Annotated in this window: 44 protein-coding genes; 30 read left to right on the forward strand and 14 right to left on the reverse strand. The window is 55.7% G+C overall.

Going from position 1 to position 48,855, the window contains the following annotated elements; genetic code table 11:
• The 4 genes from CUC53_RS12920 to ppa form a co-directional block, all read left to right on the forward strand.
• Positions 1-1,372: ATP-dependent helicase C-terminal domain-containing protein (locus CUC53_RS12920; RefSeq protein ID WP_272896764.1), on the forward strand; the 1,372-nt coding region annotated here is incomplete at its 5' end.
• A gap of 162 nt (positions 1,373-1,534) precedes the next feature.
• The gene (gene mrcB / locus CUC53_RS12925; RefSeq protein WP_100294537.1) at positions 1,535-3,850 is read left to right on the forward strand and encodes a penicillin-binding protein 1B; all 2,316 of its coding nucleotides are present in this window, start codon (positions 1,535-1,537) and stop codon (positions 3,848-3,850) included.
• Between the two features lie 45 nt (positions 3,851-3,895).
• Positions 3,896-4,327 (forward strand): SMU1112c/YaeR family gloxylase I-like metalloprotein, encoded by a 432-nt coding sequence (gene gloA2, locus CUC53_RS12930; protein ID WP_100294538.1) that lies wholly within the window; start codon positions 3,896-3,898, stop codon positions 4,325-4,327.
• Positions 4,328-4,413: 86 nt separating this feature from the next.
• Complete coding sequence (gene ppa / locus CUC53_RS12935) at positions 4,414-4,944, forward strand: inorganic diphosphatase (RefSeq protein WP_100294539.1); 531 nt, start codon at positions 4,414-4,416, stop codon at positions 4,942-4,944.
• Positions 4,945-4,995: 51 nt separating this feature from the next.
• Here the strand turns inward: ppa and CUC53_RS12940 are convergent, their stop codons facing one another.
• Positions 4,996-5,319, reverse strand: coding sequence for a hypothetical protein (locus CUC53_RS12940; RefSeq protein WP_100294540.1), 324 nt, complete (start codon positions 5,317-5,319; stop codon positions 4,996-4,998).
• 140 nt (positions 5,320-5,459) lie between these two features.
• Here CUC53_RS12940 and CUC53_RS12945 point away from each other — a divergent pair, with 140 nt between their 5' ends.
• The 12 genes from CUC53_RS12945 to CUC53_RS13000 all read left to right on the forward strand — a co-directional run bounded on the left by CUC53_RS12945 (position 5,460) and on the right by CUC53_RS13000 (position 16,873).
• Positions 5,460-6,338, forward strand: a complete 879-nt coding sequence (locus CUC53_RS12945) for a hypothetical protein (protein WP_100294541.1) — start codon at positions 5,460-5,462, stop codon at positions 6,336-6,338.
• Positions 6,339-6,556: 218 nt separating this feature from the next.
• Positions 6,557-7,099 (forward strand): YtfJ family protein, encoded by a 543-nt coding sequence (locus tag CUC53_RS12950; RefSeq protein WP_100294542.1) that lies wholly within the window; start codon positions 6,557-6,559, stop codon positions 7,097-7,099.
• A 43-nt stretch (positions 7,100-7,142) separates the two neighbouring features.
• Positions 7,143-7,439, forward strand: coding sequence for a hypothetical protein (locus tag CUC53_RS12955; RefSeq protein WP_100294543.1), 297 nt, complete (start codon positions 7,143-7,145; stop codon positions 7,437-7,439).
• Positions 7,440-7,465: 26 nt separating this feature from the next.
• Positions 7,466-8,056 (forward strand): DUF2796 domain-containing protein, encoded by a 591-nt coding sequence (locus CUC53_RS12960; RefSeq protein WP_100294544.1) that lies wholly within the window; start codon positions 7,466-7,468, stop codon positions 8,054-8,056.
• Positions 8,057-8,060: 4 nt separating this feature from the next.
• On the forward strand, positions 8,061-8,750 hold the full coding sequence (locus CUC53_RS12965) for an ABC transporter ATP-binding protein (protein ID WP_100294545.1): 690 nt from the start codon (positions 8,061-8,063) through the stop codon (positions 8,748-8,750).
• Entirely contained in the window at positions 8,744-9,991 is a 1,248-nt protein-coding gene (locus tag CUC53_RS12970) for an ABC transporter permease (protein ID WP_100294546.1), read from the forward strand. The genes CUC53_RS12965 and CUC53_RS12970 overlap by 7 nt, the downstream gene beginning before the upstream one ends.
• A 43-nt stretch (positions 9,992-10,034) precedes the next feature.
• Complete coding sequence (locus CUC53_RS12975; RefSeq protein WP_167386756.1) at positions 10,035-10,505, forward strand: DUF3299 domain-containing protein; 471 nt, start codon at positions 10,035-10,037, stop codon at positions 10,503-10,505.
• A 106-nt stretch (positions 10,506-10,611) separates the two neighbouring features.
• A complete protein-coding gene (locus CUC53_RS12980) occupies positions 10,612-11,472 on the forward strand; it encodes a TIGR03899 family protein (RefSeq protein ID WP_100294547.1) in 861 nt (286 codons plus the stop codon).
• A gap of 309 nt (positions 11,473-11,781) precedes the next feature.
• Positions 11,782-12,099 (forward strand): ArsR/SmtB family transcription factor, encoded by a 318-nt coding sequence (locus tag CUC53_RS12985; RefSeq protein WP_201796760.1) that lies wholly within the window; start codon positions 11,782-11,784, stop codon positions 12,097-12,099.
• A gap of 23 nt (positions 12,100-12,122) precedes the next feature.
• Complete coding sequence (gene aas / locus CUC53_RS12990; RefSeq protein WP_100294549.1) at positions 12,123-14,282, forward strand: bifunctional acyl-ACP--phospholipid O-acyltransferase/long-chain-fatty-acid--ACP ligase; 2,160 nt, start codon at positions 12,123-12,125, stop codon at positions 14,280-14,282.
• Positions 14,283-14,284: 2 nt separating this feature from the next.
• On the forward strand, positions 14,285-15,526 hold the full coding sequence (lplT, locus tag CUC53_RS12995) for a lysophospholipid transporter LplT (RefSeq protein ID WP_100294550.1): 1,242 nt from the start codon (positions 14,285-14,287) through the stop codon (positions 15,524-15,526).
• Between the two features lie 459 nt (positions 15,527-15,985).
• On the forward strand, positions 15,986-16,873 hold the full coding sequence (locus CUC53_RS13000; RefSeq protein ID WP_100294551.1) for a DMT family transporter: 888 nt from the start codon (positions 15,986-15,988) through the stop codon (positions 16,871-16,873).
• A gap of 52 nt (positions 16,874-16,925) precedes the next feature.
• On the opposite strand, the gene alr is transcribed toward CUC53_RS13000, so the two are convergent.
• Both alr and dnaB read right to left on the reverse strand, forming a co-directional pair.
• Positions 16,926-17,999: an alanine racemase gene (alr, locus tag CUC53_RS13005; RefSeq protein ID WP_100294552.1), complete on the reverse strand. Its 1,074-nt coding sequence runs from the start codon at positions 17,997-17,999 to the stop codon at positions 16,926-16,928.
• 61 nt (positions 18,000-18,060) lie between these two features.
• The gene (gene dnaB, locus CUC53_RS13010; protein ID WP_100294553.1) at positions 18,061-19,455 is read right to left on the reverse strand and encodes a replicative DNA helicase; all 1,395 of its coding nucleotides are present in this window, start codon (positions 19,453-19,455) and stop codon (positions 18,061-18,063) included.
• 511 nt (positions 19,456-19,966) lie between these two features.
• On the opposite strand from dnaB, the gene CUC53_RS13015 reads away from it, so the two are divergent.
• The 3 genes from CUC53_RS13015 to CUC53_RS13025 all read left to right on the forward strand — a co-directional run bounded on the left by CUC53_RS13015 (position 19,967) and on the right by CUC53_RS13025 (position 22,653).
• The gene (locus CUC53_RS13015; protein ID WP_100294554.1) at positions 19,967-20,824 is read left to right on the forward strand and encodes a Tim44 domain-containing protein; all 858 of its coding nucleotides are present in this window, start codon (positions 19,967-19,969) and stop codon (positions 20,822-20,824) included.
• A gap of 718 nt (positions 20,825-21,542) precedes the next feature.
• Positions 21,543-22,181, forward strand: coding sequence for a LysM-like peptidoglycan-binding domain-containing protein (locus CUC53_RS13020; RefSeq protein ID WP_100294555.1), 639 nt, complete (start codon positions 21,543-21,545; stop codon positions 22,179-22,181).
• A gap of 262 nt (positions 22,182-22,443) precedes the next feature.
• Entirely contained in the window at positions 22,444-22,653 is a 210-nt protein-coding gene (locus CUC53_RS13025; protein WP_100294556.1) for a cold-shock protein, read from the forward strand.
• A 435-nt stretch (positions 22,654-23,088) separates the two neighbouring features.
• Here CUC53_RS13025 and ompA read toward each other — a convergent pair whose 3' ends face one another.
• Entirely contained in the window at positions 23,089-24,126 is a 1,038-nt protein-coding gene (gene ompA, locus CUC53_RS13030) for a porin OmpA (RefSeq protein WP_100294557.1), read from the reverse strand.
• Positions 24,127-24,383: 257 nt separating this feature from the next.
• The gene (locus tag CUC53_RS13035) at positions 24,384-25,412 is read right to left on the reverse strand and encodes an SGNH/GDSL hydrolase family protein (RefSeq protein ID WP_100294558.1); all 1,029 of its coding nucleotides are present in this window, start codon (positions 25,410-25,412) and stop codon (positions 24,384-24,386) included.
• A 242-nt stretch (positions 25,413-25,654) separates the two neighbouring features.
• Between CUC53_RS13035 and CUC53_RS13040 the strand changes: the two genes are divergently transcribed.
• Entirely contained in the window at positions 25,655-26,041 is a 387-nt protein-coding gene (locus CUC53_RS13040) for a YgiW/YdeI family stress tolerance OB fold protein (RefSeq protein ID WP_100294559.1), read from the forward strand.
• Positions 26,042-26,141: 100 nt separating this feature from the next.
• Here the strand turns inward: CUC53_RS13040 and mltC are convergent, their stop codons facing one another.
• From mltC to mutY, 3 genes are read right to left on the reverse strand one after another with little or no spacing between them, the layout of a single operon-like run.
• Positions 26,142-27,242: a membrane-bound lytic murein transglycosylase MltC gene (gene mltC, locus CUC53_RS13045; RefSeq protein WP_100294560.1), complete on the reverse strand. Its 1,101-nt coding sequence runs from the start codon at positions 27,240-27,242 to the stop codon at positions 26,142-26,144.
• Positions 27,243-27,289: 47 nt separating this feature from the next.
• Positions 27,290-27,562, reverse strand: a complete 273-nt coding sequence (locus CUC53_RS13050; RefSeq protein WP_100294561.1) for an oxidative damage protection protein — start codon at positions 27,560-27,562, stop codon at positions 27,290-27,292.
• Between the two features lie 2 nt (positions 27,563-27,564).
• Positions 27,565-28,623: an A/G-specific adenine glycosylase gene (gene mutY, locus CUC53_RS13055; RefSeq protein WP_100294562.1), complete on the reverse strand. Its 1,059-nt coding sequence runs from the start codon at positions 28,621-28,623 to the stop codon at positions 27,565-27,567.
• Between the two features lie 248 nt (positions 28,624-28,871).
• Here mutY and CUC53_RS13060 point away from each other — a divergent pair, with 248 nt between their 5' ends.
• On the forward strand, positions 28,872-30,113 hold the full coding sequence (locus tag CUC53_RS13060) for a multifunctional CCA addition/repair protein (RefSeq protein WP_100294563.1): 1,242 nt from the start codon (positions 28,872-28,874) through the stop codon (positions 30,111-30,113).
• Positions 30,114-30,377: 264 nt separating this feature from the next.
• On the opposite strand, the gene CUC53_RS13065 is transcribed toward CUC53_RS13060, so the two are convergent.
• Together CUC53_RS13065 and CUC53_RS13070 are read right to left on the reverse strand one after the other, a co-directional pair.
• Positions 30,378-30,926 (reverse strand): NAD(P)H nitroreductase, encoded by a 549-nt coding sequence (locus tag CUC53_RS13065; RefSeq protein ID WP_100294564.1) that lies wholly within the window; start codon positions 30,924-30,926, stop codon positions 30,378-30,380.
• Positions 30,927-31,030: 104 nt separating this feature from the next.
• Positions 31,031-33,058 (reverse strand): NADPH-dependent 2,4-dienoyl-CoA reductase, encoded by a 2,028-nt coding sequence (locus CUC53_RS13070; protein ID WP_100294565.1) that lies wholly within the window; start codon positions 33,056-33,058, stop codon positions 31,031-31,033.
• Positions 33,059-33,267: 209 nt separating this feature from the next.
• On the opposite strand from CUC53_RS13070, the gene sppA reads away from it, so the two are divergent.
• Positions 33,268-35,112 carry a signal peptide peptidase SppA gene (gene sppA / locus CUC53_RS13075; RefSeq protein ID WP_100294566.1) on the forward strand — a complete coding sequence of 615 codons (1,845 nt, stop codon included), beginning with the start codon at positions 33,268-33,270 and terminating at the stop codon, positions 35,110-35,112.
• A gap of 92 nt (positions 35,113-35,204) precedes the next feature.
• Here the strand turns inward: sppA and CUC53_RS13080 are convergent, their stop codons facing one another.
• Both CUC53_RS13080 and CUC53_RS13085 read right to left on the reverse strand, forming a co-directional pair.
• Positions 35,205-36,125: a L,D-transpeptidase family protein gene (locus CUC53_RS13080; RefSeq protein ID WP_100294567.1), complete on the reverse strand. Its 921-nt coding sequence runs from the start codon at positions 36,123-36,125 to the stop codon at positions 35,205-35,207.
• Positions 36,126-36,424: 299 nt separating this feature from the next.
• Positions 36,425-36,625: a hypothetical protein gene (locus tag CUC53_RS13085; protein ID WP_157798272.1), complete on the reverse strand. Its 201-nt coding sequence runs from the start codon at positions 36,623-36,625 to the stop codon at positions 36,425-36,427.
• A gap of 296 nt (positions 36,626-36,921) precedes the next feature.
• Between CUC53_RS13085 and CUC53_RS13090 the strand changes: the two genes are divergently transcribed.
• From CUC53_RS13090 to CUC53_RS13110, 5 genes are all read left to right on the forward strand, one after another.
• Positions 36,922-37,947 carry an ABC transporter permease subunit gene (locus tag CUC53_RS13090; protein WP_100294569.1) on the forward strand — a complete coding sequence of 342 codons (1,026 nt, stop codon included), beginning with the start codon at positions 36,922-36,924 and terminating at the stop codon, positions 37,945-37,947.
• Between the two features lie 109 nt (positions 37,948-38,056).
• Positions 38,057-39,100, forward strand: a complete 1,044-nt coding sequence (locus tag CUC53_RS13095) for an ABC transporter permease (protein WP_100294570.1) — start codon at positions 38,057-38,059, stop codon at positions 39,098-39,100.
• Positions 39,101-39,179: 79 nt separating this feature from the next.
• Positions 39,180-40,997 carry an extracellular solute-binding protein gene (locus tag CUC53_RS13100; protein ID WP_100294571.1) on the forward strand — a complete coding sequence of 606 codons (1,818 nt, stop codon included), beginning with the start codon at positions 39,180-39,182 and terminating at the stop codon, positions 40,995-40,997.
• Positions 40,984-42,006: an ABC transporter ATP-binding protein gene (locus CUC53_RS13105; protein ID WP_100294572.1), complete on the forward strand. Its 1,023-nt coding sequence runs from the start codon at positions 40,984-40,986 to the stop codon at positions 42,004-42,006. Before CUC53_RS13100 ends, CUC53_RS13105 begins: the two co-directional genes overlap by 14 nt.
• Positions 42,003-43,004, forward strand: coding sequence for an ABC transporter ATP-binding protein (locus CUC53_RS13110; RefSeq protein WP_100294573.1), 1,002 nt, complete (start codon positions 42,003-42,005; stop codon positions 43,002-43,004). Before CUC53_RS13105 ends, CUC53_RS13110 begins: the two co-directional genes overlap by 4 nt.
• Before the next feature lie 166 nt (positions 43,005-43,170).
• Here CUC53_RS13110 and CUC53_RS13115 read toward each other — a convergent pair whose 3' ends face one another.
• Positions 43,171-44,022 carry an MBL fold metallo-hydrolase gene (locus tag CUC53_RS13115; RefSeq protein ID WP_100294578.1) on the reverse strand — a complete coding sequence of 284 codons (852 nt, stop codon included), beginning with the start codon at positions 44,020-44,022 and terminating at the stop codon, positions 43,171-43,173.
• A gap of 564 nt (positions 44,023-44,586) precedes the next feature.
• On the opposite strand from CUC53_RS13115, the gene CUC53_RS13120 reads away from it, so the two are divergent.
• The 3 genes from CUC53_RS13120 to CUC53_RS13130 all read left to right on the forward strand — a co-directional run bounded on the left by CUC53_RS13120 (position 44,587) and on the right by CUC53_RS13130 (position 48,178).
• Complete coding sequence (locus CUC53_RS13120; RefSeq protein ID WP_100294574.1) at positions 44,587-45,564, forward strand: cytochrome-c peroxidase; 978 nt, start codon at positions 44,587-44,589, stop codon at positions 45,562-45,564.
• A 197-nt stretch (positions 45,565-45,761) separates the two neighbouring features.
• Positions 45,762-47,168: a UDP-glucose dehydrogenase family protein gene (locus CUC53_RS13125; RefSeq protein ID WP_100294575.1), complete on the forward strand. Its 1,407-nt coding sequence runs from the start codon at positions 45,762-45,764 to the stop codon at positions 47,166-47,168.
• On the forward strand, positions 47,165-48,178 hold the full coding sequence (locus CUC53_RS13130) for an NAD-dependent epimerase (protein ID WP_100294576.1): 1,014 nt from the start codon (positions 47,165-47,167) through the stop codon (positions 48,176-48,178). The genes CUC53_RS13125 and CUC53_RS13130 overlap by 4 nt, the downstream gene beginning before the upstream one ends.
• Positions 48,179-48,184: 6 nt before the next feature.
• Here CUC53_RS13130 and CUC53_RS13135 read toward each other — a convergent pair.
• Positions 48,185-48,855: DMT family transporter (locus CUC53_RS13135; protein ID WP_100294579.1), on the reverse strand; the 671-nt coding region annotated here is incomplete at its 5' end.

A 48,855-nucleotide genomic window follows, 5' to 3' on the forward strand; every position in this document is an offset into this window, starting at 1 on the left:
GTTGCTGCTGGATGCCGCCCAGTGGGGCGCCAAGGTGGAAGATCTACCACTGCTGGACATGCCCCCCGCCGCCGCGGTGGCCAGCGCCCAGCGGCTGCTGGTGGCCCTTGGCGCCATGAAGCCGGAGGGTGAGCAACAACTTACTCCCGCTGGCCGTGCCATGGCCGCCTTCGGTACCCACCCTCGCCTCGCCCGCATGCTGCTGCGCGCCCGCGAGCTGGAGTCCGAAGGTCTGACAGGGATTATCGCCGATGCCGCATATCTGGTGGCGCTGCAGGAAGAGGATCTGCGAGGCTCGGAGCGGCTCTCGGTGCTATTTCATCGTCGGCAAAGTGCCCTGCGCCAGGGGGCTGCCCGCTGGTTCGAACGGCTTGGTGTGCACCCAGCCAATGGTCAAGGTCAGTGGCTGGGGCTGCTCTGCGCCCTCGCCTGGCCGGATCGCATCGGCAAGCTGCGCAGTGGCAGTCGCTATCAACTCAGTGGTGGGGTGAGCGGCGATCTGGTCGACGGTCACCCTTGTCAGGGACAGCCCGCACTGGTGGCCGTCGAGATGGGGCAGAACGAGCGTGGCAGCCGCATTTTTATCGCCGAACCGGTCGATCTGGACGAGCTAGTGCGCCAGCTGCCGGATCTGGTCAGCGAACGGCAGTGGTTTGACTGGGATGAACGGGAAGAGCGGGTGCGCGCCGAACGCCAGTGGGTGCTCGGCGAACTGGTGCTGAACCAGCGACCACTGAGCGAACTCTCTGACGAGCAAAAAGGACGCTGCCTGCTGCAAGGCATTCGTCGTAAGGGGCTGCATGTCTTGCCATGGGATGATGCCAGTGCAGGGTTGCTGGCCCGCCTGCGCTGTGCCAGTGATTGGCTGCCCGATGAGGGGTGGCCGGCCATGGATGACGATAGCCTGCTGGCCACGCTGGAGCAGTGGTTGCTACCCGCGCTGAGCGGCATGACCCGGCTAGAGCAGTTGAAAAAACTCACCCTGAGCGACATCCTGCGCCAGTCGCTGCCTTGGCCATTGCCTAAACGGCTGGACGAGGCGCTGCCGAGTCACTTTACTGCACCAACGGGCAGCCGAGTGGCCATCCGTTATCAGCCGGGGCAGGCGCCGGTGATCCCGGTGCGTATTCAGGAGATGTTTGGCCAAGGCGCCACCCCCTGCGTGGCCGATGGCCGGGTGCCGCTGGTGGTGGAGCTACTCTCCCCCGCCCAGCGGCCGCTGCAGATCACCGCCGATCTGGCCGCTTTCTGGGCAGGCTCTTACGAGCAGGTCAAAAAAGAGATGAAGGGGCGCTATCCGCGCCACTACTGGCCGGATAATCCGCTGGAGGCGATGCCGACCAGGGTCACCAAAAAGAAGATGGGAATGTAGCTTAGATGAACGCCATCTCACCGACCATTTGGTAGATAATCGGCTGCGATTGTGCGATGACACCGCTGCGTAGCTAACTGAATCTACCGCTCTGTCGGACTCGGTAATGCTCACACTGCTATCACAACCCAACCAATAATGACGAACAGGTAAAGAGGAACCATGGCAACCCAACGACGCAAGCGCGCCCCCAAGAAGGCGGCACCGAAGCGATCCATTAAACGCACGCTATTTTGGCTTGGTTTCAAGCTTTCCTTAGTGGTGGCGGCTTTCATGGTGGTGTTTGGTATCTATCTCGATACCAAGGTGCGCGAGCGGTTTGATGGTGAAAAATGGCAACTGCCGGTGATGGTTTACAGTCGTCCGCTAGAGCTCTATCCCAGTCAGCGCCTGTCGCGCGACCAGATGCTGCGCGAGCTTAACATGCTGAGCTACAAGCAGGTGCGCCAGCCTCACACTCCAGGGGAGTACAGCGTCAGTGGCCATCGTATCGAGCTGCTGCGGCGTCCATTTGAGTTTCACGAGGGCGCGGATGGTGCCCGTGGTTTGCGCCTGACCTTCAATGGGCCTCGCCTAGAAGGGATTCAATCTTTAGAGAATCAGCGCCAGCTTGGTTACGCCCAAATGGACCCAGTGTTGCTCGATCGTCTCAATACCGAAGCCCGTGAAGATCGCCTGCTGGTGCGCCTTGCTGAGGTGCCCGATAGCCTGTTAGTGACGCTGCTGACGACCGAAGACCGTGATTTCTATCAGCACGGCGGCATCTCGCCGGTGGCTATTTTACGAGCGGTATTTGCCAATTTACTGGCGGGTCGCACGGTGCAAGGGGGCAGCACCCTGACCCAGCAGCTGGCGAAGAACTTTTTCCTGACCCGTGAACGCAGTTTGTGGCGCAAGCTGCAAGAGGCCTACATGGCGGTGTTGATCGACTATCGCTATAGCAAAGATGAGATCCTCGAGTCCTACCTCAATGAGGTCTATTTGGGGCAGAACTTCTCGCAAGGGGTCTACGGTTTTGGCCTCGCCTCCTACTTCTATTTTGGGATCCCGGTTAACGAGCTCGATATTGAGCAAGTTGCCCTACTGGTGGGGCTGGTGAAAGGCCCCTCTTATTACGATCCGTGGCGCTTCCCTGAGCGAGCCAAAACGCGCCGCGATCTGGTGCTCAAGTTATTGATGGATCACGGCAGCTTGACCGAAGCCGAGTACACGCTGGCCAGCAAACAGCCCCTTGGCATCATCACGCGCGGTCAGATGAGTTATGGCCGTACACCGGCGTTTATGGGGCTGCTCAAGCGTGAGTTACAGAGTCGCTTTGGCCCTGATCTGCTGAAGCAGTCAGGCCTGAAAATCTTCACCAGCCTCGATCCTATCGCGCAACATGCGGCGGAGCGGGCAGTCGAGTCGGGTCTTGCCCAGATCGAAAAACTGCATGGGAAGAAACGATTAGAGGCGGCCATGGTGGTCTCCGACTGGCATAAGGGCGAGGTGGTTGCGCTGGTGGGCGGGCGTGATCCTCGCTACGCCGGCTTCAACCGAGCGCTGGATGCCCGTCGCCAGATTGGCTCGTTGGTGAAACCGGCGGTTTACCTCACCGGGTTAGCCAATGGCTTGACCTTGGCCACGCCGCTTAAGGATCGCCCGATCCGCATTCGCGGGCAGGATGGCCAGCTTTGGACCCCGCAGAACTACGACCGCAAATTCCGCGAAAGTGTGCCCTTGATGGATGCGCTGGCCAGCTCGCTGAACGTGCCGACCGTCAATCTGGGTCTGCAAATCGGACTGGAGAAAGTGGTCGACACCCTTCATCAGCTGGGGGTCAAACAGGAGATCCAACCCTATCCATCATTAGTGCTGGGGGCGGTAGCGCTCTCACCAATGGAGGTGAACCAGATGTTCCTGCCCATCGCCAATCAAGGGCTGACCCAGTCATTGTCGGCGATCCGCGCGGTGGTGAAAGGCGATGGCAGCCTGCTTTATCAACACGATGACAGTGCGAAACGCGTCACCGATAGCCAAGCGAGCTGGTTAACCCTGTTTGCCATGACACGGACGGTCAGCCAAGGCACTGCACGTTCCCTGACGGCTAAGTTCCCTGGCGCCACCATGGCGGGCAAGACGGGCACAACCAATGAGCTCAGAGACTCTTGGTTTGCTGGGCTTGATAACAATGAGCTGGTCAGTGTGTGGGTTGGTCGTGATGACAACACCCCGGCAGGGCTCACCGGCTCTAATGGTGCACTGCAGCTTTTTAGTGGCTATATGGGGCAACGCGGGGTTAACAGCTTGGCCCTTAAGATGCCGGAAGGGGTGAGCTGGGCCAATTTCTCGCGCAGCAGCGGCGTTCGCGTGACGAGCGATTGCCCCGGCAGTTTGCAGGTGCCCGCCAATCTGGCCACCCTTGGGGCGGCAACCGGATGCGGCGAGAGCGCCCCGCGCAGTGCGCTGGATGATTGGTTCGGCGGTTTTCTTAACTGATGCCATGGGCTGGGCTTGCTTAGCCCCCCTTGCCAAGGAGTTGTGATGCAACGACCACTGCTTGATGGCCTGCACCATGTGGCGATCATCGTCAGCGATTACCAACGCTCGCGCCATTTCTACCACGAGCTGCTGGGGCTACCTATCATCGCCGAAACCCTGCGCGAAGCGCGCCAGTCGTGGAAGCTGGATCTGGCCCTGTCCGATGGCAACCAGCTGGAGTTATTTAGCTTCCCCACCCCGCCTGCTCGCCCGTCCCATCCTGAGGCGTGCGGCTTGCGGCATCTGGCGTTTCGGGTCGGAGCGCTTGATGAGGTGATGGCTCATCTGCAGGCCCATCACATCACGGTGGAGCCGGTGCGGGTGGATGAGTTGACTGGGCGCCGCTTCACCTTCTTCGCAGACCCTGACGGTCTGCCACTGGAGCTGTACGAACAGGCTGCGTCTGGTGGCACTGCGGGGTATGAACTGGCTTAACCGATGCTGAAATATGGCGATTTGGCGCCACATCGCTATAATGTCGGCCTGCGAAATTTCACGCTAACCACCCTTAAGGAAACGTCATGAGCCTGAATTTGGTCCCGGCGGGTAAAAACCTGCCCGACGACATCTATGTCATCATCGAAATCCCGCAAAATGCTGACCCGATCAAGTACGAAGTGGACAAAGATAGCGGTGCAATTTTCGTCGATCGCTTCATGTCTACCCCGATGTTCTATCCATGCAACTACGGCTATGTGAACGCGACCCTGTCACTGGATGGTGACCCCGTTGACGTACTGGTGCCGACCCCTTACCCACTGCTGGCCGGTTCAGTGATCCGTTGCCGCCCTGTTGGCGTGCTGAAAATGACCGACGAATCTGGCGAAGATGCCAAAATCGTTGCGGTGCCGCACTCTAAGCTGACCAAGCAGTACGACCACATCCAAGATGTGAACGATCTGCCTGAGCTGCTCAAAGCCCAGATCCAGCACTTCTTCGAGCGCTACAAAGAGCTGGAAGCGGGTAAGTGGGTCAAGGTCGAAGGATGGGGCGACAAGGCCGCTGCCGAAGCGGAGATCACAACCTCTGCGGAGCGTTACGCTGCGAAATAAGCCGTAATCGGTATCCGCATAACGTGACAAAGGGCGCCTTACGGCGCCTTTTTATTGCGGTGATGTAGGGTGAGAGGGCGATGGGTTGCCTTGGATATAGATCTCTTTGCCTGCTTGGCGATACGGACGATAGTACTGACCACCGCAGCGATAGCTATGGTCCTGTTGGCTGGTCAATTCACAATTTACCGGTAACACCTCTAGCCATTTGAGCGCCTGCTGTAGACGTAACCACTCTTGCCACTCGTGTTCCCGCGCCAGCTGATCTCGCAAAGCAAAGGCATTGATGCTGCTGTCGCCTTTACTGATGATGACAGGACCTGCATGGGCTAAGGTAGCGAGCAGTAGCGCTATCAAGAGGGGGCTGCGCTTCATAATTACCTCCAGAATGACTTAATTTCACAATTAAATTAAAAGTCACATCAATCTGTTATCTCGATCACAAAACGAAACCATCCCAGACCGGTTCAGGCTCGCCTAGTTGTTAATCATGTCTGCCTATGGAGTGTCTTATCATGAAGTTGACACTGGGTCTGTGGTTGGGTTTCGTTATTTGTTCATCTGGTCAAGCTAGCGACATCAATTTGAGCTGGCAGCTGCACTCCCCAGATGGTCAGCTCAAACAGTTTTATCTGACGACCAACGATGATGCGATGGCGGCCAGCCGTCGTGAGGTGGCATTGCTGGAGGCCTCCCTCACGAACCCACTGGAGACGCTTTACGCTTATATTAGCCCGCGACTTTATAACAGCATCAATGTCATTAACCAGAACAGCCCAGAGACCGCGACTAAGTTCCGTAACTTAGAGCAAGCCTTCATGCTGCATGACCAGAGTGATGAATCTGGCTTATTCTGGCAAGCCTACCAACAGTATCAAGATGATGCTTTTTACCAGATGCGAATGGTGCCTTGCATTCATCCCTCCAACCGCAAGCTGCCTTGTGTCAGGCCCAACTATTCGCAGTTGTTTTATGACTTTAAAAGTGATTTAAAACCCTTGGCCCATCAATTTGCTGGCCGAGATTTACAGAGCACCATCAGTCTGCTGCAAGCGTGGCTTAACGCCATCCCGACCCCCCCAGAGCAGGCAGAACATTTCGCGCTGCCATTACAGGCGTTACAAGACAACAAAGCCGATAGCGATGAAAAAGTGTTGCTGATGGCGAGTTTGCTGGCGGAGTTAGCCCCTCAATACTCTCTTAGCATTATTTACCCTGACATCAGTATTGGGAGTGTCTCCCCAGCGTGGTTGGCCATTACGGCTGACAGCGGTGTCAGTGGTGATGTCGTGGTGATCAATGAACAGCGCCACGTGTTGCTCACCGGCTCCCCGTTGCTGGCACAGCAGATGGCGCTGGCGAAGATTCCACTCATCAGTGAGTCGCTGTACTGATTTTTGTAGCGCTAACCAGTATCCACCACATTGATTTTTATTAATGCCATGCCATTCTAAGCGCCCCCCTCATCTAGGTCGTGATTGATGAGGGGGTTTCTCTTACCTGTTATGCCTGACTTAGCACTTTTTAAACCGATCCGATCCGTTTAGGATGTGGGTCGCTCATTTCTGCAATCTACCGCTGGTCATCACATCACACATGGAGTGTCATCAATATGAAGCATATGGTACTTAGTTTGGCGCTGCTGCCGTGCTTGGCGTTGGCGCATAACCTCAAGGATGCGGCCCCTGTGCCTCCGGTTAATGTCAGCGAGCAAGGGGAATTGGTGTTAAATGGTGCTGACGTTGGCTATCAGCCTTGGCAAAGTCAGGCCCTCAAGGGCAAGGTTTTCTTGGTGCAACATATTGCTGGTCGCTCAAGTGCTAAAGCGCTGAATGCACCGATGATCGAGGCCATTAAGGCAGCTAAGTTACCTCAGGATAAGTATCAGACCGTGACGATCATCAATAGCAATGACGCTATTTGGGGAACGTCCAGCTTTGTCAAAAGCAGTGCCGAGGAGAGTAAAAAAGAGTTTCCTTGGTCCGTGATTGTGCTCGATGGGAAAGGGATGGCGCGCAATGCATGGGGTCTGACCGCAGAGAGCTCAGCCATCATCTTGTTAGATAAAAGCGGTAAGGTATTGTTTGTTAAAGATGGTCAGCTCGGTGCCAACGACATCACAACTGTGATGGGGCTTATCAAATCACAACTTTAAGTTGATCGAAGGGGCACTGATGGTGCCCTTTTTTTAGGTTTTTATGGGTCGTATCAAGTTCACAATCTGGATCGTGTTGTTGGGCTGGTTGTGGTTGCAACCGGCGTTAGCCCAGCATCCGCTGGAAGCGGGTGTAGCGGATCACGATCATCACTGTCTAATGTGTGCCCTTCATTTGGATGGCAACCAAGCATTGCCCCCGTCGGTTGCTCTGCCTTTCGTTCCGGCGGCCGTACATCAAGCGTGCCATGTCTGGCCTGCTGCGATTCCCAGTCAGCTGATCCGTACTTATCCGATACGGGCGCCCCCTACGCCTGCCTTCATGTTTCCCTCTATCTGATTTATTTATTTTTTTAAGGATTAAATATGAAAGCAGTGACTTTTTTGCTGGCAGCCGCCGCCTTTGGTGTACACGCAAATCATCCCGAGCATGAAAGCCATGGTGCCCATGAGCATGGTCATGGGCAGCTCAATCTGGTGCTAGATGGCGAGCAGTTATTAATTGAACTGCAGGCCCCAGCGGCGGATTTAGTGGGCTTTGAACATGAAGCCAAAAGTGCCGAAGAAAAAGCGAAATATGCTAAAGCGCTGGCACTGCTCAAGCAGCCGGATCAGTTGTTTCGCTTTAGCCCGGATGCGGGTTGCACCTTGACTCAGCAAGAGGTGAATGCGGCCCAAGCACATCATGAAGATGAGCATGATCACGGCCATGAACATGAACATGCAAAAGAGGCCAGTGGCCATGACGAGCACCACGATGATGAAGGCGAAGCCGGTCACGCGGATATGGGTGCTATGTATACCTTTACTTGCCGCACACCAGCAAAATTGAGTGGTCTGGAAGCGACCTTGTTTACGGTCTATCCCAGTTTAGAAAAGCTGAGTGTGCAAGGCATCTTGCCGACTGGCCAAACTGCTGCTGAGTTGACCCCTGCCGCTAACAAGCTGAGCTGGTGATCGTATGAGTAACGCCGTGGTTGAAATCCGCGATCTCGCTTTTGCTTGGCCGGGTCAGGATGCTGTACTCGACCTACCCACTTTGCGCATTGAGAGAGGAGAGCGAGTCTTTATCAAGGGGCCCTCGGGCTGCGGTAAATCAACCCTGTTAGGATTGCTGGCAGGGATCCAGACTGCCAACCACGGCACACTGGAGGTGCTGGGCCAACCATTGGCCCAGCTCTCAGGCCGTGGCCGAGATCACTTTCGGGCGGCTAATTTGGGTTATATCTTCCAGCAGTTTAATCTGCTGCCGTTTCTCTCGGTGCTTGATAACGTCACATCAGCGCTCACCTTCTCCCCCGCCAAACGCGCGCGTTTACGCCAGAGCCCAACCGAGGAAGCCCGCCGCTTGTTGGCTGAATTGCAATTGCCCAACGAGGCTTGGCAGCGGCCGGTTCATGCCCTGAGTATTGGCCAGCAGCAACGGGTCGCAGCAGCGCGGGCCTTGATCGGTTCTCCCCCCTTGGTGATTGCTGATGAACCAACCTCCGCGTTGGATACCGACAATCGAGCGGCGTTTATCAAGCTGCTGTTTGCAGAGTGTGAGAGGCAAGGTTCGACCTTGATCTTCGTCAGCCATGATCCTTATCTCGAACCGCTCTTTGCTCGGGTGGAAAACCTGCAACAACTCAACCGGAGGGCCACATGCTGAAGCTGGCTTTGCAAAGTGTGTGGGCTCGTCGGCTCACAGCGGGGCTGACGCTGCTGGCGGTGGCGATCAGTGTCACCTTATTGCTCGGGGTGGAGCGGGTACGCACTCAGGCCCGCGAGGGCTTTGCCAATACCGTATCGGGTACCGACCTGATTGTTGGGGCCCGTTCTGGTCAGGTCAATCTGCTACTCTACTCGGTTTTTCGAATCGGTAATCCGACCAACAATGTGGGTTGGCAGGCCTATCAAGCCATCAAACAACAACCGGGTATCGCGTGGACGATCCCGCTCTCTCTTGGTGATTCCCACAAGGGATTTCGGGTACTTGGGACCACGGGCGACTATTTTACCCACCTGAAATATGGCCAACAGCAGCCGTTGCAACTGCGGGAAGGCCGCCCCTTCCAGACGCCATTTGAAGCGGTGCTCGGCGCCCAAGTGGCCGAGAAACTGGGCTACCGGCTCGATCAGCCGATCGTGATTGCCCATGGGGCGGGTAACACCTCGTTCAGTGAACATGACAATTTGCCGTTCAAGGTGGTGGGGATTTTGGCCCCAACCGGTACTCCCATTGATCGGACGATTCATGTGCCGCTAGCGGGCATAGAGGCCATTCACCTAGGGTGGGACACCGGTCGTCATAGTAAAAACGTGACGGCAGAACAGGCATTGGCCGAAGATTTAACGCCGAAAAGCATTACCGCCTTTATGGTGGGATTGAATAATCGAATTCTGGCGTTTCAGCTGCAGCGCAGTGTGAACACATACCCTAACGAGCCGTTGATGGCGATCCTACCTGGTGCCGCCTTGCAAGAGTTGTGGAGCCTGATGAGCGTGGCAGAAACCGCGCTCGCAGTGATCGCTGGTTTTGTGGTGGTGGCAGGCCTGATCGGGATGCTGACTACCTTGCTGGCTGGGCTTAACGAACGGCGCCGCGAGTTGGCTATTTTGCGCTCCCTTGGCGCTGGCCCGGGCCATCTGTTCTGCTTATTGGCGTTAGAGGCGGTGGCGCTCACTAGCTTAGGGATTGCATTAGGGGTCGCACTCCTCTATCTGGGGCAGGGGATCGCCAGCCCTTGGCTGCTGAGTCGCTATGGCATTCAGTTGCAAATGGGGCTTCCCGGCAGTTACGAGTGGCAGTTGCTGGGGGTGGTCTGGTTAGCAGGATTGATCATTGGCCTCTTGCCTGCGGCGCGTGCCTACCGATATAGCTTAAGTGACGGTATGACGATTCGGGTTTAGTCGTCCCCCTAATTACCATAAAAAAATACGTAAAGGATTGATAATGAACTGGAAAATAGCTGCGCTGCTAGCCAGCTTGCTGGCGTTACCGACGATGGCAGCCGATTACAAGACCATCGACTGGGATCTGCTGATCCCTGAGGGGGAGAAACTACTGCCACCTTCCCTGCCCGATCATGAGAACCCGATGTCGGTGCCTCAGCCGGTAGGGGGGGTAAATAAAAAGTTGGATCAACAAGATATTCGCATTCCAGGTTTCGTGGTGCCGTTGGAAGGGAATGCCAAGATCATCACCGCCTTCTTGCTGGTGCCCTATTTCGGTGCCTGTATCCACGTGCCGCCACCGCCGACGAATCAGGTTATCTATGTCAGTTATCCGAAAGGGGCTCCCGTCGATGACCTGTGGGATGCGGTATGGGTCAAAGGGAAGATGCGAACCGCCAGCTCCAGCCATGATATGGCCAATGCGTCGTACTCATTAGAGGCGGTTGAGGTCAGTGTTTACCAAGAGTAATCAACGAATTGCAAAAAATGCGGTTTTCATCAAGGCCGCTTTGTTATCTTGGGTGCACGATTAACGTGATGTCCCATTTTGTGGATCTGTGCGAATGGAGTCAGCAATGGCCGAACTACCCCCTCCGAAAAAAGAGAGTGCGATCCTGAGTAGTCAGGAGCAGACTTTGCGGTTGGCGCGTAGTCGCGGTATTGATGGCATGCTCATTCGCAATACTGATAGCACCTTTGAACAACGGGCAACCCTGCGTCTGTTAACGGTCCAAGCGGCGCGCCAACGCAATTTGGAAACCATCATGGTAATGGCATCCCGCCATTGCCACGAGACGGCCGCTGGCGGGGAGATGGACAGCGACTGGTTGACCCGTTTCCTGCAGTTAGCAGAAGACATCAGCATGATCCCCATGCAGCAGCTATGGGGGCGGATATTTGCGTTGGAGGTGGCTACGCCGGGACGTTTTTCGATCCGCGCGCTTGCCACCCTCAAAGAGATGACTCAGCGCGATGCCCAGTTGTTTCAGCGTCTTTGCTCGCTCACCTGCCGTTATACCGGCAGTGACGAGCAACGGCTGCTGCTAGGGCTCCACAAAGGGGCTGGCCTACTGAGCCGCGCCAAGGCCACTCGGCTGGGACTTGGCAAATACCGATTGCCTTATAGCGGGATGTTGCAACTGTTCGATCTGGGGCTGCTGTATCGTGGGGAGCTAGAATCCGGTCCACTCCCTGCAGATGGGGTTGAACTTGAATTTGGCACCCAGCGTTGGCGGCTGCTGCGCAAGCAAGCTGGGGTTACCTTGCTCTACTACCGCCTGACCCCAGTAGCAAACGAACTGGCTCAACTGCTGAGCGATGCCCCGTTAGAGGAGTATCTGCAAGACTTAAAAGCCGTGTTAGCGCAGGGAGTACAAGTGCAACTTGAGATCAAACCCAAAGCGCCCCCACCTGAATCAGAGAGCAAGCAAAGCTGACGCTCTGTTCTGCCATCTCCGCTTTGTCGTGAACTAACCCCGTCAATGTAGCGCCGCTAACGCCCACCTAGGTAGCGCTATTGCCCCAGATCTCTTGCCCCGTCATGCCTTGATGCTGCCGACTTGCTCGGTGCAGCCACTCTGCTTTGCCATTTATTAATTTGTTGTTTATCAGAAACCTTATCAATAAGTTACGAGATGTGATAATGATCACATTTTACCGATATGGTCACAGCATGGCTCGATGAGCGCCTTTACAGAGGGCCGAAAAAACCTAACATGTCGAAATGTTTAATAATTTGGAAATGTATGCTTATGCACCATGACTACTCCCGCGCGATTCCGCAAACGTGGCAACAAATTGCGAAATTATTTAATGCGTTAGGTGATGAGCATCGGCAGCGGATCATGCTGACCTTCGAGCCTGGCGAGCGACTTACGGCGGGCCAGTTAGCACAGGTTTCAACCTTATCGCGGCCAACCGTTTCCCATCATCTTAAGATCTTGCGTGAGGCTGGGGTGCTTGAGCATGAGCGGCAGGGCAAAGAGATCTATTTCTGGGTAAACAAAGATTTCATTCAAGGTTCGTTACAACAGGTTATAACCTACCTGAAAAATGACATATAGTTGAATAATAAAGGAAAATATCAATGCGCAGATGGTTTATATGGGTATTAAGACAGCTATTTCGGCAACTATTTCGGGTAGAGTTACGGGGTGATTGGCACGTATTGCAACAGCCGAAAGTGTTAGTGGTAGCCAATCATGAATCCTTTATTGATGGCGTGTTGCTGGCGCTGTTTATGCCTGCTCGTCCGGTGTTTGTCGTCCATACCGGTATCGCCGAGCACTGGTTGTTTAAACGGTTGCTGGTGTTAGTGGACTATCTGGCGGTTGCGCCAACCAGCCCGATGGCGATTAAACAGGTAGTGCGGCTGGTGGAATCGGGTCGCCCTGTGGTGATCTTCCCAGAGGGGCGGATCACCGTGACCGGTTCATTAATGAAGATCTACAACGGTCCGGCCTTTGTCGCAGCCAAGACGGGGGCCACCTTATTGCCGGTCCACCTCGACGGCCCCGGCCGCACCGTGTTCAGTCGGCTGCAGGGGCATCCTCAGCGCAGCTGGTTCCCCAAAATGCGCATCACGGTGATGCCGGGTGAACGTATCGAGATGCCTACTGAGGCGACCAGCCAAGCGCGCCGTGAGCAGGCCGGTGAGACCCTGCGCCGGATCATGCAGAACATGCAGTTTGCCTCGCGCCCCCGTGGCACCCTCTATCAAGCGCTGGAAGGAGCCGCCCAGCGCTGTGGTCGGCGCTATCGGCTGTTAGAGGACATGCGTCAGGTCGAGCTCAGCTATGGCGACATATTGAAGATGACGCTGGCGCTGGGGCGGATCTGTAGCAAGATCACCGTGCCCAGCGAGCGATTTGGCGTACTGTTGCCCAATCTGGCTGCCACGGTGGGAGTGATGATCGGTGCGGGTGCATTTGGACGGGTCCCCGCCATGCTCAACTACACCGCAGGGCGTCAGGGGATCGAGTCAGCCTGCGCGGTGGCCGACATTAAGGTGATCCTCACCTCCCGCGCATTCATCGAGACGGCTCGTCTGGGCGAGGTGATCGCCGCACTCGACGGCCGCTTTCAGATCCACTATCTGGAAGATCTGCGCGCGCAACTGACCGGTAAAGATAAGCTGTGGCTGCTCAGTGCCCTGATGATGCCATCTTGGTTACGTCAGCGCGGCTGGTTGCCCGCCGCTAATCCTAATGCGCCAGCGGTAACGCTATTTACCTCCGGCTCGGAGGGGGTGCCCAAAGGGGTAGTGCTGACCCACCGCCAGCTATTGGCCAACTTAACGCAGGTGCAGGCGGTGATCGACTTTTCGGCGACCGACAAGTTTATGAATGCTTTGCCGGTGTTTCACGCATTTGGCCTGACGGCAGGCACCTTGCTGCCGTTGATCACCGGCACCAAATTGTTCCTCTACCCCTCGCCCTTGCACTACAAGGTGATCCCCGAAGTGGTGTACGACCGCAACTGCTCGGTGCTGTTCGGTACCAGCACCTTTTTGGGGCAATACGCCAAGCACGCCCATCCTTACGATTTTTTCCGCGTGCGCTACGTGGTCGCGGGCGCTGAAAAGCTGGCCAGCACGGTGCGCGATCTGTGGTTTGAGAAATTTGGGATCCGCATTCTCGAAGGGTATGGTGCCACGGAAACCGCACCGGTGCTGGCAGTCAATACCCCGATGGCCTATCGCTCTGGCAGTGTGGGGCAGTTCTTGCCTGGAATCGAATGGCAACTTGAATCAGTGCCAGGGATTGAACGCGGCGGCATCTTGCATGTACGTGGCCCGAACGTGATGGCAGGGTATTTGCGCATAACTGCACCCGGGGTGCTAGAGCCCACCGCCTCTGAGCTTGGCGCGGGTTGGTACAACACCGGCGACATTGTGGAAGTCGATCACGATGGCTTTGTCCATATTCAGGGGCGACTCAAGCGCTTTGCCAAAATCGCGGGTGAGATGGTCTCTCTTGAGGTGGTCGAGAAGCTAGCCGCACTTGCCTGCCCAGCCGGGCAACACGCCGCCAGCAGCCGCCCAGATGAGAGCAAAGGCGAGGCGCTGGTGCTGTTTAGCACGGTCAGCGTGACCGCCGAGCAGCTCAACCGCTGTGCCAAAGAGCAGGGCTTTCCAAGCCTCGCGGTGCCACGAGATCTGCGGGTGATGGCGGCTCTACCGCTACTGGGCACCGGCAAAACCGACTATTTGACCCTCAAAACGCTGGCTGCCACGAGCGGGGAATAACCATGACGCAACAACATCAACATGCAGAGGCAACGCCGCTGCTATCCCGTGGTTTGGTCGCGGTGTTGCTGGCCCAGTTTCTATCGGCCTTTGCCGATAACGCCATTTTGGTCGGGGCGCTCAAACTGGTGATGACGCTGACCGCCGAAAAAGGGATGGATGCGTTGTTACAGGGCAGTTTCGTGCTGCCCTATATCCTGCTAGCCCCCTTTGTGGGTCTGCTGGCCGACGCCTTACCCAAGGGGCGGGTCATGTGGCTAGCAAACAGCGTTAAGTTACTCTCCGGCTTGGCGATGCTGGCAGTAGCTTGGCTGGGCACCGCAGAGATGGTGAGCTGGGTGATCGTGGCCTATGTGCTGACTGGCATTGGCGCGGCGCTCTACTCCCCAGCCAAATATGGCATTTTGGTGCAGCTATGCCGCCCGGCGCATCTGGTCTCAGCCAATGGCTTAATCGAAGGCTCAACCATCGTCGCTATCTTGCTGGGCTTCGTGGTGGGCGGCTTGCTGGCCGATGTGTCGTTGCTCGGGCTGCTGGTGCTGGTCACCGTCTGCTATGCCTTGGCAGTTGGGCTGTCATTACTGATCCCGCGTTTGCCCGTGGTTCACCCGTTTGATGGTGCCTCGGTCATTACCATGGTGCGCGGGTTCGCCAGCGTGGTGCTGACCTTGTTCACCGATCGGCAAGCGCGGATCTCTTTGCTCGGCACCAGCCTGTTTTGGGGGGCTGGCTCCACGTTGCGCCTGGTGCTGTTTGCCTGGGTGCCGTTTGCCCTTGCGTTAACCAACACCAGTGCCGCCACCAATCTGGGGGGGATCGTCTCTGTCGGGATCATCATCGGCGCCGCACTGGCGGGCACCTTAGTGCGTCTAGAACAAGCACCACGGGCATTGTGGGCAGGGCTGTTGATTGGGTTACCGCTGCTATTTATGGGCTGGGTCAGCACCTTGTGGCAAGCCGCCGCCTTGCTGGTGGCGGTGGGTGTGGCGGCTGGTTTTTTCGTGGTGCCCCTCAATGCTCTATTACAAGCTCGTGGTCAGCAGAGCGTGGGGGCGGGCCGGGCCATTGCGGTACAAAACTTTTGCGAAAACCTGCTGATCGCGGCTTTCGTGGGCATTCACTATCTTGCCAGCCAGCTCCTTGACCCAGGGCAAGAGGTATTAGGGTTTGGTTTGTTAATGATCACCCTGATGGGAGCCCTGTTTATCAGCTATCGCCTGACAGGGCGCACTCACCAACCGTAGGTAGCGGTTAGCGTAGCAAGGGGCTGCACCTTGCTACGCGACAGAGCCGGTTGATCGTCATGGCACGATCAGACTCGGGATGGAATTAACGAACCTGCTCCTCGCTGGCGCCGCTTGATGATCTTTGGTCAACGCGGTTATCAAACCCAATCAATACAGCTGATAAAGCCCGATACTCAGGGAAGCTTGATAACACGGATTGACGGGGGGATTGCACTTCGGGGTTGAATCTCTCCTACCCTAGTGATTTAACATCAAGCGAATCCGAACAGCGGTGTCGGGCTGCTTATAAAACTGTGGTCAGTGTTACTTGACTACTACCGATCGAGACCTTCCTTAGTAGCGGTATGTTGGCGAACAACATCGCATGAAAATGCAGAGGGTTTGTGCAGATAGCGATGGCTATGACCAACACTTTTCTTTTATGCTTTAGCTCTACTTTTCATGACAATCACTCCCATGAACCGTGCCCCTCTCGTACTGATGACGCTAGTCACTTTGTTGGCCGCTGCTGGTTGGCTTTTCTCGAAAGAGGCTATCCATGAATTGCCTCCTGCGGGTTTCATTGGCAGCCGTTTTCTGCTCGCAGCATTGCTGCTCCTGCCGCTAGCATGGTTGAACGAGCCCGTGCCAACCCAAACCCAGTTTGTTCGCGCTACGGGTGGCGGTGTCTTGCTGGGCACGAGCCTGCTGCTTTGGATCACGGCTATTAGTCAAAGTGATGCGCTGGGCAGTGGGGCGTTCATCATGAGCGTATCAACACTGATGGCACCGATAGCGGCTTGGGTAGCCTTTAAAGCGCGGCCTGGTCGGCACTACTGGCTGACATTACCCCTTGCTATTGCTGGCTTGTTACTGCTCTCTAGTGGCACTAGCTGGGGGGTTTCGTTTTCGCTTTTTTGGTTTTTGGCCGCAGCCGCGACGTTAGGTATTCAACTCGCTGTGCATCGTCATTTTGCCCAATCTATACCGCCTACTTGGCTTACCTGTATTCAGCTGGCGATGACGGGGGTGCTCGGGACGATACTCTCCCTTCTTACCGAACAGTGGCCAGATACGATAAGCAGCGGTATATGGGGGTGGTTTGCAGCCAGCGTACTGATTGCGACCACATTGCGCTATCTGTTACTGACGCTTTCGCTCAGCAAAATGACCACCGCTCATGCCGCGTTATTGATGTTGCTTGAGCCTGTGTGGACCTTGCTGTTTAGTACTCTTTTTTATGATGAGCCGCTGGGTGGCGCTAAACTCGCTGGGGCAGGTCTGGTGCTGGGGGCATTGGCGCTGTATCAATTGCCGATGTTACTGCGCAGTATCAAGCTGCGCCGCCGCGGTACTACGGCTTAGAGTAGCCGCTTACAGGGTGGTGCGATGGGGACCGTTAAGTGCCGTCACACCATTAGCTGTATTTCATAAAAATGCGAGAGGTGAGATTCGTTATCAGCTGATAAGGAATCGTGCCAATAGCATCAGCCACTTGCTCCACCGGTAACCCATCACCCCATAGCACCACTTCATCACCGACTTGGTCATTTGCATCGGGTCCAAGATCGACCGTGGTCATATCCATAGAGACGCGGCCCACTAGGGGCACTATGCGGCCATTAATGAGTACGGGAGTACCATTAGGTGCTGACCTAGGGTAGCCATCACCATAGCCGATGGCGATGACGCCGAGTCGCGTATCTCGATCTGATACCCAGTTAGCGCCATAACCAACGGGTTCACCCGCTTTATGGTGGCGCACGGCAATCAGTTGGGTTTTGAGGCTCATTGCTGGCTGCAGGCCATAATCTGCTGCGACTGTGCTAGGAAATGGCGAAACACCATACAGGATGACCCCTGGTCGCGCCCAGTCTGCATGGGCGCTGGGCCAAGCCAGAATCGCCGCAGAGTTGGCCAGCGCTCGTTCGCCGGTTAGCTCCGTCGTCAATTGACGAAATAACGCGATCTGCTCATGGGTTGTGGCTTGCTCGCGCTCATCAGCGCGGCTGAAATGGGTCATGATATTAAACGGCTGTACCACATTCTTACATTTGGCTAGGCGCGCGATAAACTCAGGCATCTCTTCGCTGCGCACACCAAGACGGTGCATACCGGTATCAAGCTTTAGCCATGCCACGATGGGGGCAGGCAAATCGGCCTGTTCAAGTGCTTCGAGCTGCTCCCAAGTATGTACCGCGGTTTGTAAGTTATAGAGCGCCAACATCGGCACATGATCGCGACAAAAGAAGCCTTCCAACAAGACGATCGGCTTAACCACGGCACATGAGCGGAGCATTAACGCCTCTTCGAGTCTGGCAACAGCATACGCGTCAGCATCCACCAAGGTTCGGGCGACGGGGAGTAGGCCATGACCATAGGCGTTAGCTTTGACGACGGCAATGATTTTGCTGTGAGGAGCAAGGCGTTTAATGACGGCCAGGTTATGGCGCAGGGCCGCCGTGTTGATTTGGGCTGTAGCCGCTTTCATGGTGTTCCCTTACGAGGACGCAGATGGAGTTACCGTCATTGATCCTGCCAAATACTGCGATTCAATAGTCATCGTCAAAAGCTGGACCCGCGTAATTATCAAAACGCGAAAACTGTCCTTGAAAGGTAAGACGCACCCGTCCTATCGGACCGTTACGCTGTTTGCCGATGATGATCTCAGCAATCCCTTTGTCAGGACTATCGTCGTGATACACCTCATCACGATAGATAAACATGATCAAGTCTGCGTCTTGCTCAATCGACCCTGATTCACGTAGATCGGAGTTAACCGGTCGCTTATCTGCCCGTTGTTCCAAGCTCCGATTAAGCTGAGAAAGCGCCACGACTGGGCACTGCAGTTCTTTTGCTAACGCTTTGAGAGAACGGGAAATTTCACCGATTTCCAAGGTTCGATTGTCAGACAACGCCGGCACCCGCATCAATTGCAGGTAGTCAACCATGATCATCGATAGCCCGCCATGCTCTCTGGCCACTCGCCGCGCCCGAGACCTTACATCGGTTGGCGTCAGGCCAGAGGCATCGTCGATGTACATTTTCCCTTTTTCAAGCAGCAGCCCCATGGTGGAGGAGAGCCGCGCCCAATCCTCGTCGTCGAGTTGGCCGGTACGCACCTTGGTCTGGTCAATGCGTCCCACTGAGGCAAGCATACGCATGATGATCTGCTCGGAAGGCATCTCTAGGGAGAAGATCAGAACCGGTTTGTCGGCAGTCAGTGCCGCATGTTCGCACAAGTTCATGGCAAAGGTTGTTTTGCCCATGGAGGGACGAGCCGCCACGATGATCAAATCGGATCGCTGCAGGCCTGCGGTCATCTTGTCTAGGTCGTGATAACCGCTCGATACGCCAGTGACCCCGTTGTGAGGTGTCTTGAACAGCTCCTCAATCTTGTCGACCGTCTGTTCTAAGATAAGTTTGAGCGGTTGTGGCCCCTCGTTAGCACTGGTGCGCTGCTCAGCAATTTTAAATACTTTACTTTCTGCCAGATCGAGCAGATCACCCGATGTGCGCCCTTGTGGCTCATAACCCGCTTCGACGATCTCGTTCGCCACCGAGATCATCTCCCGTACCACCGCCCGCTCCCGTACAATTTCGGCATAGGCGTTGATATTGGCTGCACTCGGGGTGTTTTTGGCGATCTCGACCAGGTAGGCAAACCCTCCAGCCTCTTCGAGCTGCTCGGAACGTTCCAGCTCTTCTTGCAGGGTAATCAAATCGATAGGATTCCCTGCATTTGATAGCCGAGTCATCGCTTGGAAGATCAAGCGATGGGGGCGACTGTAGAAGTCTTGTTCAATAACCCGTTCGGCAACGCGATCCCAGGCGTCGTTATCAAGCATTAAGCCGCCCAGTACGGACTGTTCGGCTTCAAAAGAGTGGGGGGGAACTTTCAGCTGTTGTGTCTTGGCGTCTTTTTTCGCCGTCACTTGCTCTGCCATACACATAAAACCGCAGCGGGAAGGGAGCCGCAATTTTACAAAAGAAAGCTAACCACGGCGAGCGCTATCTGGCGACTCACACCATCATAAATGGCCATATCGGGGGTTGTTTCGACTTACTCTGATTTACTTTGCTTCGCATTTTGCGTTCTTTTCGACTCAGCCGTCGGTTTTTCATATTCCATGCTCCCAAGTGGTGGCAATCAGGCCTTAGCGCTATTCCATTAGGACTATTTCAGTGGTCACGTTGGCCCAGCGTCGTGCTCGTAATCATCAGGTATGCCATGTACGCTGCGGTTTCTGCTCGCGATGTGTGACCAGATTGACTGCGCAATGACGCCTACTGGGATAGGCTTTTAAGCAATTTGTTCATGAATAATTCATGCCATCTGTGCTATATCATGCGCGCAAGCTGCACACACATTAGGGATAAGCAGCCTGCTATGTGCCTTGCTGAGCTTACTCACGCGTGGCATGCCCCAACCACAGACAAAGAGTGAAAAGAGTCAAAATGAAAAAGATGCTGACCCTGTTTGCCGTGATCCTGGCTATTGGCCTAGGGGCACCTCATGCCGACGCAAAGAAATTTGGCGGCGGTAAATCGTTTGGTAAAAGTTACAAAACTGCACCAACCCAGCCAGCTGCTAAGCCCGTAGACAATAAAAATCCAACCCTGAATGCGCAGACTGCGCCGAAAAAAAGTGGTCTGATGGGCGGATTGCTTGGTGGCTTGTTAGCCGGCGGGCTGTTTGCCTACTTGCTTGGCAGTGGTGCTTTTGAAGGGTTGCAAGGAATGGACTTCCTGCTGATCGCCCTGTTGGCGCTGGGCGCCGTTTTCCTGATCCGGGCGCTACGTAAGGGTAAGGTGGCCGCAGCGCAGCCACAGCAAGCCTATGCCGGTTATCAGCCGTCCCAGCACTCAGCCCCACAGCAATTTGAGCAGAGCCACGGAGCTCCCCAGGCAACAGGCTTTGCTGATAGCGACGTGCCATTTCGCTTACCGCCAGGCTTTGATATGAATGGTTTCCTATCTGGTGCTCGTGATCACTATCGCACGTTGCAAGAGGCATGGAATAAAAATGACCTCGAAAAGGTACGCGAATATGTCAGCCCCGAACTGTTTGCTCAGTTGAGCGCAGAACGTGCAGAACTCAGTGGTGAGCAGCATACCGAGGTGATGTATGTGGATACCCAATTGGTACGTGCTGACTACGGTAGCGACTGGGCCCAAGTGAGCGTCCGTTTCAGTGGTCGTTATATGGATCGCCAAGAACAAGTCGAGGAAGATATCAAAGAGGTATGGCACCTTGAGCGTAATATAGCCCAGCAAGATGCGCCGTGGCATATCGTTGGTATTGAGCAGCTATAACCTAGGGATGTGAGTCGCTTAAGCTCATCTAGGTCAGCCAACGTCGCGATTCCCCCAAAATCCTCCCGATACCTGTGTCGGGGGGATTTTTCTTTGGCCATCTATGCCTGGGAGATCGGCGCCAACGGGATGATCTCTTCTCCATGACAGCAGTATCAGAGTGCCTATTCGGTGACAGTCGCGCTCACTGGTGATCCAAGCAACCTCCATAAAGGCTGCGACTATTGGCATCGTTTTCTCTTCCAATTACATGACGTGGTTCAGCAAGTCCCCTAGTTGCGTCCATCGGCAATGAAAAAACGTCATGAATGGCAGGTAATTGGCTGAGTGGTTGGAAAGTACCACGACAACACGCCAACGATAGTAAGCCGACTTTGCTTGGAAACAGTCAGCGTAGCTGACCGCTATCTGATCACCTTGCTGACTCATGGGGCGCGGACGATACAGTGGGTATCAAAGTGTAAGGCTTCGTTAGTGGGCAGCCAGTCTGTTGGGGAGCCAGCCCTAACGTGACGGCGTTAGCGCAAATCAACACGATCGCTTTTGTTATCTAGGTATTTGGCTGGGAGACAACAGAAAATTTCTCCTCGTGGGAATAGGCTCTCATTACTCCTACCGATAATTTTCCTTCTGCAAACACTCCCCCTACAGCGTTACTGCGTTTACCATAGGCATGAATTTGCCTGATGGCAGGCAGATGTAGTGAGAGGTAAATGCCGTGCCCACCCCGGACCGTCGCCCCCGCGGCCATAACCGACGAGCCCAACAGCGTCGCAAAAATGAGTCTCAAGTATCCCTGATGGATCGCATTAAAGCGGCCACACTACCGTTGTACCAGCGCATAAGTCAGATGATAACCCCGCATCGTCAACCGGCTTCCACCATACGGCAATGGCGCTCCCCGCTGCCCCGTTACCACGTAATAGGGCTAGCGGTGCTCTGTCCAGTGTGGCTACTGTTGATCGCATGGGATCCAACGCCGAGCACGCCACCTGTGCCGCCTTCTGGTTCACTAAATGTACCTTTGGCAGTACCTGCTGAAGTGCCAACCACCGGTCAGCCCGATACAGCAAAACCAGTTGAAGAGACCGTCAATGGCACTTGGCTACAACATGATGTGCTAGCCGGAGAGACGCTTTACTCTATTTTCCGCAAGTTTGAGCTGCCCGGTGCAGAACTCAGTCGCTTGATTGCGGTAGAGGGACCTGACCGTCCACTGACTAGGCTGCAATCTGGCCACTCCGTGTTTATTTTGGTCGATACCAGCCGTCGAATAAAGCGGGTTGAAATTCGTTCATATGGCCAAGCAATCTATCGTTATGACCGTCAAGGTGAATCCTTCACCCTCAAAAATTAATAAAACGGGAGGCGTCATACCTCCCGTTTTCCACAAATAGGCCCATGAGTTCACAATATTTCTAGCTGATAGCCAAAATGCTATCGGGTCAAATTGACAAGGATCGGTGCTAACGTACAATCGTTTGTGCTTTATACAGGGATTGTTCTACGTGTTACTGGGACAGAAGAGACGTGGTCAGTCATGGGCCAACCCCTGCTTGCAAGGCAAATGCGGCCCGCACAGGGCTTAGTTTCATTTTGTTATTGATAGGATTTCGCACATGTCTGATATTCGCACCGGCCAAGTAAAATGGTTCAACGAAACCAAGGGTTTTGGCTTTATCGAGCAATCCCAAGGACCGGACGTTTTCGTTCACTTCTCCTCCATCCAAAGCGCAGGTTTTAAAACCTTGGCAGAAGGCCAAAAAGTCCAGTTTACTGTGACCCAAGGCCAAAAAGGCCCGCAGGCTGAAAACGTCACACTGATCTAGTCCATGTTGATGGAGCGCTAGGAGGAGCCTAAGTCTTAATACCACTTGGCTAACGATCCATTGACCGTTCCTTTTGATGTGTGAAAATCCGAAACCTATTGATTGGTTTCGGATTTTTTATGAGCCTCATTTGGACACCCGATGCTTCTAGCTGCACCGTTGCCAAGACCACCTCGTTCCAGTCACTGCCGAGCTGACTGTAGGCCATATCTGTGCCCTTGCGTTTTCCGGCGGCACCTTGGCACTGCTGTTCCCCGGTAGCCTAAATCAACGATCGCCCATTCAAGCGACTGCCTACTAACTGACGTCGTGCCTTTGACAACTGACCTGCTACCACCAACAACAATGCCAGTCAGATTGCTCTGACTGGCATCACGCTACTTGGTTGCTATGGCTGGGGATACAGCCGGGGTTGCCCTAGTTTGAGGTAGGATCTTACTCCTGCACCTCAGACACCCCTTCCACCTTCACATCCACACGGCGGTCAGGTGCTAGGCAGACAATCAACTCACGCTTAGATTGGCTAACACACTTATCACCGGTGACTGGGGATGACTTGCCACGGCCTTCTACATTGATCTTGCTGGCCGGAATCCCTTTGCTCACCAGATAATCCGCCACAGTTTGGGCGCGTTGCTCGGAAAGCTTTTGGTTATACCCTTCTGAGCCAATCCGGTCAGTATGACCAATCACCGTTGCTACGCCGTCTTTAGGCCGCGCTTCTTTGACTTGGCTGTAGAGGGAGTCCAGTGCCTCGGAGGCTGCAGGCTTGAGGGTGGCTTTATTAAAATCAAACAGCACATCTGAGCTGAGGGTGAACTGTTTTTCTACCACTACCGGCTCAGGGGCTGGTGCGGGAGCTGGGGCTGGTGCAACGGGAGCAACCTGGCCAAAACGGTAGACCGCTGCCAGCGAGAGCAGGCCATTGTCCATCCGCAAACCAATATCATCACGGCTGCCATAGGGGCTTGAGTATTGATACTCCAGCCGTGCAGCCCAGTCACGGTTCAAGGCATACTCAGCCCCTAATGCGCCTACCACCACAAAGCGGCTATCACTGTCGAACGCTTCGCTATCAACCCAGCCATAACCGCCACCTAAACGGCCATAGAGATCAATACCGTCAGTCACTGGGAAGCCTAGCTTCAGGGTCAGCTGAGCAAGCTGCGCTTTCACCTCATCACTAAATGCTGATGCAGTGAGATTGTTCACTGCATCGTATTTGTATTTACCCAGATAGTCATAGCCCAGCTCTAGGCCGAGGTTTTGGTTGATTTGGTAGCCAGCAAATGCACCCGCTCCTAGGGCATCATTGGTTTCATTGCCAATGGTCATGCTGTTACTTTCATCAACGCCATAGAAGTTGGACCACCCCAGCTTGGCACCACCGTACCAAGTGTTGTCTTGGCCAGCAGCTTGGGCATTCGTCGCTATCAAACCGGTCACGAGTAAAGCAATTAGTGATTTTTTCATCTCTTAGCCTCTGCAACTTTATGTAGGAAGGTTGATTGATATCACTCTACCTTCTAAGCACCCACGTTAAACAATGCTAAACGCATATCAACGTTAGTCTATTTTCAAGTGTTTGATATCAATTAACAAAAAACACCATATCGTAAATTTGTTTACAAACACAGCAACAAATTTCTGAATTGAGCGTGTGGAGTTAACAAATCAATAGCCCAAATGCAGATTCGGGCGAAAACACCTCCCATTACCGATCGCTTACTTCAGGAGCGACGAGGAAGAAATTCGTAGTACTGCTCCATAAACTGAGCCACCCGCTGCCCCAACGCCTTATGTACAGTGACGGTGGGATGAACTTGATCCCAAAACATGTGCTCATTGCAGTTGGGTGCGATAGCACGGCGAGTAGCCTGAGGCTTGACCACGGTTTGCGCCAACAGCGGGTTACCCGCAATGGCTCGCTGCTCCGGCAAGGTCAATGGCAAATGAGTCGCCGTTGCGGCCGTGGTGCGCGAGAACGGGGTCCACCAGTAACTGCCGTCATAACAGGCATGTTGGGTATCACTTAAGCCAAATTGCTGCGGGTTTTGCATCATTTCATCAAACTGCTGGTCCACCGCAAACAGTTTCACAATATTCAGCGGCGCAAGTTCACGGGTGAGATTGAGCAGTCGCTGGTTATGGTAACGGCTCACTTGGCGCATCGACTCCACGATCTTCATACTCACCGCCGACGGCGTGCGTGACAGATCTGGCAGATTCAGCAGCACGATATGCTTGGCCCCATTAAGAACCAATCGATTAGCCGCTAACCGTATCGTGGTGATCACTCGATCGACATCACGGTTTTTTGTCCAGCCATAAGCCAGATAGTCATTAGCGCCAACCCAGATCACCACCACATCATCAGGACGGAATTTATCCTTGTTCAAAAACTGACTGATTTCGTAATCAAGGTTATTGATCACCTGATATTTAGGGTCCCATGCCCAAATATTGCCCCATCCTAATTTGTTATAGGCAACTGCCGTCGCTCCTCCCTCAGCCTCATTTGCCAATAGCAGCCCAGGGAAATAGTCATCACGTAAGTGCTCCAGCCAGACGGGGCCATTACTGAATCGTCCGTTGTAATAGGGGGGGCTGGAGGGCAGGTAGCCCTTCATTTTTTGATACATTTTGCCGGTATCAGAGAGGCTATCGCCAAACATCACAATCCGAGAAAAAGCCGGACGATCCACTGCCTGCACGCTCAGAGCAAACAATCCCAACAAACAGATAAGCCATTGCTTCATATCAAGTTCCTCATCTATCGAGCAGATAAAGTCGGCCAAGAGACCCGCCACTCATACCAAGATGGGCCACCTTAGTATCAGCTATCACCGTTCAAAAAAGCCCCATACGAATAACACACTATCGACCCGAGTGAAACGTGCCGCCGTCATCCAGAACAGTGCTCAACCAGCCTATTTCACATTTTTTTCACACGTGTTCCGTCACCATGATCGAATATCACAACCATAAACAGGAGCATGAAATGAACAAGGCAAGTACAAGCATCATCGGATTGTTGACCCTGATGTCAGTGTCCTCTTTCGCTATCGCAGCCTATACCGGCACTCAGGATCAAAACTCAGTCTCTGTGGCGCAGCTAAAAGACTTGGCCGATGACAGCTGGGCCACCTTGGAAGGGAAGCTAGTTAAGCATCTAGGCGGAGAAAACTACCTGTTCCGTGATGCCAGCGGAGAAGTGGAAGTGGAAGTTGATCAAAAGGTATGGCGCGGCATTGAAGTTGGGCCAGATGACCTGATCCGGATCCGTGGGGAAGTCGACCACAGCTGGAACAAAACCGAAGTTGAAGTTGACTCATTGGAGAAAGTGGGTGCAACTGCCCCCAACAAGGGTGGCTTCGTCGCCAAATAATCCCCCAGTCAACCACTGCTCAAGATAACGTGCTTGGCCAATGGATTCAGGGCGCTTGGATACAAGCGCCCTGATTTTTTTTGACCTCTGGATGATCGCGCTAGCCTGCGCGGCTGCCTCCCTGTCGCCTGAAGCCTTTTTCAGCCTGATTCACCTTGTAGAGATAGCGGCGCGCTTCCGCTTTAGGGTGCTGCTCAGTCAAGACCTGATAGACCGCTTCGGGAGAGAGCCGGTTAATCCGTCCCGGCGCCGCCTTGCGATCACGGGAGAAGGTATTGAGCACGCCGCCCGCCCCTCCGTTATAGGCTGAAATCACCGCATAGCGGCGAGACCTCGGATCTTGAATGTCGGCCAGATAGACGGTTTGCAACAGGTGTAGGTAGGCGGTCCCGACATCAATGTTATAAGCCGGATTAAACAAGTCCTCGCGAGTCGGTTGGCCATTCTTACCTTTGACCCGCACATAGACATCACGCCCTGCGGTAGCTGGGATCACCTGCATCAGACCATAGGCATTGGCATGGCTGACGGCATAAGGGTTAAAACTGCTCTCCGTTTTGATCACCGCATAGATCAAGCTCTCGGCCACCCCATACTTGCGGGATGCCTCCCGAATGAGGCTGGCGTACTTATAACCGCGCCGATCCTCATGGTTAGCCACCATCGGAATATCGACAAAGAAGATGGTACGAATACCCAAGGTGCGCTTTTTCATCGCCGTGTTGAGCAGATAGTCGGCGTAACGCTCGGCACGCCAGTCAAAGCGGATCGGCTGGCCTTGATTATCCAACACTTGGCCATACAAAAAAGGATCGCTGCCGGGCAAAATTTCCCGATCGGAATACAAGTCCACTTCGGCGGGATCATCGGGGGTCAACAGGGTTTCGATAATCGCGCGGCGCAAATGGGCACGCGGCTCCACCCCAGACACGGTCTCGACCATGATGTGGCCGCTGGTAAAATTGATGTGAGCACGACTCTTGTATTGGTCGGTGTACTTAACGTAATCAAACCGGCCAGCAAACAACGCTTCACGGCCCCATATCTCGTTCACGTTATGGGAAAGTGCACTGATCATGTGCTCAAAACCACGCACATCCTTGCCATTGACCAAACCATCATCCCCCTTACCACTCGGTTTAGGGGACGATGAGCACGCACAGAGCAGCAAGGTGCAGAGCAGCCAACAATATCGGCTCATAAGATCCTCAACTCGGGCAACAGCGCTGCCCACAATGGCGTAGCGGTTTACTGGCTGGGCGGGGTATAGCCGTCAATCTGTACTTCACCTGCCTCAAACAAGTAGTTAATCATCTCTTTTTCCAACAGCTGACGATGTTCGAGGTTCATCATGTTGAGCTTCTTTTCATTGATCAGCATTACTTGTTTTTTCTGCCAATCCAACCAAGCCTCTTGGCAAATATGGTCAAAAATCCGCTTGCCGAGCTCCCCCGGATAAAGTTGAAAAGCCAGTCCAGGGCCCTCTTTTTTCAGGCGTTGGCAAAATACGATACGACTCATCATCACCTCTTTGGTTGTAAATCTGGATACGCGAGCAAACGGGCAGTGGCTGCGGCCAGCCCCACCTCGGCAGGGTGGCGTAAGTTATACCAGAGTCGGTTATCCGCTGCCATGCACTGGGGAACTGGGGGCTGGTTTAACCCTATCAACAGCGGCGTAATATCTAGGTGAAAGTGGCTGAAAGTATGGCGAAAACCGCTGAGCTCACGGCAATCGCTAGCGCTAACGCCCAGCGCGGCCAATGCCCCCTCGACCTCAGAGACAGAGGCCACCTGAGGAAAGCAATACAGTCCGCCCCAAATACCTTGCGGCGGGCGTTGCTCCAGCAAAATCTCGTCACCATGGCGAATGATCAACATGATGCCTGTGCGGGCTGGTATCGCTTTTTTCGGCTTGCTGTGTGGATATGCGGTCGGCTCACCTTGCAACCCCCCTTGGCAGTCAGCGTGCACCGGGCAACGGGTGCAAGCAGGCTTGCTCCGAGTACAAATCGTCGCCCCGATATCCATCATGGCCTGATTGTACTGAGCAACCCCGACTCTTGGGGTGAGCCGAGTGGCAATCTCCCACAGCTGGTTTTCTACCTGCTTCTGGCCAGGCCACCCCGGCAGGGCGAGCCAACGGGTGAGCACCCGCTTGACGTTACCATCAAGGATGGCATGAGGTTGATCGAGGGCGAGCGACAACACCGCACCGGCAGTGGATCGCCCAATTCCAGGCAGGGCCATCACCTCATCAATCAGCTCGGGAAAGAGGCCGTGATAGTGATCGCGGATCTGCTGGGCCGCCTTGTGCAAATTACGCGCTCGGGCGTAATAACCCAGCCCGGTCCAGTGGTGCAGCACCTCGTCGAGCGGGGCATCGGCCAACGCGAGGACATCGGGGAAGCGGGCCATAAAGCGCTGATAGTAGGGGATCACGGTCGCAACTTGGGTCTGCTGCAACATGATCTCAGAGACCCATACCCGATAAGGCGTTTTGTCCTGCTGCCAAGGCAGGGTTTTCCGACCATGGAGCTGATACCACTCCAGCACTCGACTTGCGAAGGTTGATTGATTCACGTTGCTCTCATGTCATTCATATCACGCGCGCGCTGCGCGCTGGCGGCCCCTCTCCACCGCTCGCCACTCGATGGCGATCACTTGGCGATGAGTGGCCGACAGTAGCCCTTGATCTGGTGCGGCAGGGTAAGGCCTCACCACGGCTAAGTCAAAGCAGCGCCTCACCCTTTTTCACCCTCATGGGCTGGCAGTAAATCGGCGGCAAAGGCGATATACTCAGCGCCACATCGAGGAAGGGGGGACACCACTTGCACATTTATCTGGTTGGGGGCGCCGTGCGGGATCGCCTGCTGGGATTGCCACAAGGCGATAGGGATTATCTGGTGGTCGGCGCCACGGTAGCGCAGATGCTGGCGCAGGGTTTTAACCAAGTGGGCCGCGACTTTCCGGTCTTCCTCCACCCGCAAACCCAAGAGGAGTATGCCCTCGCCCGCACTGAGCGCAAGCAGGGGCAAGGCTATACCGGATTTACCTGCCACGCAGCCCCTGATGTCACCCTAGAGCAGGATCTGCTGCGCCGTGACCTCACCATCAATGCCATTGCCGAGGATGATCAGGGCCAGCTCCACGATCCCTACGGCGGTATTGAGGATTTAAAAAAACGGCTGCTGCGCCACGTCTCCCCCGCGTTTGCCGAAGATCCCTTGCGCATTTTGCGGGTTGCGCGCTTCGCCGCCCGCTTTCAGCAACAAGGCTTTCTGGTCGCCCCCGAGACATTGGCCCTGATGAGCGAGATGACCGCAGCCGGCGAGCTGGCCCACCTCACCCCAGAGCGGGTCTGGAAAGAGCTAGAGCGCGTGTTGCTTGGGCCAACGCCCCACGTGTTCTTTGAGGTGCTGCGTCAATGCGGCGCCCTCAAGGCACTGTTTCCTGAGCTGGATGCCCTGTTTGGGGTGCCCGCCCCAGCCAAATGGCATCCAGAAATCGATACCGGCATCCACACCATGATGGTGCTGGCACAAGCGTGTCAGCGGTCGAGCGATCTCAGCGTGCGCTTTGCCGCGCTCTGCCACGACTTTGGCAAAGGTTTGACCCCAAAAGAGTTTTGGCCAAGCCACCACGGCCACGGCCAAAAAGGGCTGCCACTGATCCGGGCGTTTTGTGAGCGCTTTCGGGTGCCTAACGAGTGCCGGGATCTGGCTCTGTTGGTGAGTGACCTGCACACCCATATCCACATCGCCTTTCAACTCAAGCCAGCCACCCTGCTCAAGGTATTTGATAAAGCAGACTGCTGGCGCAGGCCCGAGCGTTTCGCCCAGTTATTGGAGACCTGCCGCGCCGATTTTCACGGTCGGACCGGCTTTGAAGAGCGGGTCTATGCCGAACCCGACTATGTCGCCGAAGCCCTAGCGGCCGCCCAAGCAGTGCCCGTCCGTGACATTGTGGCGGCGGGATTCCAAGGGGAAGAGATTAAAGCGCAACTGGCTAAGCGGCGCACCGATGCCATCAGCCGAGTAAAAGATGAGTGGACCTTTCTCGGCGAATCCTAGCCCGCTGAGTACCCCTGGCCGAGCGGCTCAGCCTTCTTGCTGGGCAGGCTTTGCTCACCCAGATCGCACAAAAGCCCAACAGGGAATGCCTGCTGGGCTTTTTTGTGGTGCGCTTTCCATCATTGAGGCTGCACCAATCGGCTTCTTAAGTCGCCGTAAGCGAAACCACACATTAACCCCGCAAGGCAGCGCGGATGGCACAGTCAAGAGAGTGGATAGCCGCGCCAGTGGAGGACCCCAAGCTCGGCGTGTCAACTCTGGTGATTAGAAACGACGTACAAACTCACTGATCGGCAATTCCCGCACTTTACGGGCTTCCTGCATCGGGGTGCCAAGGTAGAGGAAACCCACCAGCTGATCCTGCACCGCTAATCCCAGTCCCTTGTTGATCTGCTCATCGAAAATAAACCAGCCGGAGCGCCAAATGCCGTTAAAGCCCTGTGCTTGCGCCGCCATCTGCATCGCCATCACGGCGCAGCCGGCAGAGAGCTCCTGCTCCAACTTTGGCACTTTGGGGTGATCCTGATAACGGGTGGCGACCGCAATCACCAACGGCGCTCGCAGCGGCGCCTCACGGCACTTCTTGATGCTCTCTTCATCTTCACCGCGCGCACCAGCAGCCTCAGCCAGCAGTGCTCCAAGCCGCTCTCGGCCCTCTCCCTCAAACACAATGAATTGCCAAGGGGTCAGGGTACCGTGATCCGGTGCCCGCAAACCCGCTTTGAAGATAGCGTCGAGCACTTCGCCGCGCGGGGCAGGCTCGGTGAGGCGACCACAAGAGTGGCGGTTAAGCAGCAAGGTGAGGGCATCCATGGGCAATTCCTTCTTTGGGCAATGGTGGCGTTACCTTAGCACAGCACCGAGTGAAGAAAACCCCAGAGGCTCAGGAGGTTAGTGTTGGGCCTCTGCGCTGGCGACTAGATGATGGCCGCCAGCTCAGCCCCTTGCCGAATGGCCCGCTTGGCATCTAGCTCAGCCGCTACGTCGGCACCGCCGATGATATGCACCGGTTTGCCTGCCGCCTGCAATCCGGCTTGTAGCTCGTTGAGCGGCTCTTGTCCGGCGCAGATGATCACCTGATCCACCGGTAGGCACTGTTTGGTCTCGCCCACCTGAATGTGCAAGCCTTCATCATCGATACGCAGGTATTGCACCCCACTGAGCATCTGTACTTTACGGTTTTTGAGCGCGGTGCGATGGATCCAGCCGGTGGTCTTGCCAAGACCGTCCCCGACTTTGCTCTCCTTGCGCTGGAGCAGCCAGATCTGGCGCTCTGGCTCATCAATATGGGGCGCTATCAGACCACCTCGTTCAGTAAGCTGCTTATCAATGCCCCACTCTTTAAGCCAGTGATCGCGTTGACGCGCTGCATCGGGTGCAGCTTTTTTCTCCACCAGATACTCAGCGACGTCAAAGCCAATGCCACCCGCGCCGATCACTGCCACCTTTTGCCCCACCGGCTGGTGATCCCGCAGCACATCAAGGTAATTCATCACCTTAGGATGGTTAATTCCTGGAATATTGGGGTTACGCGGGCGGATGCCAGTGGCGAGGATCACCTCGTCAAAACCGCCGCTAAGCAGGCTCTCGGCACTCTGACGTTGGCCCAAATAGAGCTCAACCCCACACCTCTCTAAGCGCTTAGCAAAATAGCGTAAGGTCTCATGGAACTCCTCCTTGCCGGGGATCTGTTTGGCGAAGTTGAACTGACCGCCGATTTCATTGGCCTGATCGAACAAACTCACCTGATGACCACGCTCGGCGGCATAACAGGCAAAGGCCAGCCCAGCGGGGCCCGCCCCCACCACCGCCAGCTTTTTGGACTGGGGCACCCGACCAAAGGTCAGCTCAGTCTCGAAGCAGGCGCGGGGATTGACCAGGCAGGAGGCTCGCTTTTGCTTAAACACATGGTCGAGGCAAGCCTGATTGCAGGCGATACAGGTGTTGATCTCGTCCGCCCGATCTTCAGCCGCCTTAATCACAAACTCAGGATCGGCCAAAAAGGGCCGCGCCATGGAGACCATGTCTGCCTCGCCGCTGGCCAGAATCCGCTCGGCCACCTCAGGGGTATTGATCCGGTTGGTAGTGATAAGCGGCACCTTGAGGTGCTTTTTCAGCTCAGCCGTCACCCAGCTGAAGGCGCCACGGGGCACGCTGGTGGCGATGGTGGGAATGCGCGCCTCGTGCCAGCCGATCCCGGTATTGATCAGGGTCACCCCCACTTGTTCCAGCTCCTGCCCCAGCGCGATCACCTCTGGCAGTGAGGAGCCCTGCTCCACCAGATCCAGCATGGAGAGGCGGAAGATGATGATGAAATCGGGGCCGACCCGCTCGCGGATGGCACGGACAATCTCCACCGGGAAGCGCATCCGATTGTCGCTGCTGCCGCCCCAGCTATCGGTGCGCTTGTTGGTGCGCTCGCAGATGAACTGGTTGATGAGATAGCCTTCCGATCCCATCACCTCGACCCCGTCGTAGCCCGCGCTCCTGGCAAGTTGTGCGGTGGCGGCGAAGTCGCGGATGGTGCCGCGGATCTGCCGCTCGCTCATGGCGCGCGGCTTGAACGGAGAGATGGGGGCCTTGAGGGCGCTCGGCGCCAGGCTGAACGGATGATAGGCGTAGCGGCCGGCATGGAGGATCTGCAGGGCGATTTTGCCCCCCTCCTGATGGACTGCCCGAGTCAGCTTTTGGTGCTTACTCACCTGCCAAGGAAAGCTCAGCTGCGAACCATGCGGCACCAAGCGCCCGCGCAAATTAGGGGCAATACCGCCGGTGACAATAAGGCCAACCCCACCGCGCGCCCGCTCAGCGTAGAAGGCAGCTAGCTTATCAAAGCCCCCTTTTTCCTCTTCGAGGCCGGTGTGCATAGAGCCCATCAGTACCCTATTGCGCAGTTGCGTAAAACCGAGATCGAGCGGGGTCAATAAGGTGGGATAACGGCTCACGAGGCCTCCGGTTAATTTTTTGTTATCAGATTGAAGCTAGAGTAAAGAATCAAAAACTCTTTTTCAAACAAATGTTTGCACAAAATTTCAGCTAACAATCGTGCCCCGAACCCGTTGCTAGGCGGTTCCCCTCGCAGGACATGGCAATTTTGCTCGCAACTGGTTAATAATGGCGCTCTTCTACCCATTAACAGGGCAATAACGCGACTATGTCTATTTTCAAAGGCCTGAGCTGGCTGTTTCGTGGCCTCTGGCGCTTGCTCAATTTCACTCGGCGGCTGCTGGTCAACTTGCTGTTTTTACTGATCGTACTAACACTCGCCGTGACCTTAAGCCAGAGCGAAACGCCGCAAGATCCCGTGGAAGGGGCACTCACCCTCAATCTTAATGGCGTGTTGGTGGAGCAGCGTTCACAAAACGATCCCACCCTTCAGCTACTGCGCCAACTGGACGCTAGCGATGAGCAACCCAGTGAAATCGTCCTCTCTGAACTGCTCTGGGCCATCACCAGCGCCAAGGATGACGAGCGCATCAAGGCGCTGGTGATCAAACCGCAAGGGCTACAGAACACCAGTTTTGCCAAGTTGCAGGAGATCACCACCGCCATCGACCAGTTCAAGGAGAGCGGTAAGCCGGTTATCGCCATGGCGGATTTCTACACTCAAGGCCAGTATCTGTTGGCGGCCCATGCCGATCATGTGCTGCTTAATCAAAGCGGCGCCGTGATGATCGAGGGGCTGGGCGTCTACCAGACTTACTTCAAGTCGGCGCTGGAGAAGTTCAACATCACCCCCCATGTGTTTAAGGTCGGCACCTACAAATCCTTCGTCGAGCCTTATACCCGTGACGAGATGTCACCTGAGAGCAAAGAGGCCAACCAGCGCTGGCTCGATCAGCTGTGGCAAGCCTATATCACTGATGTCGCGGAGCAGCGAGAGATCGAACCTGAGGCTGTGGCACCAAGCAAAGAGCACTTCCTCGCCCTGCTCGCCAAGGCTGGGGGCAATGCCGCCAACTACGCCCTCGATAATGGCTTGGTCGATGAGCTCGCTACCCGTGATGAGATGACCCAAGCAGTAATCAAAGAGGTGGGCGAGAGCGACGACCATGGTTGGAAAGGCATTGGCCTGAAAGGCTATCTGGCCGCCATTCCCGAGCAATACCCACAAAGCGGCAAAGAGGAAGTGGGTCTGGTGGTCGCCAGCGGCGCCATCATGGATGGGGTACAACCAGCCGGCACCATCGGTGGCGACAGCCTATCAGACCTGCTCGCCGATGCCCGCCGCGATGACAAGGTGAAAGCCGTGGTACTGCGGGTCGATAGCCCTGGCGGTAGCGCCTTCGCCGCCGAGCAGATCCGCGCTGAACTGCTCGCCCTCAAACAAGCGGGCAAGCCGGTGGTCATCTCGATGGGCAGCTATGCCGCCTCCGGTGGTTATTGGATTTCCGCCGATGCCGACAAGATCTTTGCCTCCCCCACGACCCTGACCGGCTCTATCGGGGTATTCGGCATGTTTGCCACCATCGATAAAGCGCTCGCGCAATATGGCGTGTACACCGACGGTATCGGCACCACTGATTACGTCGGGGTTGGCCTCACCCGTGCGCTGCCAGATCACGTCGGTCAAGCCATTCAACTCAGTGTGGAAGACACTTACCAGCGCTTTGTTAGCTTGGTGAGCAAAGGCCGTGGCCTGAGTCCAGAAGAAGCTGAAAAAGCGGCTGAAGGGCGGGTCTGGACCGGTGAAGATGCCAAGGCCCTCGGTTTGGTCGATGAATTTGGTAACCTCGATGACGCCATTGAGGCCGCCGCCGAGCTGGCCAACCTCAAAGAGTGGCAAGTGACCGCCATCGAGCCAGAGGAGTCAGCCAAAGATAAGTTCTTGCGCCAACTGTTCGACAGCAGTGCACAAGCATTGGCCCCAACGCTAGCACGGGGGTTACCAGCCAGTGTAAGCCAAGGGTTGCAAGCGCTCAGCCGCACGCTTGATCCCTTAACCCGCCTTAATGATCCAAAAGGCACCTACGCCCTCTGCCCAGTCTGCGTACCATAACGCCGCTCGGGTGATGACGTAAAAAATAACGGCGACCAATGGTCGCCGTTATTGTTAGCTCGCCTGTGGTCACACCACAGCTCACCGCCTGATTAGGGGTTAAGGCGAGTGGGTAAGCCGGTACGCTGTTCCAGCACTTGCTTCACCACGTTGGAGTCAGACTCGACATGGGCGATAAAACGGGTGGTCGCTTGAGTCATCGGCAACGGCGCGGAAGCAGTAGAGTTAAACTCCTCCTCGGTACGCGACAACGGCTCGTGCACTTCCATGTAACGCCCGCCATCTGGCTCAACGGTCGTCTTAACTGGTTGGTTAACGAACTGGACGCGGGTGCCGACCGGCACGTTGTCGAACAGATACTTGATGTCATCGGCCCGCAAACGCACACAGCCACTGCTCACCCGTAAGCCAATCCCGAAGGTGGCATTGGTGCCGTGAATGGCATAGAGGTTACCGATATAGAGAGCGTGCAGCCCCATCGGGTTATCCGGGCCTGCTGGCCACACGGCTGGCAGTGTCTTGCCTTGCGCTGCGTAGCGGCGACGAATATTTTCGGTCGGGGTCCAGGTAGGGTTAGCGCGTTTGCGCTGTACCGTGGTCACCCAGTTTTCCGGCGTATCAGCGCCAAGTTGGCCGATACCGATAGGCAGCACTTGGACCACGTTTTTGCCTTTCGGGTAGTAATAAAGACGCATCTCGGCCACGTTGATCACGATCCCTTCACGAGGCGCATTGGGCAGGATCAACTGATGGGGAATGGTGAGCGTGCTACCCGCTTTCGGTAGATACGGATCGACCCCTGGGTTGGCTTCCATGATGTTGGTCAACCCTAGTTGGAACTCAGCTGCAATCTGCTCCAAGGCGCGATTGTCCGCTGGCACCACATAGTCAATATTTTCACCGATCAAGCGGCTATCAGCCGCAGGCAGACGGTACTCAACGGCGGCAGCCTGCTGGCTAACCAACGCAAATGTGCATAAAAGCGCCGAAGCGGCGGTGCGAAGGGGATTCATAAAATTCCTGTGTGGTTTCCTGTACCCAATTGGCCAAGGGCCATCTTAATCTCGGTCTACCCATGGCGGGATCTCCCGCACCACAGGCCAATAACCGAGCGCGCATTCTTTCCTGAGTCGGCCAAAATTTCAACTTTGTTATGCGGCTTTCACCATCAAAGTCAGCTGACTAAACCAAATTCTGTGACCCATCCAGCGTGCCCCCCACAAGATGAGCAAAAGATGAATGCAGGGTCTTTTGCTACTTTTCTCTACCCAGTCACCATTTTCAGGATTAACAACTAATTTAAAGCCAAATATCAGCCATAAACTTCATAACTTGCACTGTATTCAACAAAAAACAGCATCCCATCATGAGCACTCAACAGCGCGCTAGCCACTTGGGCGAATGGCCCTAACATCTTAGCCATGCCCTGATAGGGATAGGCGCATTGGTATGTCATACCCAATGCTAACTGGAGCGTTTTTAGGTAAAACGGCTGCATTTTGTCGTTTTTCACTCCAGTGCCGCATTTATCGTACTTTCCATTTTCTTGTGCTTGATTTTTGTTTGAGAGCTTTTACAGTGGCCGAATAAACTGTCCGCTGTTGCTGTGCCTTGTTCCCACTCATGTGCCGAGCCCGTCACAATATCTGGTGCCACTGGGTGGAACCAATAGGTGAAAATCAAGATGACGGGCACAGCCCAAGGCCAAGATAGCGAGTGACACGGCCCTCATAACATGAGTGCTGAACACAGGGGCTCGTCACGGGATGTGACTGACCACAAAAAGCACAACAAGGACGAGGTACCATCATGCTGTCCTATTTTCTACGTCGGATGCTGCTAATCATCCCGACGTTTCTTGGTATCACCCTGCTGGTCTTCACCGTCACCCGTTTCGTACCGGGCGGCCCGGTCGAACGGATGCTGCTGCAGGCTCAGGTTTCCCAAAATGAATCGGTCCGATCCAGCGGCAGCAAGGGGGCGCAGGCCCTCTCCGATGAACAGATCGCGGAGCTCAACGCTTTCTATGGCCTCGACCAGCCGATGCTGGTCGCCTATTGGGCGTGGCTGCAAAAGCTGGTGGTGCTGGATCTCGGCGAATCGACCCGCTATTACGAGCCGGTGTGGGATCTCATCAAGGAGCGGCTCCCCGTCACCGCCTTCTTCGGACTGGCGACCTTTGTGCTGAGCTATGCGGTCTCCATCCCGCTCGGGGTGGCCAAGGCGCTCAGGCACAACAGCCGTTTTGATTCGCTCAGTTCCATGCTTATCTACATGGCCTATGCCCTGCCCGCCTACGTGGTGGGGATCTTCCTCATCACCGTCTTTGCGTTTCATCTGGAGTGGCTGCCGATGGGCGGGTTTCCGGGGGACGAGTTCGACTCGATGACCAGTAGCTGGGAGCAGATCCGCACCCTCTTCGCCCACGCCCTGCTGCCGCTTATCGCCTACGCCATCGGCGATTTCGCCATCCTCACCATGACCATGAAAAACAGCCTGATGGAGAACCTATCGGCCGACTATGTGCGTACCGCCGTGGCCAAGGGATTGCCGTTTCGCAAGGCGGTCACCGACCATGCCATGCGCAACAGCCTGATCCCCATCGCCAGCCACTTAGGAGCGGTGCTCACTGTCTTCTTCGGCGGCTCCTTCCTCATCGAGACCATCTTCAACATCGACGGCATCGGCCTGCTCGGCTATGAAGCCATCGTCGAGCGGGATTACCCCACCGTCATGGGCATTCTGGCCATCACCTCGATGCTGATGCTGATAGGTAATATCGTCTCCGATATCTGCGTTGCTCTTGTTGATCCGCGCGTGCGGTTTGGAGATTGACCATGAACCAGACCCCGCTTGCGATGCCGATGCTGATATCTGGCCATATCGTCTCCGATATCTGCGTCGTACCTCCTGTTGATCCCCGCGTGCGGTTTGGAGAGTCATCATGACGCTCAATCCGGTCACGGTGAAAAAACTTAAGCGCTTTAAGTCGATCAAGCGCGGTTACTACGCTTTTATCCTGTTCGCCATGCTGGTACTGCTCTCCCTACTGGCGGAGCTGCTGGTCAACAGCCGCGCCCTGATCGTGAGCTATCAGGGCCAGCTCTACTTCCCCACCTATGGCGAGGTGATCCCCGGCCAGCAGTTTGGCCTCGATTACCAGTACGAAACCAACTACCGCCAGCTCAAGGCCAACTTTGCTGCTGCGGGCAAGGGGGATTGGGTGCTGCTGGCGCTGGTGCCTTGGAACCCCTACGAGCAGGATTTCAAGGAGGATGCCTATCCACCTTACCCACCGAGCCTGAGCGAGCGCCACCTGCTTGGCACCGACACCAGCGGCCGCGATGTGCTGGCGCGGCTGGTCTACGGCTTTCGCATCGCCATCGGCTTTGCCTTTATCGCGCTAGTAGCCAGTTACACCATCGGGGTCACGCTCGGTTGTCTGATGGGGTTTCTCGGCGGCCGCTTTGACCTTATCTTGCAGCGCTTTATCGAGATCTGGTCGCAGGTGCCCTTCCTCTACGTCATCATGATCTTGGTGTCGCTCACCAAGCCGAACTTCGGCCTGTTTGTTGCCATCAACGTGCTGTTTGGCTGGATGGGGATCACCTGGTATATGCGCACCCTCACTTACAAGGAGCGAGCACGAGATTATGTGATGGCGGCGCGGGCACTGGGGGCCAGCACCGGGCGGATCATCTTCCACCACATTTTGCCCAACACCCTGATGATGATCGTCACGCTGGCGCCATTTGCCGTGGTGGGTAACATCTCCACCCTGACCGCGCTCGACTATCTGGGCTTTGGCCTCGCGCCGCCAACCCCGAGCTGGGGTGAGCTGCTGGCGCAGGGCATCAATAATTTGGAGGCTATCTGGATCGTCAGCTCAGTGGTCACTGCCGTGAGTCTGGTGCTGATCATGGTCTCCTTTATTGGCGAGGCGATCCGCGAGGCGTTCGATCCGCGGCAATTTACCCGCTATGAGTGATCCGTGATGTGCTTACTGCACGCATCACGCCCCTTACATCGACCAGCCCCCACCACGGGGCATGACTGGGAAGTCAACTATGAAGAATAAAATCAAATGGATAGGTACATTTTTAATGCTAGTGAACAGCTCGCTCGGGTGGGCAGCCACGTTGCCCTCGGATCTCAAGTGGGAAACCAACGACACCGATCCGCTGTTCGCCTCCCCTAAGGCACTGCCTGGCGGCAGCCTCACCATGTTTATCGATAGCTTTCCGCTCACCTTTCGCACCGTGGGGCACGACTCCAACGGCTCGTTTCGCTCGTTTATTTTGGATAACCAGCTGCGGCTGATCAGCTTTCACCCCAATACCGGCAACCCGATCCCATCGCTGGCCACCCACTGGGCCATCGCGCCAGATAGCCAGACCGTCTACTTCAAGCTAGACCCTCGGGCCAAGTGGTCCGATGGCAAGCCCGTCAGTGCCGACGACTACACCTTCGGCTACGAGATGATGCGCTCCAAGCACATCAAGGGGCCTTGGTTTAACAACTACTACACCACCGAAGTGGTGGCGGTAGAGAAGATCGATGACCATACCATTGTGGTCAAGGCCGGCAGCCGTAAGGCCAAGCTGGATCTGCTCAATACCACCGAGCTGTGGCCCCAGCCCAAACACTACTACAAGCTGACCCCCAACTGGGTGAAGCAGTACAACTGGGCGGTAGTGCCCACCACCGGCCCCTATGTGATCAGCGAGGTCAAAAAGGGCAAGTCGGTCACCTTTAGCAAACAGAAGGATTGGTGGGCCCAGCAGGATCGCTATAACCAGCACCGCTTTAACCTCGACACGGTCAAGGTGCAGGTGATCCGCGACCACAACATTGCATTTCGCCACTTCCTCAAAGGAGAGCTCGATACCTTCGAGATGATCCTGCCCAACTGGTGGCATGAAAAAGCAGTCACTCAGGAGTACCAAAAGGGCTATGTGCAAAAGGTGATGGCGATGACCGACACCAAACAGGGCGGCCAGGGGGTCCATCTCAACGTGGCGAATCCTAAGCTGGCTAACCTCAACGTGCGGCTCGGCATCCAGCACGCCTTAAATATCGACAAGATGATCGCCACTGTGTTGCGCGGTGACTATGACCGCGCCACCACGTTTAGTTCCGGCTTTGGTCCCTTTACCGACATCAAGCTGGCGAAGCGGGCTTACGACATCAACAAGGCGCGGGAGTACTTTGCCAAGGGCGGCTACAACAAACCGGGGCCGGACGGCATCTTGCAAAATGACAAGGGCGATCGGCTGACGCTGACGCTCACCTACACCAGTCAGGAGCACTCCAAGCGCTTGACCCTGCTCAAAGAAGAGGCCAAAAAAGCCGGTCTGGATCTGGAGCTTAATCTAGTGGATGGTGCCACTGGCTTTAAGGTGATGTTGGAGAAGAAGCATGAAGCCGCTTGGCTCGGCTGGGGCGGCGGCGGTCTTTATCCGCAATATTGGGAAGCATTCCACTCAGCCAACGCCAACAAGGTGCAGACCAACAATCTATTCAATGTGGCGGACAAAGAGCTGGACGAGCTGATCGACGCTTACGGCAACGAATTTGACATGACCAAGCGGGCTGCGTTCTCCCACCAAATCCAGCAGCGGATCTATGATCTCGCCATCTTCGTGCCTGGGGTGCAACTCAACTATGTGCGAGCCAGCAGCTGGCGCTACGTGATGCTACCCGAGGTGCCCGCCACCAAGAACACCCCAGACCAGCTCTACTGGCCGATGGATGGCTATCCCCACAGCAGCGGTGGCTTGCTCTGGATCGATCCCAAGGTGAAGGCGCAGACCCAACAAGCCAAGGAGGCAGGTGAAGCACTTACCCCCATCAACCTGCTCGACCAGACCTATGCCCCCAAGTGAACAGGGCACCGTGATGCCCAATACTCAGCAACCCCTCCTTGAGGTACGCGATCTCGAGGTGGCGTTTACCGTCGATGGCAGCCGCATCAAGGTGCTCGATGGGGTCAGCTTCAAGGTGGCTGCGGGTCAAACCTTAGGCCTCGTCGGCGAGTCCGGCTGCGGCAAGAGCGTCACCGCTCTTGCGATGATGGGGCTGCTACCCAAGCCCCACGGCCAAGTGGTGGCTGGCTCCATCCGCTTTGCGGGACAGGAGCTGCGGACCCTGGCGCCGGATCAACTGTACCGATTACGCGGCAACCGCATCTCGATGATCTTTCAGGAGCCGATGACGGCTCTTAACCCAGTGCAGACGGTGGGCGAGCAGCTGATGGAGGTGTTTCGCCTCCATCGCCCCAGCGACGATAAGGCCCAGCGTAAAGCGGCGGCCATCGCCATGCTGCAGAAGGTCGGTATCCCAGAGCCTGAGCAACGCTTTGCAGTCTATCCCCACAACCTCTCTGGCGGTATGCGCCAGCGGGTGATGATCGCCATGGCGCTGGCCTGCGAACCCGATTTGCTGATCTGCGACGAACCGACCACCGCGCTGGATGTCACCATTCAGGCCCAGATCCTCGAGCTGATGAAAGAGCTGCAAGCCCAGACTGGGATGGCCATTATTTTTATCACCCATGATCTTGGGGTGGTAGCACAGCTGTGCGATGAGGTGGTGGTGATGTACGCGGGCCGAGTGGTGGAGCAGGCGGATGTGTTCGAGCTGTTTGACCACCCGCGCCATCCCTATACCCAAGGGCTGATGAGTGCCATCCCCCGCCTTGAGGATCAACCAAAACGCCTGCTCAAGACCATCAAGGGTCAAGTCCCAGCCCTGCATGAGATGCCAGCAGGCTGCCGCTTCGCCAACCGCTGCCCTCACGCCACCGATCTTTGTCTGATGGCGGCGCCAGCGGTGGAGCAGCTAACCCCTCATCACCAGGCGGCCTGTCACTACTGGAAGGAGTTAACGCGATGACCACCCTGTTATCGGTCAGGGACCTGAAGCAGCACTTTCGGCTAGGCGGTGGCTTGCTACGCAAGCGCTATACGGTTTATGCGGTGGATGGCGTCAGCTTCGACCTAAAACAGGGGGAGACGCTGGGGCTGGTGGGGGAGTCGGGCTGTGGCAAGTCCACCCTTGGCCGCAGCTTGCTCAAGCTGATCGAGCCCACCGCAGGCACCCTTACCTTTGAGGGACGCGATATCACCACCCTTAGCGCCAACGAGATGCGTTCTCTGCGCCAAGAGATGCAGATGGTGTTCCAAGACCCCGCAGAATCCCTCAACAGCCGTCACACCGTGGGTCAGATCCTAGAAGAGCCCTTTATCATCCACGGTAAGGGCAATAGTGAGCAGCGACGAGGCTGGGTGCAGGAATTGCTGGCAAAAGTGGGCCTACCTAGCAGTGCGCTAGATCGCTACCCCCACGAGTTTTCCGGCGGCCAACGCCAGCGCATCGGCATCGCCCGCGCCATCGCCCTCAAGCCTAAGCTGCTGGTGTGCGACGAGGCGGTGTCGGCGCTGGATGTCTCGGTGCAGTCGCAAATCGTCAATCTGCTGCTCAGCCTGCAACAGGAGATGAACCTCGCCATCCTGTTCATCGCCCACGATCTGTCGGTGGTCAAACATATCTCGGATCGGATTGCGGTGATGTATTTAGGCAAAATTGTCGAGCTGGCAGAGGCTCAATCGCTCTATCTGACGCCGCACCACCCCTATACCCAGGCGTTGATCTCGGCTATTCCGGTGCCGGACCCACGGCGGCGCAGCCAGCGCATTGTACTGAGCGGCGATGTGCCCTCGCCCATCTCGCCGCCGAGCGGCTGCCACTTCCACCAGCGCTGCCCTCATGCTACCGCCATGTGCAGCACCGTGGCTCCAGCATTGGTTATGTGCGGCCATGCCGGCCATCAGGTCGCATGTCATCACCCCCTGATAAGCGCTCCGCTCGCCGTACCAGCGGCTAACGAGTGAGCCCCACGCTGCGCAAGCTGGCAGGCTCGCGCAGTGACCACCGCTGGCACGGCTCGTTTATCCTAATAAAAATAATGGCTTGGGTTGTTATCACACTCCCCAAGCCATCTTCGTTTTTTAGCTTACTAGCAAGGCAGGTAACGCCCCAGCCATCTCTAGTGGCTGATTACTGCCATGTCGCCTCGCCTCGGACTACTTTAGCACCCAGCTCCAAACCACTGGTCACGGGTAGGTCTGGGTAAGCTGACTTCATTGCCTCGACCAGGGTTGCGGTACTGCTGGTTGTCGCCAACTCTTGCTCAAAACGCATCACGTAATCGCGCGTAAAGGTAATTGCCTCGGTCCCAGCAGGGGCGTTATCTCGATAATGGCCGGGAATAACCCGGGCAGGGTTGAGCGCCAGCATGTTATTTAAGGCGGCAACCCACTCGGTGCGCTCGGCTTTGGTTGGCGTATCAGCCATCCACAGGTGTCGACCATAGCCCACTAATTCCCCCCCAAAGGCCGTTTTAAGAGAGGGTGCCCATAAGAAAGCATTCGGAGTATTAAACTCTTTGACCTCGATCCGCTCGCCTTCCAAGGTGAGGTAACTGACGTTGTATACCTCTGGCACAATCAGATTTTTGGGCGCCCCATCGCCCAAAATAGGGCCCCAATAGGCCAGTTTGCTCTCTTTGGTTTTATTAATATGATCAACCACATGCTGGCTAGCGAGGACTTTGACGTCAGGAAAGGCTTTAACCAAAGGCTCCAAACCAAAATAGTAATCAGGATCACCGCCACTGATATAAATACGGGTCAGCTTCTTGCCGCTTTTCTTAACCATGTCGACCAAGGCTTGTCCATTTTTAGTATCAAATTGGGCATCAACAAGCATCGCCTCTTTCTCGCCGTAGATCAGCTCAGATGAAACAGAGGTCACCGATTGTGAACCAGGGTTGAATACCTCTATCGTCAGGGGAGCGGCCGCAGCATAGCCAGCCATTGAGATGGTCACCGCCAACGCCAGTACATTCATTTTCATAGCTAATCCTCAATTAATAATACACGAAACAGTGTTGATTATATTTTTTGCAACACCGCCATATTGCTAATCTATGAACGAACTACTTCCCCTAAAAACGATTTAAAATATTATATTTACTTTTTATTAGTATAATTAACTTGCACAACTAAAATCCTATTTAGCCAGCGAGATATTTCAATTATTTTGCATTATAAATTGCAGCAGCAACATTGTTAAATAACGCATAAGTAAACACAAGCGCTTTTTAAAATAGCAATCTATCATCAGCAACGATATGACAGTGATTAACCAGCACTCGCCCCCATATATTGATAAATCGCCTAATTAGATAGCCCTAATCTAATTATTAGGCTATCCCCAAAACACCATCTAGGCATAATAAAATAGCTCACTACTCCGACCTTAAAATAGGTCATTTATCTCCCCTTAAAATCACAAAAATAACAACCAGTTCAGTTAGTTAACAACAGGTTTTATTGATCTTAAACAAAGGGAAAAACCGCATTTGAGGTCAGGCTGTCTCGATGTGATGACACAATAATAAGAGAGCAAAAAATGAAGCAATGTTATTTATTGTTGGTATTGGGTTTACCTGGAATGGCCGTGGCAAATGAACCTATTCAGCCGGTAGAAAAGGTGACAGTCAGCTCACCAGAAAAAGTGGAGCTAGGTAAAATGTTGTTCTTTGAACCACGCTTATCTAAATCCAATGCTATTTCCTGTAACTCCTGCCATAACCTCGCGACCGGTGGCGTCGATAATCAAGTCAGTTCCCTCGGTCATAAATGGCAAGAAGGGCCGATCAACTCACCAACGGTCCTCAATGCCAGCCTCAACTTTGTCCAATTTTGGGATGGCCGCGCCAAGGACCTCAAAGAGCAGGCCGCAGGCCCTATCGCTAACCCGTTAGAAATGGCATTTACCCATCAGTTAGCGGTCGAAACCCTGCAAACCATGGCGGAATATCGCACTCGTTTTAACACCATTTACGGTAAGCGTGATTTTGGCATCGATGAAGTGACCGATGCCATCGCCGCATTTGAAGAGACCCTGGTTACCCCCAATGCGCCCTTTGATCGCTGGCTAAAAGGCGACACAAAAGCCCTCACCGCCCAACAGCTTAATGGTTACAAGCTGTTTAAAGAGAAAGGGTGCGTCGCTTGCCATAATGGCGTCGCCATCGGCGGTAACTCCTATCAGAAGATGGGGCTGATCAAACCCTTTGCGACCCAGAACAAGGCCGAAGGTCGAGGGGCGGTGACCGGCGAGCAACAGCTGATTGGCTGGTTCAAGGTGCCCACCTTACGCAATATAGAGCTGACGGCCCCCTACTTTCACGATGGCTCAGTATGGGACTTGAAACAGGCGGTCACCATCATGGCAGACATTCAGCTTGGCCAAACATTAACCGAGCAAGAGAGCGATGACATGACGGCCTACCTCAAGAGCTTGACCGGTGACCAGCCGCAAATCGTGCTGCCAATCCTGCCACCTTCTAGCCCGACTACCCCCAAACCTGAAGTCAAAAGCTAACGCTCAGATGACACCTTGCGAGCCCCCACGACGGGGGCTCGTTATCTCGCCCCACTCAGCGGCGTGGCCATTGCCGCCACGATCCCAGTGGCCATGGCATCCGCGCCGTCAGCATTGACAGCCAGCGCCACGGGGTGCAGCATGCCGCCCCTAATACCCCCCAGCTCCCCGTTTCAGCGCAACACGAGGCACGTTTCATGAAGGTCACCATTTTTGGCACAGGCTATGTCGGGCTAGTACAGGCCGCCGTGCTGGCCGAAGTGGGCCATCAGGTCTGCTGCGTGGATGTGGATGGCGAGCGAATTGCCGCCATCAAACAGGGGCAGCTCCCCTTCTATGAGCCAGGGCTAGCCCCGCTGGTCGCACACCATCTGGCCAGTGGCCACCTCGGCGTCACGGTCGATCCCGCCATGGGTGTAGCCCACGCTGACCTGCTGTTGATCGCCGTGGGCACCCCAGCGGATCAAGATGGCTCGGCCGATCTGCAACAGGTGCTGGCGGTGGCCGATACCATAGGCCAGCTGATGGGTAACCCCAAAGTAGTGGTGACCAAAAGCACGGTGCCGGTCGGCACAGCACAGCAGGTTCGGCAGCGTATCTTGCATCGACTGGCCGAGCGAGGGCTGGATCTTGCGTGTGAGGTGGCGGCCAACCCTGAATTTCTCAAACAAGGGGCCGCCGTCATGGACTGCCTGCGGCCAGATCGCATCATCATCGGTTGTGACAGCGAGCGGGCGCTGGCCCAGCTGCGCGCCCTTTATGCCCCCTTTAACCAGGATCACGCTACGCTCAGTCACGACAAAATAGTGGTGATGGATCTGCGCAGTGCCGAACTCACCAAATACGCGGCGAATGCCATGCTGGCCACCAAGATCTCCTTTATGAACGAGATGGCCGCGCTGGCCGAGCAGCTGGGGGCCGATATCGAGGCGGTGCGCCAAGGGATCGGGGCCGACCCCCGTATTGGCTACCACTTTCTCTACCCAGGCTGCGGCTACGGTGGCTCTTGCCTCCCCAAAGATATTCAGTCGTTGCGTCATACCGCCGCCAGCGTTGGCTGCGATACCCCACTGCTAACGGCGGTCGAGCAGGTCAATCAGCGCCAGCAGCAGAAGATGGCGCACACCCTGCTGGCCCGCTTTGGCCCAGATCTGTGCGGCCGCACCTTCGCCCTGTGGGGGCTGGCCTTCAAACCCGGCACCGACGACATGCGCGACGCGCCGAGTCGCCCCTTGCTGGCCGCCATCTGGGCCGCCGGCGGTAGGGTGCAGGCGTTTGATCCCAAAGCGATGGAGCGCACGCGCCAGCTCTATGGTGAACGGCCAGATCTGCAGCTCTGCCCGACCCAAGAGGCCGCCTTGGCAGGGGCCGATGCCCTGCTGATCTGCACCGAGTGGCAACCATTTCGCACCGCTGATGTCGAGCAGATCAAAGCCCTGCTCAAGCAGCCGGTTATTATTGATGGCCGTAACCTCTACGATCCGCGCCAGCTTGGCGAGCTCGGGATTGACTATTACGCCATGGGCCGCCCCTCTTTCCCCACGGCCCAGCGCCCAGGCAAAGAGTGCCATCACCTAGAACATCAGCCAGCGCACCTGCCATGAGGTATCTGGTCACCGGCGTTGCCGGTTTTATCGGTTTTCACGTAGCCAGCGCGCTGTGCGCCGCAGGTCAGCAAGTGGTAGGGCTCGACAACCTCAACGACTACTACGAGGTGAGCCTAAAGCAGGCGCGGCTGACCCAACTGGCCCGTTTTCCCCATTTTCACTTCAAACAGGGGGATCTGGCGGATCGCGCCACCATGGCCGCCCTGTTTGCCAGCCATCCTTTCGAGCGGGTGATCCATCTGGGGGCGCAGGCGGGGGTGCGTTATTCCATCGACAACCCGTTCGCCTATGCCGACAGCAATCTCAGCGGCATGTTGACGGTACTGGAGGGGTGTCGCCAGCACGGCATCGAGCACCTGATCTACGCCTCCTCCAGCTCGGTCTATGGCCTGAATGATGCGATGCCGTACCATACCGAACAGCGCACCGATCACCCTGTCTCGCTCTATGCGGCAACCAAGAAGAGTGGCGAGCTGATGGCCCACGCCTACTCGGCGCTCTATGGTTTGCCCACCACGGGGCTGCGGTTTTTTACCGTCTACGGCCCGTGGGGTCGACCCGACATGGCCATCATCAAGTTCACCCGCGCCATTTTGGCGGACGAGCCCATCGAGGTGTACAACCACGGCGATCTGCGCCGTGACTTTACCTATATCGATGACATCGTAGCGGGCATCCTCGCCGTGGCCGACCAGCCCCCCAGTGCCCATCCCCAGTGGCAAGCGCGCACTAGCCCACCAGCCGATAGCGCCGCCCCCTACCGCCTGCTCAATATCGGCAACGGCCAACCGGTACGACTGCTCGATTTTATCGAGGCGCTGGAAGAAGCCCTCGGCAAGCCCGCCATCAAGCGAATGGTGCCGATGCAGGCAGGTGACATGCACGCCACCTGGGCCGACAGCGAGCCGCTGCACACCCTCACCGGCCTGCGTCCCGCCACCCCCCTCAAGCAGGGCATCGCCGAGTTTGTTCGCTGGTATCTTGCCTACTATCAGCCCGTCCGCTGATCCCGCTTATCGGTCATGACCCCGCGGGCTAGGCAGCAATACCATCACCACCATGGTCAGCAACACCCCCACTACCCCAACGCCTACCTGTGACCCATTCACTGTCGTCCCCGCCACCATCTCAGTCATCAGCACCAACACCGGAATAAGGTAGGTGTAGGCTGAGACCTGCTCCGGCTGCAACAACACGCTCCCCTGTTGGAATAAAAAGAAGCTGAGCGCCGTGGCAAACAGCGCCAAATAGCCCATCCCCAGCCACAGTGACCACGCGACCCCTTGCCAGTCGGTCACCAGCAAGCGGGGCGCGGTCAACAGGGTGAGCAAGCAAGTGGCGCAGATCAGGGTCCAGCAAGTGAGGTAGACAAATGGCTCACCGCGATAGCAGCGCTTCACCACAATCGGATTAACAGCCATCCCAACGCAGCCAAGCAGATAGATCAGATTGCTATTGGTTAAGCGCAACGTCGCCAGCTGACTAAGGTCGCCACGAAAAATGATCAGCGCGGCGGCCGCCATGCCGCCCAGCAGCGCCACCGCCATCAGGGCACTGATCCGGCGGCGAAACACCACCATACTGACCAGCGCACTGATCAGGGGCACCGTGGTGTAGAGCGCGCTAGCATCGAGGGCGCTGGTCTCTCGCAGCGCCACAAACATGGCGACGAAGTAGCACAGCG

The sequence above is a fragment of the Aeromonas cavernicola genome (assembly GCF_002795305.1).
GTDB lineage: Bacteria > Pseudomonadota > Gammaproteobacteria > Enterobacterales > Aeromonadaceae > Aeromonas > Aeromonas cavernicola.

Bases quoted from the DNA above. Each gene is read 5' to 3' on its own strand.
- mrcB (WP_100294537.1), top strand. From the start codon at position 1,535: ATGGCAACCCAACGACGCAAGCGCGCCCCCAAGAAGGCGGCACCGAAG.
- gloA2 (WP_100294538.1), top strand. From the start codon at position 3,896: ATGCAACGACCACTGCTTGATGGCCTGCACCATGTGGCGATCATCGTC.
- ppa (WP_100294539.1), top strand. From the start codon at position 4,414: ATGAGCCTGAATTTGGTCCCGGCGGGTAAAAACCTGCCCGACGACATC.
- CUC53_RS12940 (WP_100294540.1), bottom strand. From the start codon at position 5,319: ATGAAGCGCAGCCCCCTCTTGATAGCGCTACTGCTCGCTACCTTAGCC.
- CUC53_RS12945 (WP_100294541.1), top strand. From the start codon at position 5,460: ATGAAGTTGACACTGGGTCTGTGGTTGGGTTTCGTTATTTGTTCATCT.
- CUC53_RS12950 (WP_100294542.1), top strand. From the start codon at position 6,557: ATGAAGCATATGGTACTTAGTTTGGCGCTGCTGCCGTGCTTGGCGTTG.
- CUC53_RS12955 (WP_100294543.1), top strand. From the start codon at position 7,143: ATGGGTCGTATCAAGTTCACAATCTGGATCGTGTTGTTGGGCTGGTTG.
- CUC53_RS12960 (WP_100294544.1), top strand. From the start codon at position 7,466: ATGAAAGCAGTGACTTTTTTGCTGGCAGCCGCCGCCTTTGGTGTACAC.
- CUC53_RS12965 (WP_100294545.1), top strand. From the start codon at position 8,061: ATGAGTAACGCCGTGGTTGAAATCCGCGATCTCGCTTTTGCTTGGCCG.
- CUC53_RS12970 (WP_100294546.1), top strand. From the start codon at position 8,744: ATGCTGAAGCTGGCTTTGCAAAGTGTGTGGGCTCGTCGGCTCACAGCG.
- CUC53_RS12975 (WP_167386756.1), top strand. From the start codon at position 10,035: ATGAACTGGAAAATAGCTGCGCTGCTAGCCAGCTTGCTGGCGTTACCG.
- CUC53_RS12980 (WP_100294547.1), top strand. From the start codon at position 10,612: ATGGCCGAACTACCCCCTCCGAAAAAAGAGAGTGCGATCCTGAGTAGT.
- CUC53_RS12985 (WP_201796760.1), top strand. From the start codon at position 11,782: ATGCTTATGCACCATGACTACTCCCGCGCGATTCCGCAAACGTGGCAA.
- aas (WP_100294549.1), top strand. From the start codon at position 12,123: ATGCGCAGATGGTTTATATGGGTATTAAGACAGCTATTTCGGCAACTA.
- lplT (WP_100294550.1), top strand. From the start codon at position 14,285: ATGACGCAACAACATCAACATGCAGAGGCAACGCCGCTGCTATCCCGT.
- CUC53_RS13000 (WP_100294551.1), top strand. From the start codon at position 15,986: ATGAACCGTGCCCCTCTCGTACTGATGACGCTAGTCACTTTGTTGGCC.
- alr (WP_100294552.1), bottom strand. From the start codon at position 17,999: ATGAAAGCGGCTACAGCCCAAATCAACACGGCGGCCCTGCGCCATAAC.
- dnaB (WP_100294553.1), bottom strand. From the start codon at position 19,455: ATGGCAGAGCAAGTGACGGCGAAAAAAGACGCCAAGACACAACAGCTG.
- CUC53_RS13015 (WP_100294554.1), top strand. From the start codon at position 19,967: ATGAAAAAGATGCTGACCCTGTTTGCCGTGATCCTGGCTATTGGCCTA.
- CUC53_RS13025 (WP_100294556.1), top strand. From the start codon at position 22,444: ATGTCTGATATTCGCACCGGCCAAGTAAAATGGTTCAACGAAACCAAG.
- ompA (WP_100294557.1), bottom strand. From the start codon at position 24,126: ATGAAAAAATCACTAATTGCTTTACTCGTGACCGGTTTGATAGCGACG.
- CUC53_RS13035 (WP_100294558.1), bottom strand. From the start codon at position 25,412: ATGAAGCAATGGCTTATCTGTTTGTTGGGATTGTTTGCTCTGAGCGTG.
- CUC53_RS13040 (WP_100294559.1), top strand. From the start codon at position 25,655: ATGAACAAGGCAAGTACAAGCATCATCGGATTGTTGACCCTGATGTCA.
- mltC (WP_100294560.1), bottom strand. From the start codon at position 27,242: ATGAGCCGATATTGTTGGCTGCTCTGCACCTTGCTGCTCTGTGCGTGC.
- CUC53_RS13050 (WP_100294561.1), bottom strand. From the start codon at position 27,562: ATGAGTCGTATCGTATTTTGCCAACGCCTGAAAAAAGAGGGCCCTGGA.
- CUC53_RS13065 (WP_100294564.1), bottom strand. From the start codon at position 30,926: ATGGATGCCCTCACCTTGCTGCTTAACCGCCACTCTTGTGGTCGCCTC.
- sppA (WP_100294566.1), top strand. From the start codon at position 33,268: ATGTCTATTTTCAAAGGCCTGAGCTGGCTGTTTCGTGGCCTCTGGCGC.
- CUC53_RS13080 (WP_100294567.1), bottom strand. From the start codon at position 36,125: ATGAATCCCCTTCGCACCGCCGCTTCGGCGCTTTTATGCACATTTGCG.
- CUC53_RS13090 (WP_100294569.1), top strand. From the start codon at position 36,922: ATGCTGTCCTATTTTCTACGTCGGATGCTGCTAATCATCCCGACGTTT.
- CUC53_RS13095 (WP_100294570.1), top strand. From the start codon at position 38,057: ATGACGCTCAATCCGGTCACGGTGAAAAAACTTAAGCGCTTTAAGTCG.
- CUC53_RS13100 (WP_100294571.1), top strand. From the start codon at position 39,180: ATGAAGAATAAAATCAAATGGATAGGTACATTTTTAATGCTAGTGAAC.
- CUC53_RS13105 (WP_100294572.1), top strand. From the start codon at position 40,984: ATGCCCCCAAGTGAACAGGGCACCGTGATGCCCAATACTCAGCAACCC.
- CUC53_RS13110 (WP_100294573.1), top strand. From the start codon at position 42,003: ATGACCACCCTGTTATCGGTCAGGGACCTGAAGCAGCACTTTCGGCTA.
- CUC53_RS13115 (WP_100294578.1), bottom strand. From the start codon at position 44,022: ATGAATGTACTGGCGTTGGCGGTGACCATCTCAATGGCTGGCTATGCT.
- CUC53_RS13120 (WP_100294574.1), top strand. From the start codon at position 44,587: ATGAAGCAATGTTATTTATTGTTGGTATTGGGTTTACCTGGAATGGCC.
- CUC53_RS13125 (WP_100294575.1), top strand. From the start codon at position 45,762: ATGAAGGTCACCATTTTTGGCACAGGCTATGTCGGGCTAGTACAGGCC.
- CUC53_RS13130 (WP_100294576.1), top strand. From the start codon at position 47,165: ATGAGGTATCTGGTCACCGGCGTTGCCGGTTTTATCGGTTTTCACGTA.